The following is a 48,738-nucleotide window of genomic DNA, read 5'->3' as shown; positions in this document are numbered from 1 at the left end:
TACTGGGTACTAGGTGCTGGGTACTAGAGTTGACAGGGAACAGAGAACAGGCGACAAAGGGCAGGATAATAAATGTAAAATTAAAAATGTAAAATGTAAAATTAATTTTGTTTGATAGAAAAAGCGAAAAGCGAAAGGCTAATAGCAAAAAAACAATATAAATGAGGTGAAATTATGGATAAAAATGAATTAAGAAAAAAAATACTTAACAAAAGAAAAGAACTTTCTAATAAAGATATAGTCAACCTGAGTAATAAAATAATAGATTTATTAATAAATACAACACTTTACAAAAATGCTAATTATATTATGGCTTATATTGATTTTAGAAACGAAGTAAAAACAGAAAAATTAATCAAAAAATCTTTAGAAATCGGCAAAAAAATTATTATTCCTATAAGTTTAACAGAATCTAAAGAATTGCTTCTTTCAGAGTTAAAAGATTATGACAACGAGCTTACAACCGGTGCATACGGCATATTAGAACCTAAAAAAGAGTTCATAAGAAAAGTTTCACCGCAAATTTTAGATTTGATTATCGTTCCAGGAGTCGTATTTGATAAAAGAGGTTATAGAATAGGTTATGGTGGAGGCTATTATGACAAATTTTTACTTAATATAAGTAAATCAGTACCAAAAGTAGCTCTAGCATTTGATTTTCAAATTGTTGAAAAAATAAACCAAGAAAAACATGATATTCCTGTAGATTATATAATAACAGAAAAAAGTATTGTAAAGTGTTTAAAAGACTGAGGAAATCCCTCAGTCTTAATCATATTCTCTATTTATATTAGCATATTTATCAAGTTTTTTCTGCACTAAATAGTTTACAGTGCCAACTGGATATCTTCCCTTATCATCTATTTCGCCAGCTGGAACACCAGTTAAAATTTCTATACCTTCTTCAATAGTTTTTACAGCATAGATTGTGAACTTTCCTTCTTCAACTGCTTGAATTACCTCATCGCTTAACATAAGATTTTTAATGTTTTGATAGGGAATTATAACTCCTTCTCCACCTTTAAAACCCTTGCTTTTGCAAACTTTGTAAAAACCTTCAATTTTTTCATTTACTCCTCCTATTGGTTGTATCATCCCCTTCTGATTTACAGAACCTGTAACAGCTATTGCCTGATTTATTGGTAAATCTGAAAGACTAGATAATAATGCATATAGCTCAGTACTTGAAGCACTATCACCATCTATAAATTCATAAGACTGCTCAAATGTTATACTTGCAGTTAAAGATAAAGGGGTTTCTCTTGCATATTTTTCACCAAGATATCCACTTAAAATTAAAACTCCTTTATCATGTATGCTTCCACTTTTTTGTACTTCTCTTTCTATATTTATTATTCCTTCTTTTCCGACAAATGTTGAGACTGTTATCTTATTTGGTCTACCAAAAGAATATTGACCTGAATCCATAACAGCTAAACCATTTATTTCTCCAACTTTCCATCCTGATGTTTCTATAATCAATGTGCCATCTTTAAACAGTTCCTGTAGTTTTTCTTCATATTTATTATTCCTGTGTATCTTTTCTTCTATCGCTTTTACTATATGCTTATCTGTAACTACTGAATCCCCCATAGTCTCAGCCCAAGCATCAGCTTCGTAAAGTAATTCAACAATTTCGTTAAATCTAGCAGTAAGTTTCCTTTGGTCTTGTGCTAATCTTGAGCAATATTCTACTACTTTACCAATAGCTGATTTATGAAAATGCCTTAAATTTTCACCTTTACAATGTGATGCTATAAATGATGCTATTTTTCTTATATTTTCTTCATTTCTTTCCATTTCAATGTCAAAATCAGCTCTTATCTTAAAAAGTTTCTTAAAATCATCATCATAATCATATAATAATTGATACGTGTAATAATCTCCAATTACAATTACCTTAACATCTAAAGGTATAGGCTCAGGTTTTAGTGTCTCTGCCACAACACTACCTTTTATAATATTCTCTATTTTTATTTCCTCACTAATTAATGATCTTTTAAGTCCATCCCATGCAAATGGATTAGTTAATATATCTTTTGCTTGTATTATTAAATAACCTCCATTTGCTTCATGTATAGCTCCTGGTTTAATTCTTGTATGATCAGTCTTTAACATACTTGATTCATTAACATATTCTATCTTACCTAACATATTATAATAGTTAGGGTTAGCTTCTCTAATTACAGGTGCTCCTTGGCAGTTACTATTATCTATAAAAAGATTTATTTCATATCTTTTAAAAAAATCTTCTTGCTTAGATAATTTACCGATTATATCACTCAATTTATTACTTTCTTCTTTGTCTAAAAACTGACTTAAATTCTTAATTATATCATCTTCCATTTCATTTAAAAATTTTTCTATTTCTTCATTATCTTTATACTTTTTCATTAATTGGTCTAGATAAAAATCAACTGCATCAAAAGCTACTTTTTCATTAAGCTGTTTTAATCTATCTCTTAACTGTTCATCTAATTTTCTAAACTTATTAAAAATATCATATGCCTCAGCACTTAACTTACTTGAATTCTCTCTTAACTTAATTATTTCCTCTTCTGAAATATTTTCTAGTTCGTCTTCATTAATAGGTCTTCCATCTACTAGTGGTATGCTTATTAGACCATTTTCATTTTGTTTAAATATAAAACCATAATTTTTAGCTATTTCATTTAATTCATCTATTATTTCTTCAACCTTTTTCTGATAGTTATGATAAATCAAATTTTTTCTATCTTCGTATTCTCTTGATGAAAATACCTTTGGAATATCAACTCTCAATTTTGAAATAACATTTTCTACTTCTCTTTTGAAAACTATACCTTGACCTGCCTTAAGCCTTATAGCCTTAGGACATTCAGGCTTATTGAAATTATATACATAACACCAGTCATCAGGCGTCTTTCTTTTTTTTGCATAATCTTTTGCTACCGAATAAGAATAGCTATTTCTTCCAGTACCAGTAATCCCTGTTACAAATATGTTATACCCCTTTTTCTTTACAGATAGTCCGAATTTCAAGGCTTTCATCGCTCTTTCTTGACCTATAATCTCTTTCATAGGGATTATATCTTCTGTTGTTTCAAATTGAAAAATACTTAAATCACAAGAATTCTTCAATTTTTCTACTGGTACTACTAAATCTTTTCTCACAAAAATCACCTCATAGCTTTTAGTATATTAATTACACATAATAAGTCTTACTAATTTATATTCTACAAATTAAAAATGTTTCCTTTAATATAAATATCTTTTGTCATTAAATTTAACAAAAAAAAGCAACCTAAACTATAGGCTGCTTTTATATTTATTTAATTAATCCTGCTGCAACTTTAACACAATACTGATGTTTTTCATCAATCTTTCCATCTTTATGTCTTGTACTATTTAGAAAATGTATATCAAAAACTCCATTCATGTCATTACCCTTTATATAATCTAAGTTAACTCCTCCACTGTAGCCGCCACTTCTCCAAGAAGTATATACACCACCTGGAGCATTATCATTTCCTGCATGAGGCATTCCAGAAGCACTAGCTGCAATTCTTCTTCCTTTATATTCAATTATCACTGGTCTTCTAGTCCAACTAAAACGTCCTCCCCAAATTTCTATAAGCTTCTTAGTATCATCAGCTGTTAAAGTCTCAACATCTGCATGATTCGTTCCTGTAGTTCTCTTAGCCATAAATGATTTTCCTGTATAAAAATCGACTACTTTGAACTCCGCTCCTATTGGAATAAGATATTGTACGCCTTTCCACCAATCTAGATATTCACCGTACTTTTCACCCACAGTTTCCATAACGGAAACATTATAAACCGGAATAAGCAATTTGTCTCCAACATATAATACAGTTTTATCATTTGCATTATTTACTTTCATTAACTCATACATTGGAATACCATATTTTTGACTAATTTTCCAGAAATCATCTCCTGGTTGTACAATATGCGTCGTATATGTTTTTGTAGTTTTAGTTTCAAAATTAATACTACTTTGACTTTTGCTAGCATTAGTACTAGTATTATTTGTATTACTATCAGTATTAGTACTACTATTAGTATTAATAGGTATCCTTAATTTATCTCCAGGATATATTATTGATGAACTATTTAAACCATTTATTTTTAATAGCTCGTCTAATTTTACACCAAATTTTTTACTAATAAGATAAGGAGTATCACCTTTTTTAACTACATAGTAAAAAAAATCTTCACTTTCTGGAATGTTTAGCTTGTCCCCAACGTATAATATGGTATTTTCATTTGCATTGTTTACTTTCATTAGAGTTCCTATACTTATCCCATATTTCTGACTGATTTTCCAATAGGTATCTCCCGGTTTAACCTCATATGTCCAAGCAAAAACACTTGATGAAGTACCAATAATTGTTACTGCTAAAGTTCCTGCTAAAATTTTTCTTATGTTTTTCATAGTAAACCTCCTCCTATATTTATTTTAATATAAATTATTCATAATTTTTAGTATTTCCTTTATGTAATTTATGGATAAAAAACCAAAATCATCAGCATACAGCTGATGATTAATCAATATATTCCGTTTCTAATTTAATTTTATTAGGTAATTTATTTAGCTCAGTTTTAACTATAATTGTAGGATATGTAATGACTTGAGCAACTAATTCATTTGGTTTAGGATCTTTGTACTCAGCATAAACTATCAAATCAAAATTGTCTTTACTTTTTACTTTTTCAATTCTGTCTATATTAACAGTATACCCGGCTGTTTTCTTCTCTCCTCTAGTAACTATTACATATACTTCGTTTTCTATCTTACATGCTAATGCTCTTTCTTCTGACATATATCTAGGAAGCAATTCTTGTATTTTTTTCGGTACTTCGTTTTTATTCAAAATTTCAAACTTCACCGTTTTACCACCCTCATTTTTTAGTAGTTTAGGAATAAATATGATTCCCAAAATTACAATTACTACTATAAGCAAAATCCATAACTTCCTATTCACAAAATACCCCCTTTATATATAAATAATGCTTATCTACACCAAAAATAGTATTTTCTCTATATCTTATTCTAACATATATAAATTTATGCTTAGTACAATAGTACTATTTAAAATATGACAGGCTTTTCACCTGTCATATTTTTTTAATTACAAATAATTCATCTAACATAACCCAATTTTGAGGGAATGATAAACCTAAAAGCCAATAGCTTACTCCTCTTAAATTATATCTATACACTAGTTTGAATTTAGCTTCTATGCTTCTTGCATCTTCAAACCATACGATATGCTTATTTCTCTCTTCATCAATATAATTAAAATACGGTGCTTGTGACTCTTTGTCATACTCAATTTTAGCACCATATTTTGCAGCAATCTTCAAAGCAGTCTGTGGACTAACTCTTTTTGCCCATTCTCCTTTAGGCATATACGGCAGCGTCCAATCGTAACCATATAACGGTATTCCTATCATAATCTTTCTACTAGGTATAACTGTTAGTGCATAATCTAACACCTTCTTTACTTGTTTTATAGGAGCTACTGCCATTGGTGGTCCACCAGACCATCCCCATTCGTATGTCATTAAAATTACAAAATCAACTATTTCTCCATGTGCTTTATAATCATGTGCTCCATGCCATGCTCCTTTTCTAATATCATAAGTTTTTGGTGCTAACGCTGTAGATACAGGATATCCTAAAGGCTTAAGCCTATCTACTACTTTTCTTAAGAAATTATTATACAAATCTCTATCTGCTGGTGGTATTCTTTCAAAATCAATATTCAATCCTTTATAACCCTTATTTTTCATAGTTTTAATAATATTGTCTATTAGTGTGTTTTGTATTTTTTCATCTGTTAAGATTGTATGAGCTAATTTAGTATCAAAATTACCTCCTCTAAAGTTTGTAACAACTAAAAGAGGTGCAATATCATATTTTTTTGATTCTTCCAATATTACCTCATCTTTTATTGGATTAAGTGTTCCATCTGCATTAACTTGATAACTAAAAGGGCTAATATAAGTTAAAAACTCTCCAACCTCTTGAACTGTATTTTTCTCTTTCTCAGCAGTTGTTGGTTCAATATAACCATTTACTTCAATTACCCCATACTTTTTAGTTTTACTCGGTATTATTAAGATCATGCCTGGATAAATAAAATTAGGGCTTGGTAAATTATTCGCTTCTATAATACTGTCAACAGTTACACCAAATTTTCTACTAATTGTCCATACTGTATCCCCTGGTTTTACAACATATCTAGTATAAGTTTTTGGTATTACTAACGCCTGACCTTCAATTAAATACGGTAAATCTTGCAGCTGATTAGCTTCTATAATACTTTCAGGAGTTGTCCCGTACTTTCTTGCTATTGACCATACTGAATCACCAGGTTTAACAACGTGTATTTTCATCAAAACACCTCCTTACTTTAGCTACTAATAATATATTCGTAAGGAGGTTAAAAATGGAACAAAAAAAGAGGATATGTAACTATCCTCTTTTTCTTGATATGACTTTTTTAACAGCCTCTATTATATTTTCAGGTGTCAATCCATATTTAACTAATAGCTCATCACCATTACCTGATTCTCCAAATGTATCCTTAATTCCTACTTTTTCTACTGGTACAGGATAATTTTCTACTAATACTTCAGAAACTGCACTACCTAAACCACCAATTATATTATGTTCTTCTGCTGTAACAATAGCACCTGTATCTTGTGCTGCCTTCACAATAATATCTTTATCTATTGGCTTTAAAGTATGAATATTTATCACTCTAACTCTAATTCCTTCTTCTGCTAATTTCTTACTTGCTTCTAAAGCAGCTGATACCATCACACCAGTTGCAATAATTGTCGCATCAGTTCCATCTTCTAACATTATACCTTTACCAATTTCAAACTTATAATCTTCTTCATTAAATATTACAGGTACTTTACTTCTACCTAATCTTATATAAACTGGTCCATTATACTTAGCAGCTTCTAATACTGCTGCTTTTGCCTCAACACCGTCAGCAGGATTTATAACAACCATATTAGGTACTGTTCTCATCAAGCTTAAATCTTCAACTGATTGATGTGAAGCCCCATCTTCTCCTACTGTTATTCCAGCATGAGTTGCTGCTATCTTAACATTTAATTTAGGATAAGCAACTGAGTTTCTTATTATCTCATATGCTCTTCCAGTAGCAAACATAGCAAACGAACTAGCAAAAGGTATTTTACCTGCCGCTGCTAACCCAGCAGCTGTTCCTATTAAGTTCTGTTCAGCTATTCCAACATTTATAAATCTTTCAGGAAATTCTTCTTTAAACCAGTTAGTTCTAGTAGATTTTGATAAGTCTGCATCTAATACAACAATATCTTTATTAACTTTTCCTAACTCTTTCAGTGCTTCACCATAAGCATCTCTAGTTGCCATTTTCTTACTCATTACATTTCACCTCCAAGTTCAGCTAGTGCCTTTTCTGTTTCTTCATCATTAGGTGTAGTACCATGCCAGCCTACCTTGTTTTCCATAAATGAAACGCCTTTTCCTTTAACTGTCTTAGCAATGATTATTGTTGGCTTATCTTTAGTTGCTTTAGCTTTATCTAAAGCTTCGAATATTTCTTCAAAATTATGTCCATCTATCTTTATTACATTCCAACCAAAAGCTTCCCATTTTTTGTCTATAGGCTCTATATTCATAACTTCTTTATTTTCACCATCTATTTGAAGCCCATTATGGTCCAAGAAAACAGTTAAATTGTCTAATTTATAGTGCGCAGCAAACATAGCCGCTTCCCAAATTATTCCCTCTTGGACTTCACCATCACCTAATAGAGCATAAACCCTATAATCTTTATTACTTAATTTAGCTGCTAAAGCCATTCCATTTGCTGCTGCTAATCCCTGGCCTAGAGAACCTGTTGACATATCAACCCCAGGAGTTCCTTTCATATCAGGATGACCTTGAAGCATTTGACCTGTTTTTCTAAGTTTCATTAGTTCTTCTTTAGCAAAATACCCTTTTTCTGCTAAAGCTGCATATAATACAGGGGCTGCATGTCCTTTTGACAATACAAACCTATCCCTATCTTCCCATTTAGGCTGTTTAGGGTCAATTCTCATTTCTTTAAAATATAAAGCGGTAATAATTTCACATGCTGAAAGAGAACCACCAGGATGTCCTGAGCCTGATTCGTTTAACATTTTAATGATATTTTTTCTTAATGTTGTAGCAATTTTCTTAAACTCAGTATGTTTTTCCATACAATTTACCTCCTTATCCAGTAGTTTTTATTTCTTTAAAGCCTTCTCCTAGCACCTCATATATATCTGCTACCATTACAAAGGCATTCTTATCTATTTGATGAACTATTTCTTTTAATTTAGTAACTTGAGATCTATTCACCACACATAATAATACATCTCTATCTTTACCAGTATACATACCTCTTCCTTTAAGAACTGTAACACCTCTATTTAATTTTTCAAGTATAGTATTTCCAATTTTATCAGGATACTGCGAAATAATAAAGAAAGCTTTGGCATATCCTAATCCCTCTAATATTAAGTCTATTACTTTTACAATAATGTATAATGCTATTACAGAATATAATGAAGTTTCTAGTTTCTTATCAACTATACCAGCAATAGCTACAACACACAAGTCTATACTCATCATAAAAGTAGCAGTACTAAAACCAGGGAAGTATTTATTAAGAATTGCACCAGCTAAATCAGTTCCCCCTGTAGTACCGCCAAATCTAAAAACTATGCCTAAACCTATTCCCATCAATACTCCACCAAATATTGCAGCCAATAATAATTCATTTACTAAGTTTCCGTTTGGCAGTATTCTAATAAAAAATGATAGAGCAAATGTACCATATAAAGTCTTAGCACCAAAAGCCTTTCCTAAAACTATAAGTCCAAAAATAAATAAAGGTATATTTATAATTAAGTTTGTAATATCAACATCTATACCAATAATTTTCTTTATTACAATAGCTAAACCAGTTACCCCACCTGGTGCTATAGTATTAGGTTCTAAAAACAAGTTTAAAGATAGTGCCATAATTATTGTACCAATTGTTATACCTATATATTCAACTATATACCTATACCAATTCTTCTTGATATTTTCCATAAATAACCTCCTCCCTATTTTTTGTCTATTCCACGATGTCATCTTTCGAAAATAGTACCAGCATTGCAAATAAAGGTAATACCATTTGTCTTTTATATCTGGAAGGTTCTTTCAATAGTCTGTATAACCATTCTAGTCCTAGTGTCTGAAAAATTCTAGGAGCTCTTTTAACATTACCTGCTAAAATATCCAGAGTACCTCCGTTTCCTATTATAACTTTACAATTCAATTTATCTTTATTTTCATGAATCCATCTTTCCTGTCTAGGCGCTCCAAATCCAACAAAAAGAATATCAGGTTTAGCATCATTGATTTTCTTAATAACTTCATTTTCTTCTTTATGGGCTTTATACCCAATATGCGTTCCTTTAAAATATCCATGATGGAAACCTGCTATTTTAACATTATTATATCTTTGTTTTATATTTTCACAAGCCTTAAGCGCAACCCCTTGTTTGCCCCCAAGCAAAAATAAACTTAATCCTTCTTTATTAGCCATCTCTATTATTTTTATAGAAAGGTCATATCCAGTTACTCTCTCTTTAAGAGGCTTTTTCTTTATTCTTGATGCATAAACTAACCCTATGCCATCTGGTATAACCAAGTCTCCATCATTTAATAGAGCCTTTAATTCTTCATCTTTTCTTGCTGCCATTACAATTTCGGTATTCGGAGTATATATAACATTTGTTTTATTGCTTTTTACAAATTCATGCACCTTATCTATAGCAGAATCTAAAGTTACTTTATCTATTCTTATACCCATTATTTTAATAGTGTCCTTCACTATTTCACCTACTTTTTTAATAATTCTAAAGCCATAGCTATATTATCTTTTGCCCTTTTTTCAAGTAAATATTTTACCTCTGTAAGTAATTTATTGTACTCATTTCTCTTTCTCCATACTTTTTCAATCTGCGTACATAAATCAACAATCTCAAGCGAATCTACATTGCATCTAGTATCAACATTAATCATGTCTAAAAAACCTTCAACTTTAGGGTCGTATATTAAACCAACCATTGGAACTGCTTGTGTAGCAGCATATATAAGTGAATGTAATCTCATAGCAATAATCATATCTAAATGCTTGATTATCCCCATTATGTCTTCAACATTATAACTGTTCTTTAATATATAGCAATCTGCCTTAGTATTTTTCTTAATCTCTTGACTTATTTTTAAATCTTCAGGATAATGCATTGGAATAAGCAAAAATCTCATACCATAACTGTTACTTAAAAAGTCCAATGTTTTAGATAAAGTCTCTTTTAGTTTGTCTGAATTTTTCCACTCTCTGACTGCTAATCCAACCAAAGGTTTATCATAAGGTATTTCCTCTTTTATAAATATTTCTTTTACTCTACTTTCATCTGATGCTTCCAAAGTAAAAACTGGATCAGCTGTCACGAATATATTAGCAATGTTGACACCTATATTTTTTAATGTCTCTTTTGAATTAGAGTCTCTTAAAGTTATCATATCCACTTTATTTAGTATAATTCTAGTCAGCAGCCTGTTCAACCTTTTATTTATTGGTCCAATACCATTAGCATAGATCATTACAGGCTTTTTGAATAATTTTGCTAAAAAAATAATAAATAGATAGTAAATTATAGACCTAGTACTTGTAACATCTTGTAATAAACTGCCACCACCACTAATCAACATATCAATATTACGCATCTCTAAAAGCATATCAATTATATTAAATCTATTTATTGCCTTTACATCATAAATTTTTTGTGTGCTTGATGGATTCTTTGATAATACAACAATATCAATATTCTTACTAGTACACTTAAATTCTTTAACAATAGCTTTTAAAATTGCATCATCTCCACTATTATTAAACCCATAATATCCAGAAATCAAAACCCTTTTTCTCTTTTTCATAGATATACTCCCTTATCTATATTGTCAAGATTTGTCTTTTTTCTTTCATCCTTAGACAATCTAACAGCAACCAATATAAAAGATATTAACGTCCAAAATGTTATTATTATTCTTGGTAAATACAATACATTTTCAAATAAACCATGAAATAAAACAGATGATAGGCCTGCCAATGCACCTGCAGTTATAGTCTTTAAATATCTATCATTATTTTTCATCAAAGTTATTATAGCATATTTGTAAATTATAAAAATGAATAATATAAATAAGACAAATCCGCCTATCCCCATTTCAGCTAAGGTTTCAAGATACATATTATGAGCATGATATACATTCATAGTCCTTATATATTTTACAAATGTCTCTCTAAAAGGAATATAACCAAAACCAACTCCAGTCATCCAATTATCTCTAATAATATCTAATGTTATTGTCCATACCTTTATTCTATAAGCATTTGATGAATCACTTAAATTCCCAATAGTTGTAATCCTATGAATTACAGAAGATGGCATTATAAAAATTGCCAAAACTCCAGCAGGTATTAATGATAATAATAATCTTTTTTCTACTAAAACAACAAATATCAATAAACCAAAAGCAAATCCTAGCCATCCACCTCTAGAAAATGTTAATATCAATGTTCCAATTAGAATCAAACTACTCAATAAAAAAATCAATTTTTTCAAAAGCTTTTTTGTAAACCAAAATAAAGATATTGAAATAGGAATTGACATTATTAGATACTCTGCTAATATATTAGGATTACCAAAAACTGAAAATACTCTTGTATTTATATCAGGATTAATAGAAACATCAACCCATGCTCTATCTAGCTTAATACCAGTTTTATATTGATACAAACCATATATAGCTACTAAAACAGTAGTAAAGACAAATAAAGTTAAAATAGAATTTAATTGCTTTTTATTTTCAATACTATTAACTACTACAATAAGAAACCCTAAAGAGCTAAAATGTATCACTAAATCTCTAAAGCTACCCTCTGGATTATAAGAAGTTAAGGTAGATATTAACATTGCAAGTGCTAAAGCAAAAATAAACGCACCTAATACACTTTTTTTCAAATCTCGCTTAACTATAAATATTTGTCTGAATATAAAGACCATAAATAAACATATTAAATATACCAGTGAATAAGCTTTAGGTACAAAAGGTAATATAAAAATGGCTAGGCCTATTCCAATTTTTATATCAATTATTGATAGCAATATAGCAATAAGCCCGGCCAATGCTTTTACCACCATTTTTCCCCTCCATTATCTTCATCTAAAGTAAATATATAAGTAATAATTCTAATAAAATAGCTATTTTTAATTATAATTTGTAAATCTAGATTTAAGTTTTTAAAACACTTACTGCAAATTTTTGCAAGCACCCTATAAATAAAACTTTTTTCAAAACTTTTAGTAAAAAAGATATTAAGTTTTCTAAGTAAATTATTAATTATATCAACAATTGTATAATATAGTCTGCATAAAAAACTGCTTTCTAATATTGTACTTTCATGCGTTAAAAAAGCTACTAATAAAGAACCTCTTGATAACCTCTTAAAAGTACCTTTAATCTTTATATGAATTTTGTTTAACAAACTATATTCATAAAAGTTATTAACTTTTTCCCAAACTTTAGATAAAACAGTAAATGTGTAGCTAGCATACACAATATCATCTCCTACTAATCTACTTTAGTTTCAACCCCTAACACAGTAGCAAAAACAGCAATGTTTTTATTTTTTAATCTAAATTGAGTTCCTATTCTTGTATGTTCCCCACCTATAATAATAACTTGATCTGTTATAATAGCATCTGCTTCAACAACTAAATTAACAACATATTTACCAGGCACCTCAGCCATAACTATTCTACCATCACTTGTAGGTACTGCTTTTTTGTAGCTCTCAACTTTTTTATCGACTATCTTACCAAAAATTTGACCCCTATCATAGTGATATAATAATGCGCCTTCCTCTATTCCATCTACTGTAGGTTTTCTTACATTACTTATTTCAAGCTTAACTAAAACTTTTTGACCTTCTACTACTATATTGGGTTTAGATTTAAAAAGCTTATATCCTCCTCCTACTACTAAAAGTGCAAATATTAATAAAACAGTTAAATCAATTATATTTATTAATCCAAAAATTCTACCTTTACTATCGATAATTTTCATTTTAAAACCTCCTACCTAAAATTTCTTGATATATTTTTATATGGTCATTAGTCATTTTCTCTAATGAAAATCTCTCAACAACATTTTTATAAAGGTTTTCTCCTAATTCTTCAATTCTACTTCTATTATCCAAAAGAAAATTTATATAATTGCTTAAAGATGAAATATCTCCTACTTGAAACAAATAACCATTAACATCATCTATTACTAAGTCTCCTAACCCTCCGACATTAGTACATAAAATCGGTTTTCTCATTCTAGCACCTTCAAGTACAACATATGGAAAACTCTCGCTCTTCGAAGTTAAAACATTAATATCAATAGCATTAAAAAATGAATATGGTTCTTTGACAAAACCTAAAAAGTAGATACTTTCCTGTAGTCCATGTTCATTAACTAATTGAGAGAGTCTTTTTTCTTCTGGTCCTGAACCAGCTATTAAAAAAATTACATCATCTCTAGTCTCTAACACCCTTATAGCAGCTTTAACAAAGGTCTCTTGATCTTTTACCGTTTCAAGCCTACCCATTATTCCAACTATTTTCTTATCCTTTGGGTCTATTCCAAAACTTTTTAAAAATAATTCCTTAGGTGTAATTTTAATATCGTTATTAAAGTCTATTCCGTTATATACTGTAAAAATTTTATTTGTATTAAACCCTCTATCTACAAGCATCTTTTTAAAATTGGTAGAAATAGCTATATAATAATCAAAAAACCTTAATGCTAGAGAATTTATAGTTGTATACACTATCTGCTTATATAAATTATCCTTAAAATCAAGCCTATAATCACTGTGTATAGTTGTAATAAAAGGCTTTCTAACCATTTTCTTTAATATCATACCAACAAAATTTGCTCTGGCTCCATGACAATGTATGATATCATAATCATAATTTATAATAATATCCCTTAACCTTTTAATAACTGACAAATCATATCTTTTTTTCTGCTTAAAAACCTCTATATCTATACCTAAAGATTTTCCTTCATAATAAAATTCATCTTCCAGAAAACAAATCAATTTTACGTCTATCTTTTTATTTAGTTCTTTAACCAAAGATAATACGTGTGTTTTTGCTCCGCCAGTATCACCGCCACTTATCAAATGAAGTACTTTCATATACCAGTAGCTCTCTATGAGAGCTTCCTCCTTTCAGGTAATGTCTCAAATATCTATATTATTATAACACAATAGCATAGCACTTTCTATTATTAACTTAACCTGCAATTTTTCATATTAAAAGAGCTGCATACTCCACAGCTCCTAATTTACAGTCTAACATCCATTTAAAAAATTTATTTTATCTCATATTCACCTCTAACCATGAATATAGCATACTCATCTACATAGACTCCTCTTCCATCATCTCTTGGAATTATCAAAAGATGATTTGGTGGAATATTCTGATCCATTTTTATATCTACTGCTCCAGTAACATCAGACAGCCCACCTAATTCTCCAGCTATAGCTTTAGCTTTTCCACCTCTTAAAATAATTTCGGTTCCTGCTTTACCTATAAGTTTTTGGCCATTTCTTAATTCAACAACTTCTAACTTCGGAATTGCTATATTTTTATTTTCTTCTAATTGAGATAATCTTTTCTTCAACTCTTGATTTTCTTGAATTAAAGCTTGTACATTTGTAGTATTTAGGTTTACTCTTTCATAAACTTCTTTAATTTTCTGGTCTATATAAAATTTAATTTGCTCAATACGTTTCTCAACATAACTCTGTGTAACTAAAGGATCTTCTAACGATCCTGGTTCATTCAATGCAGCTTTTCCTATTCCAACAAATACAAAAAAAGCTGTTCCAACAGTTATTGCGTATATTAAAGTTTTTCTCCTCTTTATTTTTTGCAGCATTAAAATCCCTCCCTTATTATACATTCGACTATTTTTTCAAGAATCCTGTCATAATATATTTTATTTTTCAATTTCCCAGGAAATATTGTCGATAATTAAAAAAAGCGACCAAAAGTCGCTTATTTACAATTCTAAAAATCAATCAGTCCTAAACTGATTTTTAAACATTCATTAACTCTTTCCATCATATCTTCATCAAAAAAACCAACTTTTTCTCTAAGCCTTTTCTTGTCAATTGTTCTAATTTGTTCTAATAAGACTACTGAATCTTTGGGAAGTCCAAAATCTGTAGCACTGATTTCTATATGAGTTGGTAACTTGGCTTTATTGATTTGAGAAGTTATTGCTGCCACTATAACAGTAGGGCTATACTTATTGCCTATATCATTTTGAATAACCAAAACAGGCCTTACCCCTCCCTGCTCTGAACCGATAACAGGGCTAAGGTCAGCATAATATATATCTCCTCTCTTTACAATCATTCTATTCACTTCCTGTCAATTTAGCCTCATAATTAAACAACTCTCTAACATCTTCTTCAAAGCCAACTTCAGCTAAATTTAAGTTAATATGACTCATTTCCATGTACCCTGATTTAAGTTTTTCTCTTATCTCCATTTTTTTCCTTTCTCTAATGTAAAGTCTCATGGCCTCCCTTATAAACTCACTTCTATTTTTTTTCTCTATTGAAATAATACCATCAATTTCCTCTAACAAGCTATTAGGTAAACTTATCATAATTCTTTTTGTTTCGGCCATTTGAGCACCTCCATACCTAGGGACCTCTATATTCATCTGTCTTCTAAAGTATCTATATTTTAATATATTCTTATATAAAGCAACATATACTAGATTATATATTATTATTTATAAAAGTGTCAATAAAACTATATAGCAAGTTAACAATATTTTGTTAACTCAAGTTATAGACAAAATAAAACTACATAATTGAAAATAAAATCTAGTATTACAAAACTTTAATGAAAAACTTGATGATGAATCTATAACAAATAATCAATTACTTCTACTATTTCCCCATTTTTTAAATAAACTCTAGGAACTCTTCTACTTACCATACATATTATCTCATAGTTTATTGTACCAAGTTTTCTAGCTACTTCATCAATGTGCAGAGAATTTATACCGTCACCAAATAGTACTACTTCATCTCCTATATTTACATCATCCACTTCAGTTAAGTCTATCATACATTGGTCCATACATATTCTACCAATAACTTTAACTTTTTTATCTTTCACCACAACTTCTGCTTTTCCTGTAAGAATTCTAGTAAACCCATCAGCATATCCTATTGGCAATGTTCCTATCTTAGATTCATTTTCTGTAACATAAGTAAGCCCATAACTAATACCTGTTCCCTTAGGTACTGTTTTTAAATTTGATATTTTTGCTTTTAAAGTCATAGCAGGTTTCAGTTGAACATTTGATTTATTAACATCATCCGATGGATAAAGCCCATATAACATAATTCCTGCTCTAACCATATCAAGATTATACTCTGGTAAATCTATTATTGCTGCACTATTTGATACATGTTTAATAGGTATTTTTATCCCAATATCCTCTAATTCTTCAATCAATTTCTGGAACTTATTAAACTGTTCTCTTGTAAATGTTTTATCTTTTCCATCAGCAACTGCAAAATGTGTAAAAATGCCTTCTACTTGGATATGCGGAAGTTTACAGATTTCACTAATCTGTTTTATTGTATTATCCTTAACCTGAAAACCTAATCTACTCATGCCAGTGTCAATTTTAATATGAATTATACCGGTTTTACCTAATTTTTCAGCTGCTTTGGAAAATGCTATTGCGTGTTCATAAGTATAAATTGTCTGAGTTATATCATAATCAATAACTTTTTCAAATTGATATTCAGGAGTATAGCCTAATATAAGTATAGGAACTTCAAATCCAGAATTTCTCAACTCCATAGCTTCTGATAATGTAGCTACAGCTAATCTATCAGCACCATTATTAAGAAAAGTTTCTGCCACTTTAATAGCTCCGTGTCCATAAGCATCTGCTTTAACTACTGCAGTTATTAAAGTCCCCTCTTTAACTACTCTTTTTACTTCCCTTATATTATGTGCTAAGTTATCTAAGTTAATCTCAGCCCATACTGGTCTTATGTTAGTTAAGGATGACATCCATTGCTCCCCCTTTGTCTTCGTGCTTAACTAAATCTTTTTCTCGAAGTTTGTAGAATTTTATAAATTTATAGAAAATTCTTATTAAATTCCTCTAATTAAATTTTATCACTTTTATCAATTTTTCAAAGCATAAACTTCAAATTTTTCATCTTTTATATCAAAGTTATATAAAAAATCTGAATAATAAATCTCAGTCGTAATATTTTTATCTTTGTCCAGTATGTATAATTTATATGGTAAGTAAGTCTTTTTATCTACCCATAGTTTTTGATACATTCTGTATTTATTATTACCTGGAATCATAGTTGTAATTATTAAATAATCATTATTATCTATCTTTTCTGATTCAAGATTAGCCATTTCTGTTGTGTTAAGATTTTTTAAAAAGTAGCCTACAAACATATTTTCATTCGGGGAATCTTTATAGTCTCTTATCAGTATAGATTGCTCTATTTGAGGATGATAAATCCAAGCCTGTTCTCCATTGTATATTGTTGTTATTCCTTTGCTTTCTTCAGGTTCTATTATTTGTATTATGTACTTATTTGGTCTCTTAAAAATTTGTTTTGCCTTATATTTTTTTGGTTCTTTACCTCCATTAATTATTATTTTAGCAACACAACTATAACTTTCCATTCTGTTATACTTCTTTTGTATTTGATAAAAGATTTCTTCATCTGTCATTTCACTACAAGCAGTTAAAAACAAAACAATTGATAGTAGCAATAAAACAATACGCCTCATCTCATCAACCCCAGGCAAATATTTGATAAGAAATATAATTTCCTTATGAATTATAAATTAAAGACTTTATAGAATAAGGAATATGTTCTAAAACATCTGTAGCAATTAAACCATATTCACCTTTTTCATACTTAGCTAAATCCCCAGCCAAGCCATGTACGTAAACTCCTGCAACTGTTGCAGCTAAACATTCAATACCTTGACCTATAAAACTTGTAATTATACCTGTTAAAACATCTCCACTCCCTGCTGTTGCCATACCTGGATTGCCAGTAGTATTGATATAAATTTTACCTTCTTCACTACTGATTACTGTATTTGCTCCCTTTAAAACTGTAATAACTCCAAATTTCTCTGAAGTTAATTGCGCATACTTTACTCTATCAGATTCTATTTCTTTAATACTTATATCCAGCAATCTAGAAAGTTCTCCAGGATGAGGAGTTATAATTGTTTTTCCTTTTCTTTGTTTAAATACTTCTGTACTATTAGCCAAACAATTAATTCCATCAGCATCTAAAACAATAGTTTTCTTATAATTTAATAGCACTTGCTTAACTAGTTCAGTTCTCTCAAAATCTACTCCTAGTCCTGGCCCTATAGCTAATACATCCATATTTTCGATAGTTTTTAAAATGTATTCTAACCCTTCTATACAAAAATGTCCTTTACCATTATCTTCAACTGGAATAGTTATTACTTCTGTAGTTTTTATTTCTAGAATTTTATTTAAAGATTTTGGAGTGAATAGGTATACTAAACCACTTCCACTTCTTAAACATGCTGTCGAAGTTAAATATGCTGCTCCAGTCATACCTAAACTTCCTGCTAATATCCCTACTCTACCATATGTGCCTTTGTGAGAATAAGCTTTTCTTCTTGGAATAATTCTAGATACCCTAGCTTTATCTATTGTCATTACCTTATTTTTAACTTCTTCTTCTATTTTTATTATATCTTTATACTCTCTCTTTCCTTCTGCAACAGCAAAAGCTACAGCGTATGTATCACAATGACTTATTGAAAGTTGAATATTTTCTATACCTAATTTTCTTGCTATATTTTCTGCATTGCCTGATAAAACAATAAATGGTTTACCTAAACTGTCATGTAATACCTTAATATCAGTCCATTTATAGTTTCTGATTCCTTGACCTAATGCTTTACTAACTGCCTCTTTTCCCGCAAACATACCTGCTATTGTTTTTATATTCATATTTCTTTTTATAAAGTAATCTCTCTCTTCTTCACAAAATATTCTTTCTATAAATTTTTCATTCTTTATAGCTTTTTCTATTCTATCTATCTCTATTATATCTATTCCATTACCTTTAATCATTATTCCATCCCCTTAAAATTTATTTAAACCGAAGATTTTATTCTTATTGAAAGAAGCGGCCTAAGCCGCTTTAAATTTATTTAAATATATCCAATATACCTTTATCCAACGGAATATTAAACAATTTTGCCATTACTTTTACAAATTCTAATAAAAAATAAAATACAGATGCCATGAAAATCGCTACTGTCACTAACTTAATAGCGTCTTTCATTTTCTGGCTCATGCTATAATCTTTTTTAAACATAGAAATAATAAAACTTATTAAATGAGTAAAAATACTAAAAAATATTTCTAAGCCACTTGCCAATATTAAAATCAGCATAACAAATTTCATAAATATATACTTCCTTTCTTAACAGAATATTTTATTTACTTTGCAATAATTCAGCATCCAATCGCTCCATCTCTTTACTACCCAATATTCCATGTAAAAAACTATAAGTCTTATTTATAGTTTCTTCCTTTTCATGTTTAGTTTCAATTAAATTCTTTAGTTTTTCTCTCAATTCGTCTATTTGATTATTTAGTATCTTCAGTTCTTTCTGAGTAGATTTTATATCCTTATATGCAACTTTTATAGTAGCCTTTAATAAATTTAAGTTTGCTGTTCTAATTTCTTTAGGTAGCATTTCTAATTTAAATGTGTAAGTTTCTATTTCTTCATTTATTGTAAGTATTTCACTTTGACATTCGTCTAATTTTTCTACTGCTCTACTATTGCTATTACTATTATTATTAATTTCATGTGATAGATTTAAAATCATTGCCATAAGCCTTTTCTTCTTAGTTTTTAATTGTACTAATTTTCTACTTAACTCTCTTTGCTCTTTAATTAAATCATTCAAAATATTTTTGTAATTATTGATATCTTTATTTTTGGAATTACCAAATATTTTCTTCCAATCATTATCCATCGTCAATATTGGTACTTTATTTTTAATAATTAATCCATAATCTATGTCAATATCTTTTTCAAACATATAAACTCCTCCCTGATTGATTATACAATATTTTGCCTATTTTGTTAAATAGGTTACTACTACTAAATAATTAATAATAATATATAACCTCAAAAATTAATATACTTTATTGAAGGATTTTAGTTATTTTTGAAGAAATTACTAAATAACTAAATTTTAATGATTAAATAAAAAAGGGGGATTTTCATGAAAAAACTTAAACGACTTAACTTAATCCTAGTACTTATACTTCTAGTAACTCTTATAATACCGTTTAATCTAATCAATGCTGAAGGATTTGATACAAATCCAAAAACTTACATAGTCAAGTCAGGAGATGTTCTCTGGAAAATAGCAAGAAGCTATGGATTTGATTGGAAAGAAATTGCTGAATATAATAAAATGAAAAATCCACATCTTATTTTCCCTGGACAAAAAATACTTATTCCATCAACTATTAAAAGAATTGACATTTTAACTTCTAATGATTTTCATGGAAAATTAGAAGGTGGATATGAAGCAGGTGCAGCTAAATTTGCAGCTTATATGCAATATTACAAAAATATGAACCCTGAAGGAACAGTTATATTAAATGCAGGTGACACTTTCCAAGGTACTCCAATGTCTAATCTATTGAGAGGTAAACCTGTAGTTGAAATGATGAATATGATAGGCTTTGATGCAATGACAATAGGTAACCATGAATTCGACTGGGGTATTGAAACAATATTAGATACGTTAAAAGATGCTAAATTTGATGTTATAGCTGCAAATATATATGAAAATGGAAAACCAGTTGATTGGACTAAACCATACACTATTATCGAAAAAAATAGCGTGAAAATAGGTATTATAGGTTTAGCAACTCCAGAAACTGCAATCACAGCTCACGCTGATTATGTTGGCTCATATGAATTTAAAGATCCTATAGAAATTTGTAATAAATTAATACCTGAAGTCAAAAAGCAAGGTGCTGAAATAATAATACTTCTAGGCCATATACCAGCAGTACAAGATAAAGAAACTAAAGAAATAACTGGTGAATTAGCCGATTTAGCTAAAAGCGTAACTGGAGCTGATGCAGTTATTGGGGGACATAGCCATAAGCCAGTTGCAGGTATTATAAATGGTATACCAGTTATTGAAGCTTATAAGCACGGTAGAATGATTGGACATATAACTCTATACTATGACACTAAAGCAAAGAAAGTTGTTGGTAATAATATAGAATTAGTAGAAGTAAGAAAAGGTAAACTTGATGTTGAGCCGAATGCTGAAGTTCAAGCTATGGTAGATAAATATAATGTAGAATTAAAACCTATTTTCGGAGAAGTAATAGGTAAAACTGAAACAGATATTGTAAGAGACTATAATAATGAATCAGCTATGGGTAACTGGATGACTGATGTAATGAGAGAAAAAGCTGGTGTTCAAATAGCATTTACAAATGCCGGTGGTATTAGAACTGATTTCACTGCTGGTGATATAACTGTAGGTGACATTTTCGAAGTTATGCCATTTGATAATACAATTGTTACTGGTGAAATGACTGGTGCACAAATAAAAGCTATATTAGAGCAAAGCGTTACTCTATATAAAGGAATGTTACAAATATCAGGAATGAAATTCACTTACGACTCAACTAAACCAGAAGGCGAAAGAGTAATTGATATTTATTTAGAAGATGGTACTCCTATTGAAATGGATAAAACTTACACAGTTGCAACAAATGATTTCTTAGCTGGCGGACAAGATGGATTTGTTACTTTAAAAGAAGTTAAGTGGACTAACACTTTCATACTACTAAGAGATGCTTTAATCGAAAACGTAAGAAATAATACAATAATTTCACCAAAAGTTGAAGGTAGAATTACTGATGTTAGTAAAAATGTAAGCTCAGTTATATTTGAACTACCTAAGATTGCTTAAAAGTAAGGCAGCCTAAAAAAGGCTGCCTTTACTCATCACTCTTTAATATTTCCTCTGCTAATTGCTCCATAGTAATACATCTATCCATACTTCTTTTTCTCATATATGTATATGCTTCATTTTCATTAATATTATACATCTGCATAATAATCCCTTTTGCTTTTTCTATTTTTTTTCTTGCTTTTAGCTTATTTTCTAGCTTATCTACTTTAATCTTCAATTCCTTAATCTTACTAGAATTAATAAGTGAAAACTCAACTATTTGATATAATTGTGATGGATTTATAGGTTTAGTAATATAAGCATAAATAGTCATATTATTAAGCAGCTCTATAAAATTTTTATTTGGATTTGCTGTAATAAAAATAACTGGTGATAAATCGGCATCTTCTATTATTCTAGCTGTATTATAAGCTCCTGCTCCTAGTAAATCAAAATCCATTAAAATCAGATGAGGTTTTAAACTTCTAGCTAACCTTATTGCACTCGCACCATCACTAGCTTCATAAATAGAATATCCTCTTTTTTTGAGTAGTCCACTTAGTACATTTCTAAGCTTATCGTTACTACTAACAACAATAATACTTTGCCTTATCATATTTTCACCTCATCATAATTATCGTCATTAGCCATTCGCTATTCGTTAAATGAGAACACTAAAATTTCATAAATCGCTTAACATCATCAAGCCTTTATAAATATTATATCATTTTATATTAAATAGGAGCGCAGTTGCGCTCCTTTAATTTAAAACTTTGTTAGATATTTTTCGATTTCCCATTGAGTAACACGAGTCATATACTCTTTCCATTCTAGTTTCACTGCCTCAACAAATCTATCATATATATGCTCTCCTAAAGCTTCTTTAATTGTTTCATCATTAGATAACACATTTACAGCTTCAAATATATTTGAAGGTAAACTTAATATTCCTTGTTCTTCTCTCTCTTTTTCACTCATATTATATATATTCCCATTAACTGGAGCAGGTGGCTCAATTTCTTTCTTTATTCCATCTAATCCTGCTTTCAAAATAGTAGCTAAAGCTAAATAAGGATTTGCTGAAGGGTCTGGACTTCTCAATTCTAATCTAGTAGAATTACCTCTTTTAGCTGGTATCCTAACTAGCGGACTTCTGTTGCTAGCTGACCAAGCTACATACACTGGAGCCTCATAACCTGGCACTAATCTTTTGTATGAGTTAATTGTTGGATTTGTAATTGCTGTAAAAGCTCTACTGTGCTTAATTAAACCTCCAAGAAAATTATATGCAACTTTTGATAACCCTAATTCGTTATTTTCATCATAAAATACATTTCTACCATCTAATGTTGCTAAAGACATATTTGTATGCATACCTGAACCGTTTATTCCCACTATAGGTTTTGGCATAAATGTCGCATGTAATCCATGTCTTTGTGCTATAATTCTAACTACCATTTTAAAAGTCATAATATTATCTGCCGTCATTAAAGCATCATCATACTTAAAATCAATTTCATGTTGTCCTGGAGCCACCTCATGATGTGAAGCTTCTATTTCAAATCCCATATCTTTCAATGTTAAAACCATATCTCTTCTTGCACTTTCCCCTAGATCTACAGGTGCTAAATCAAAATAGCCTGCATTATCATGTGTAATCAGTGAAGGGTTTCCCTTTTCATCAGTATAAAAGAGGAAAAACTCACATTCAGGACCTACATTAAACTTATATCCCATTTCCTCAGCTTCTCTTAATACTCTTCTTAATGCATTTCTTGGACATCCTTCAAAAGGATTTCCATTTTTATCGTAAATGTCACAAATTAACCTTGCCTCTCTTACTTGAGTAGTCCATGGAAAAACTACAAAAGTTGAAGGATCTGGTCTTAAATACATATCTGACTCTTCAATCCTTACAAATCCGTCAATTGAAGAACCATCAAACATAATCTCATTGTTCAAAGCTTTTTCTAACTGTTCTATAGTTATAGCTACACTTTTCATTACCCCAAAAATATCTGTAAATTGTAAATGTATAAACTCAACTCCTAGGTCTTTTGAAATTTTTAACACATCTTCTTTACTATATCTTCTCTTCATTTAACCCACTCCTTTGTAAAATATATTTGAATTTAAAATATTAAAGGCGTCAACAAACAAGAGGTCACTAACCTCCTATTTGTAGACGCCTTTGCCTACTAATATCAGTATATCTTTTTTAAATACGTTTTGATGTTATCAAAATATCGATACTTTGTCAACATTTATTAAAAAATTTTTCAAAGTATAATAATTATAAAATTATAGTAATTTATTTGCTATCAAATTCTCCAGTCAAAACTAGTAAAAATGTTGCAATTGGCCCTAATAGCAAGGATAGTAAAAACCAATAGAATCCTGATTTATGTTTGCTTTGTGCTAATCCTGCATTTATCAGTGCTAAAGTTCCCCATCCTACTACATATTCCTTTAATATTGGCCCTAGCCCTACTGCTTTACCAAGTAACAAATATGCAACTGCAAATAAAAAAATTGCAATTGACCATAAAAGTATATAATTCGATTTTTTCATAAAATTCCACCCCCTTATTAATCCGTAGTGCCAAAAGTTTAAGACATAATATGGATTATAAAAGATGTAACTTTATCTTTTAAGGTTTTTCTTATAATTTTTCGGACTCATCCCCGTTACTTTTTTAAAAACTCTACTAAAATAATTAGGATCACTATAGCCTATATATCTAGCTACTGCTTTAATAGACATACCTGTATCTAATTTTTTCTTAGCCTCTTCTATTCTTAGTTCAGTTAAAAAATCAATAAAATTTTTGCCCATCTCTTTTTTAAAAAGTTTACTAAAATAATAAGGACTAACTGATACTTTCTCAGCTACATCTTCTAATTTTATATCTCTATTATAGTTCTTATAAATATATTCCTTAGCTCTTTCTACAATTTCATCTGATTGGTTGCTAATCTCAATAAAATACTTATTTAATTCCTCAATTATAACCCTTTTTACATTATATGAATCTAAGTCAATTTCTTCATCTTTTGAAAATAAATCATAAAAATATACCTTGCCTCTTTTCTCAAACATTAAAAGTCTTAATATACTTACAATTTCGTATAATTTTATTGTTCTATTACTTCCTGAAGTACACATTATTTCTAATAAACTATCTAACTTTATTATTGATTCTTTGTCTCCATTAACTATTCTCTTAATCAAATTTAATATTTTTTGATATTCTTCTATTATTTCAGTCAAATCATCTTCACTTTTATCACAAAAATCACTTACAATATTTTTATTTTTTGCACTGATAATAAGTTTATTTACTTCTATGATCACTTTATTAAGACTACTTAATCCACTACCTATTTTTACACCAATTCTAATATCTATGTCATATTTTTCAATAAGTCTATTATATATTTTATTTGCTTTTTCATAAGATATTTTCTGTATTTCAATCTCACTTGTATTATCTACTTCTACTAGCACATAAATATTATTATTATATTTCGATATTATAGATTTTTCTCTGTGCTTAAAATACCTAAAAACCTCATCATAAAGCTTTGATATTATATCACTATTTATCCTAGATTCTACGCTTATCGCTAATACATAATACGAATCAAATGTCATATCTAATATATCAATTCCATTCTTTATTTTTTCTTCATATTTCAATCCATCCTCTAGAATAATAGTTATAAACTTTTCTTCAAGCATATTCTTTATATCAGATAATTCTTCTCTTAGTTTTAACTTTTCTTGCCTTTCTAGTCTCTCTTTTTCAATTTCTTTAACTATATTTTCCAAAGTCTCAATTAATTTTATCCTTCTTACTGGTTTTAAAAGATAATCATAAACACCTAAACTAAAACTTTCCTTAGCATACGCAAAATAGTCATAAGCTGACAGTATAACTATTTTTAAATTCTTGTATTTTCTTCTTATCTCTTTAGCTGCTTCTATACCATTTATTCCCGGCATCTTTATATCTAAAAACAAAATATCAGGTCTTAATTCTTCAACTAACTCTATTGCTTCCCTACCATTCTTTGCTTCTCCTACAATCTCAATATTGGAAAAATTCTTATTTATAATAAGCTTTAATCCTTCCCTCTCTATAGGCTCATCATCTGCTATTAGCAATCTATACATTTTATTCTCCCACCTTTGGTATTAGTATTCCTATAATAGCTCCTTGGTCCCTATTTTTCATGTATACTCGGCTTCTACCCTTAAAAAATATATTTAATCTCTCCTTAACATTTTTTAGACCAATTCCAGTTGTATGTCCTTTAGTTTTCTCAATATCTTTATCAAAGTCGAAACCTTTACCATTATCTCTCACTTCTATCCTGATATATTCATTTTCATTTTTTATTGATAACTCAATTGTTCCTTTATCTTCTTTACCTTCTAGTCCGTGAATAAAAGCATTTTCTACTAAAGGCTGTATTGTTAAAGCTGGAATATAATATTGTAACACGTCTTTATCAATATCTTTATAAAAATCTATCCTGTCTAAAAATCTAGTTCTCTGTATATTTACATATTCTTCAACATTTTTTAGCTCTTCATATATTCTAACACTGCTATCAATTTTTCTTAAATTGTACCTTAGAATATCAGATAGCGATTCAATTAAATCACATGTTTTTTCTCCACCTTCTAATAACGACATCTTTGCAATAACATTTAATGTATTAAATAGAAAATGAGGATTGATCTGCGACTGAAGAGCTAAAAATTGTGCTTCTTTTTCTAACTCTGCTTTTTTCTTAATTTCATCCAAAAGAAAACTGATATTGCTAATCATTTTATTAAAAGCTTTTGCCAATATACTTAGCTCATCATTACTCTCTATTTTAATAGTTCCTATGTCAAAATTCCCTTTAGAAACCTCTTTTGCTGCTTCAGTTAGTTTATTTATACTCTTAACCATATTAATAGAAAATACATAAGCAAATACTAAACTCCCCAATAGAACTATTCCTAACATAAATATCAATATATTAAACAATTTATTATTGTGTTGAATCATAATACCATAATTCTCAAATCCACTTTTCGATAGATTATAATTAATCTCTTCTAAAGCTTTGAATATATATCCATATATTTTATTTGAATTATTATAATTTTCAATGTATCTTTCATCAGCAGAGGATAACGCTATCCTAAAAGTTTCTTCACTATATTTTTCGTAACTATTTAGTAAATTCAACAAGTCTTTAGTAATCATATAATTATCTTCTGTAATATTAGTTTTTTGAAACTTTTTTATTGTCTCTCTAGCTTCATCAATAGATGAATATATTAAATCAATATAATTTGTAGATCTAGTTAATAATAACTTGTCCAGATTTTTTTTACTATCTCCTAAATAACTTTGTATTTCGTTTAACATTAACATACTTTCAATAAAACTATTATATGTTTTAGTAAGAATAGAATTAGTGTATAAAATATAGCTACTTAGACAAGTTAGAACAATAATTATTATTACATAGCTAATAATTAATTTTTTCTTAATAGAAACATAACTACTTTTCATCTAATGACCCCTTATTAATATATTTCAATTCAATGAAAATAGTATCATCTATAAATTCTTCTTCTTTAATTTTATACATAGTCTCTACGGCTTTATAACCCATTTTATACGGGTCTCTAACTACGGTTCCTTCTATTACTCCTTTTTTAATAAATCTTAACGTGCCATCTAAATCTCCCATTCCAACTATTTTAATTTTACCAACCTTGTTTTGTCTAACAATAACTTGTCCAGCCATATAAGTTGCATAAGGATCAATACATATAATTCCTTTTAATTCTCTATTATTTATAACCATATCTTCTATAACTTTGTAAGTATTAACTCGTTTTGTATCAATGTAGCGTGTATCTATAATTGATACACCATCATATCTTGAAACTTCACCATATATTCCTGTAAGCATAAAACTATTTTCCTCACTGTTCATTACGATACCTATAAGACCTTTGTTATCTATAGCTTTAATTAGCTTTTTTGCAAGCATTATTCCTGTATAATAATTATTTGTACCTATAAAGGCATCTCTTTTACTTTTTAACACATCAACATCTAAAGATATAAAAGGTATTTTTTTATCTATCGCACGATTTACAATATTTTCATATTTTTTCTCATTTAATGTATAAGAAATAATCCCATCAGGAGAAGATTCTATACCTCTATCAATTAAATCTAAGTGACTATCTATATCAAAATAATCTTCTTTTAATATACTTAACGTCACATTATATTTTTTAGCTGCTTTTTTTGCACCGTCTACTACTTTATTCCAAAACACATCATCTTCTTTTAATACAAGAATAAAATGATATTTACCTTCTTTTACAAAATCATAGTCCTGATATTTAAAAGTTAAGTAATAGCATTTTATTAAAGATGTTAAACTTACAAAACCTACCACTAATATTAAAAGTATAGAAATGATTATCAAATATCTTTTCATAACATCCTCCAGAATATATACTAAAGACCCTGAAAACTATCAGGGTCCATTGAATCACTTTATATATATTATAACACTTATTTTATTTATTTACTTTTCTTTTTAGTGTATATATCAACAAAAACTGCTACTACTAGTATAGTACCTTTTACTATTAATTGCCAGTAAGCCTCTGTATTTAATATACTCATACCATTATCAATTGAAGCCATAACTAAAGCACCTAATACTGCACCAAGTACAGTACCTTCACCACCTAATAATGAAGTACCTCCTATAACACATGAAGCAACAGCATCTAACTCAAACCCATTACCTGCATCAGTTGTTGCTGTTCCCAATCTAGCAGTTAATAACATTCCTGCTATAGAAGCCATAAGCCCTGATATTATAAATATCTGAAGTGTTCTTCTCTTAATATTAATACCAGAAAGCTTTGCTGCCTCTTTGTTACCACCTATTGCAAATACCTGTCTACCAAACCTAGTTTTTGTAGTTATAAAATTCAAAACAAGTGCAAGTGCTAATACTATCATAATAGGTACAGGTATTCCCTTATATGAATTCATAACCAAAACAAATAGCATTATGGCTATTACATATATCGCTAAATATATTAATTCTACTGCTAAAGGTTTTACTTTAAATCCAAATCTCTTTCTATCTTTTCTCTTTTTAAAAGTACTCAATATTACTACAATGCAAGCAATAATTCCAAATACAAGCCCAATAGACTTAGGTAAATATGCAGTTCCTAGAAATCTAAAAGAAGCTTGGCTTATTGGTATAGACTCTCCTCTTGTAAGTCCCATTATAGCTCCTCTATATGCAAGCATTCCTCCTAATGAAGCTATAAAAGCTGGTACTCCTGCATTAACCCAAGAACCTGTTATTGCACCTAATATTGCTCCTAATAATAATGTCAATATTACTGCTAAGAATGGATTTAACCCAACTTTATATATTAATAACGCAGCAACTCCGCCTGTTAAACCAACTAATGAACCAAGTGATAAGTCTATATGCAAATCTACTAATATCATAAACATACCCATAGCTAATACAGCCGTTACAGCCATTTGTCTAAATAAATTCGATAAATTTCTAGGTGTCAAAAATGTTCCACTCTTATCTAAAAACGTAAACAATACCCATATAGCTACAAGAGCTATTACCATTGTATATTTTCTTATATTTATATGTTTTTTTTCTTTTTTCCTTGTCAAAACATCACTCATTTTTCACTCGTCCCCTTCCCGTTGCATAATACATTATCTCTTCTTGTGTAACATTTTCATTATCAAGTTCTCCCTTAATCTCACCTTCATGCATTACTAATATTCTATCGGACATTCCTAATATTTCTGGAAGCTCTGATGAAATCATAACTACAGCTACACCTTTTTCAACTAATTTATTCATAATATTATATATTTCATACTTAGCACCTACATCTATTCCTCTTGTAGGTTCATCTAAAAACAATATTTTAGGATTAGTCATAAGCCACTTAGCTAAAACTACTTTCTGCTGATTTCCTCCAGATAGATTTCCAACTTTTTGCTCTAATGATGGAGTTTTTACTTTTAACTCTTCTACATATTTTTTTGAATAAAATATCTCTTTATTTTCATCTAATATACCTTTTGTCATTATCTTGTCTAACGCTGCTAATGTTGTATTCATCATAATACTTTGATTTAAAATAAGTCCATTACCTTTTCTATCTTCAGTAACTAATGCTAAACCATGCTCTATTGCATCTTTTGGAGATTTTATTTCTATTTTTTTACCCTCTAGAAATATTTCACCTTCAACTAAATCATTATAAGCACCGAAAATGCCCATAACTAATTCAGTTCTTCCTGCTCCTACCAAACCTGAAATACCCAATATTTCACCTTTTTTAACTTTAAAAGATACATTATCAACAAGCTTTCTATGAGGCATATTAGAGTCATAAACAGAAAAATTCTTTACTTCTAATATAACTTCCTCGCCTTTATGAGAGATTTTAGGATATCGCTCAGTTAATTCTCTGCCAACCATACCTTTAATAATAGTATCCTCATCCAACTCCTCAACAGGGTAAGTATCTATAGTTTGACCGTCTCTTAATATAGTAACTGTATCAGCTATCTGGAAAATTTCTTCTAATTTATGAGTAATTATTATAAATGTTATGCCTTTATTTTTAAGTTCTTTAATTATTTTAAAAAGAGTTTCTACTTCTGATTCAGTCAAAGCTGCTGTTGGCTCATCAAGAATCAAAACTTCAACATCTTTAGATAAAGCCTTTGCTATTTCTACTAACTGCTGTCTTCCTACTCCTAAAGAACTTACTCTAGTTACAGGATTTATATCAATCCCTAGTCTATCCAATAATTCTTTAGCCATATAATTTAATTTATCATCATCTATAGTAGTACCTTTGAACTTCAAAGGCTCATTAGCCAGATAAATATTTTCTGCTACTGTCATTTGAGGAACTAATGCAAGTTCTTGGTACACTATTGCTATTTTTTTTCTTTCTGAATCTCTTATACCATAAAATTTCTGAACTTCACCTTTCAAAATTATATCGCCTTCATAAGTACCGTATGGATATACACCACTTAAAATCTTCATAAGAGTAGATTTTCCAGCTCCATTTTCTCCACACAACGCATGTACTTCTCCTTTTTTTACTTTAAAATTAACATTATCCAACGCTTTAACTCCTGGAAATTCTTTAGTAATTCCCTTCATTTCTAAAATATACTCGCTCATATTTAAGGACACCTCCAAAATAGAAAAGAAAAACTGTAACTTACCTTTAATCTTTTGTAATTAGAAAAGAGGTTAATAGCATAACCTCTTTTATTTTCCAAACTATTTTTGCTTTGGTCTTTGATCTTCAGGTACATTCTTATATACTTCTTCATATGGATGATATCCATCTTTAATAATAGTATCCATCATATTGTCTTTATCAACTACTATTGGCTCAAGAAGTACTGAAGGAACATCTATTTTCCCATTATTTACAGTGGCATTAGTTTCAACCTTTTCTTTTTTAGCTAATTTAATAGCAACATCTAATGCCGTTTCAGCTAATTTTGGTATTGGCTTATAAACAGTCATTGTTTGTAAGCCTTCAACTATTCTTTGACAAGCTGCTAATTCTGCGTCCTGTCCAGTTACAGGCACTTTTCCTGCTAATTGCTGTTCTGATAATGCAGATATTGCACCACCAGCTGTACCATCATTAGCACAAATTACTGCATCAATATTATTTTTATTAGCTGTTAAAGCGTTTTCCATATGCTTTTGTGCCTCTGAAGGCTGCCAGTCTTTAGACATTTGGTCATATACTAATTTTATATCTCCTTTTTCAATAAATGGTTTTAAAATATTCATTGCACCTTTTTTAAATAAATGTGCATTGTTATCTGTTGGAGCACCACCTATATAAACATAGTTTCCTTTTGGCACTAATTTAGTTATATATTCAGCTTGTAATTCCCCAACTTTCTCATTGTCAAAAGATACGTAAACATCTACTTCTGAATTTTTGATTAATCTATCATAAGAAAGAACTGGTATTCCTTCTTCATGCGCTGCTTCAACAATAGTTGCTGCAACCTCAGCATTATGAGGTGCAACCATAAGTACATCTACGCCCTGTGAGATTAAATTCTCAGCTTGTGCAATTTGCTTATTATCATCTCCATTAGCCGCTTGAATTAAAATCTTAACTCCTAATTCCTTAGCTCTTGCCATTAAAGTATCTCTATCTTTTTGCCACCTTTCCTCTTTTAATGTATCCATTGAAAATCCTATTACTATCACATCATCATTGTCCTCTTTGTTTGCACCTGACGACGTATTTGTGCTGTCACTTGAGCATCCTACAAATATGCTCATAGTTAAAACTAAAATACTTATAAGTGCAGTAACTTTTTTAAATCTTCTAAATGTCATCTAATAACCCCCTCCATATTTTGAAAATGTTTTCCTCGTGATTTATTATAGCATGGTATGTTAGTAAATATTTGTCTAGTTTCTTCATAATAAAGCTAACATTAAATTTTCACAAAATATTTTCTTGACTTTTTTGACCTACTAACTAATATAACAGCAAAAAAAGTAAGAATATTATCATTTGCCTTTTTTTAGTAACATTAATTTTCATTATAAATATTATATTAATTAACAGGACTCAATCTATGGGAGGAATAACAGATGTTTCTAAAAAAATTATTTAGAAAAAAAGAAGCTGTACATAAATATGAAATCAATGATGCAATTTTAATACTAGAAAAAAAGATAAAAATACTGAAAAAAGCAAGTAACAATATGGATACTAAAAAAAAATATATCCTCCAAACAATGGAGGATATAATCAATCTATTTAAAGAAATCGATTATGAAATATATAAAATGAGCTATCAACTTAAAGATTTCGATAAGAAAACATATTACAGCATATTTATTAACTTGCTTTATAAATACTTAAACGATATCGAAAAAGAAGATTCAGAAAAACTATTAAAAGATTTAAGAAAACCTTTAGCAATCTTAGATGTGCTTAAAAAATAGCTCTATGCTACCTCAATTTCTTTATTCTTAGCATAATATTTTTCTTCATCAAATTCTCCTTCTGATTTTGAAACAACTATCGTACAAACTGCATCTCCAGTAATATTTACAACTGTTCTACACATATCTAATAATCTGTCGATACCTATTATTAATGCAATACCTTCAACTGGCAACCCTACAGATTGAAGTACCATTGATAAAGTAATAAGCCCTACTCCTGGTACACCAGCAGTACCTACTGAAGCTAATGTTGCAGTTAATATTACTGTTAGAAATGCTTGTAATGAAAGGTCAATACCATATACTTGAGAAATAAAGATTACAGCAACCCCCTGCATTATAGCAGTACCATCCATATTTATTGTTGCACCTAGCGGTAATGTAAATGAAGCTATGTTTTTAGAAACTCCACATCTCTGTTCTACCGTTTCAATTGTAACTGGTAATGTACCGTTACTTGAAGCCGTTGAAAATGCAACACTCATTGCAGGTGCAAAGTTTTTAAAGAATTGTAAAGGATTTAATTTACCTAATCCACCTAATATACCCATATAAGTTAAACTTGCATGTATTAAAAGCGTTAATAGAACAGCCATCATATATTTTAACAATGGAACCATTGCATCAAATCCAACAGTTGCAAAAGTTTTAGTAATAAGTGCAAAAACTCCGTATGGTGCTATTAACATTATTAGCATTACCATTTTCATCATTATCTCGTTTAAAGAATTGAAAATTTCAATAACTGGCTGTGCTTTTTCTCTTATAAGAGCCATAGTTACACCAGTCAATAATGCAAATACTATTATTTGAAGCATAGTACCATTTGCAAGTGAAGCTATTGGATTTTTAGGAACCATATCGATTACGACATCAACAAATGATTTAGCAGTTCCAATTGTAGGCTCTTTTTTAAGTACATTAGATAAATCTAATCCTATACCAGGATCTATTATATTTGCCACAATCAACGCAAGTGTTATTGCAACACATGTAGTTATTAAATAAAAAGCTATAGTTTTAACACCAACTCTTCCAAGTTTATTTACATCTCCTATAGCTGAAGCTCCAACAACTAGTGAAACAAATACTAAAGGTACAACTAGCATCTTGATAGAATTAATAAAAATCCCACCGACTAATCTTAATATACCATTAATAATTATTGTATCCTTGATGTAACTAGCTGGTAACTTATTTAAAATAATCCCAAAAAATACACCAAGTATTAGACCAATTAGTATTTTTTGAGTAAGACTAGTTTTGCTTTTCACGCCATTTCCCCCTTATTTATTTTTTATATTAATAATCTGTAATAATTATAAGGGGTAACAATCGCTAAAATACAAAATAATACAAAAACATACACAGAATTTTCTTGAAAATGAATATATGAGGTTGCTAAAATTCACTGTACAATAATAATCCCTCTATAAACTTAAGAACTTTAATCTTACCACCTAAAGTCCTCTTTCCTCTAATAAGGTCCATTTCTGCTTTTATATCTTCAAAGTCAAACAAAGCATTTGAATATCTAACAAAAGCATCATTTAAATTATCTTCTAACCCTAAATTAGCTATATTAACTAATGCTTTATTAATAGCTCTCCTAATTCTTTGTTCCATAGCTTTTGGACTATTGCTTAAAGTATTACAAATATCACTAATTTTAATATTAGAAGGTTTTAAATCATTGCTAAGTATATAATTACAAATATCAATTATATCCTTACTTCCCTTTTCCCCCAAAATCCCTAATTGGCTTAATATAAGTTTCATCTTTACTTCTCTGTCTTTCTTTTTATATCTCTGACTATTTAACTCTAAGTCTTCAAACATATGCTTTATACCCTTTAATGCTCTCTCTAGCTTTATTTTTTCTGAAACATTTTTTATTACTTTAACTATCTCAATAACATTAACTGGCTTACTTATAAAAAAGTCAATCCCTGCATTATAAGCTTTACTTATCAATTCCTTTGAAGACACTTGTGAAATCATAATAAATTTTATTTGGTTGTTATAACTTCTAATTTCCTTTACTACTTGTATTCCATCTTTATTTGGCATTAGCAAATCTATTAAAACAATATCTGGCCTCTTTAAAAGTATTTCATTTACTATATCGTCTCCTCTTAGTGAATATCCAACTAATTCTCCTAATTCATTATCTTCTATAATATTTTCAATAACTCTAATTACACTATAATCATCCTCAATAATATAAAATTTCAATTTTCATCAACCTCCAATACTTTTTCTGGTATTGAGATTTGAAAAACTGTTCCACCTTTATATTTTGAGTTTACTATTATTTTACCTTTAAAATAATTTTCTACCATATCTTTAACTAATGTAAGTCCTATCCCCCTATTTAAGTCACCTGTTTCTGGATTAAACTTAGTAGAAAAACCTGGATCAAAAATATTTTTCATATCCTTTTCCCTAATCCCTTCACCATTATCATAAACTTTAAATATATGATAACCATCTTTTTTATAATGAACTACCATTATAAACCCACTTTCTTCTGTCTTCTTAATAGCTTCAATAGAATTATTAATTAAATTTCTAAGTAGCGAAATAATATGATAATGCTCTTTTGTTTTAAAATTATCTCCTACTTGAAATATTAGATTTATATTCAAATTTTCACTTTCTAAGTATCGCTTAGTACTTTCCTGCAATATATAAAAAATATCTTTAAGACTCATACTTGAATATTCAATCTTTCTTACAGTAGTTTCTTCTATACCCTTTATAACTCGAATATAGTCTTTTTTTATCTCATGCACATCTTTAGCTATAGAAAGCGATAAATTTTTCAAATGGCTTAATGTTTTATCATTAGAAATTGCTTCATATAGCTTAAAAGAATTATTCATTACCTTTTCTATATAATCGATATTTTTTTTCATAAAATATATCTCACTTTTAAGACTAGATGTTAATAGAACCAGCTTTCTATATCTATCCTCATGCTCTTCTTTTATCAACAATAGTTTATAATACTTTATAACAGATAGTAATGATATTGAAATAAAGGTTCTAACTAAAGCGACTAAAAACAATATTTTTACAGCTGCTGTAATATTAGTTAAAGTTATTTTATCTAATCTTAATAGTATTTCACAAAAATTTGCAATGAAGTCACAAGCCCACACCCTTATAAATAACGATAAGAAATTTTTTTCCTTATTTTTTAAATTGAATATATGAAAGCAAATTCCAAATATCATATAAAAAAACAATACAGGATAATTCACAGCAAAGCTTTGCTCAAAACTTAAATGATTAATCGACAATAAAAAATATCTAAATAAAAATACAGTTAAACTTGTAACTATCGATGTAACAATAGTGTCCAAACTCTTATACCAAAAAAGGCCAAAAGTAAATACTATTACTGCAAGAGATATTCTAAAATTTTCTACTATAAAACTAAAATAAAATTGCGATATAAGTGTAACACTAAAAGCTAGAAAAAACATTTTTTTAATTTTTCCCATATAACCACCTCTACATCTATAAATCCATATTAACATAAATTTTAAGTTTTGAAAAAAATCGTGCAAGTATAGTTTTAAATAGAAATGTTAGAAAATGAAATAGATTAAAAATAAGATCAGATATTAATAAAAAAAGCCTCTTAGTCAAAACTAAGAGGCTTATAATATACCTTTATAAAGTTAGTTTTTATTTATCAAAATAACAGAAGCAATTCGTTTATCAACAGCAACCTGTGTATACCCCACTTGAAATACATAAGACGGAAATGTTTGTATCATCTTTATTTTCATTCCAGGTAAGATTCCCATAGCCATAAGTTTTCTCAATATAGACTTACTATCTGTATCTAGCTCTGCGATAATACCTTCTTCACCACTTTTCATTTTAACTGCAGGAATTGTTTTAAACCCATCATGAGCTTTAGCCATTTCTTTTCCTCCATTTCCTAATAAGTTGTATTAATTTAGGTTCTTTAGGTATTTCAAAACCACAATTAGGACATTTATATTTATTACAACTTTTATTTAAAGGACAACCATGACAACCTTTTTGACTTTCATTTTCATTAAATTCATACCCACAGAAATTACATTTTATCATGCTAACACCCCAAATGTACCTAGTATCCAATTAAGTACAAAACCTGCAGCAAAAGAGAATATCAATATAAATGTACCCATTAAAATAGCTGTTTTCGTACCTCTTTCTTTAATCATCATTGCAAACTGAGCAACACAAGGAACAAATAAAGTTAATGTTGCAGCTGCAACTACAAGCTGTCTAGGAGATAAAACACCTGCCTGCTGCAAGTCATAAAGTCCTGCTGCTCCATAGTCTCTTCTAAAGAATCCAAAAAGAAATACTTTAGCCACATTATCTGGTAGCCCTATCATATTTACAACAGGTTTAAGCATATTCACTAGAACATCAAATAGTCCAGTTATATTTCCAATCCAAATCAAAACACTAGCGAATATAAACAGAGGTACTATTTCAATAAAATACCATTGCATTCTAGTATAAGTTTTTATCAATATGTTTGTCAATTTTGGCAATCTAAGTGGTGGTACTTCCATATAAAAACTTGGGCCTTCACCAGGCATAATCTTAGACGTTAAGTAGCCTATAAATAAAAATACAAACAACATGAATATTATCCAAACTAATAGTGCCTTAGGTTCACCTGATAATAAAGCTAAAATTACACCTAGTTGTGCAGAACACGGTATTGCTAAAGCTAATAATAAAGTAGCAATAACCCTTTCTCTTTTAGTTTCTAAAGTCCTGCTTACCATAGTTGCCATAGTGTCGCAGCCAAAACCTAAAGTCATAGGTATAACTGCACGACCGTTTAATCCTATTTTTTTGAATATTCTATCTACAAGCATTGCTAATCTAGGTAAGTACCCACTATCTTCTATAATAGAAAATGCAAAGAAAAATGTTCCAACTATAGGTAAAACAATAGCTGCAGCATATCTAATACCAAGCGTTATTATTCCATACTCATTACCAATTAGGTCCTGTAACCATTTCCAAGGTATAACTGTATTTACTACTCCATTGACCCACGGATTTATATATGCTTCAAATATATTAGCTTCTAAAAAATCTACTACTGTCCCTGCACCAAATTGACCTACAAATTTATATAATCCAAAGTATATAACAAGCAGTAAAATAGGAATGCCTGTAATTGGATTCATAGTTAATTTGCTAAGAAAGTTAGAAATGCTACTTCTATTTTTATCATCTTTGGTAACAACTTGACTTGTAATATCTTCAACAACTTTTTGCCTAGAAAGAGCTATAATATAACTTAAGGGTTTATCATATTTCTCCTTAGTTTTATTTATTATTTCACTTATTTTAATATAGTTGCTTCCTTCGGTTACCTTTACTTTTTCAATAATATCTTCATCTTCCTGTAATAATAGTAAAGCTATAGACCTCTTTGAAAGTACGTATTCGCCTTTTAAATTATCAATAATATAGTTTATCGAATTTTCTATAGCGTCGTCATATTTAAAACTAAGCTGCTTTGACATACCTTTCAACCCTTTCTTTTAAAGTGTCTATTCCTTTGTTTAAAGCTGCTATAGTAGATATAACTGGAATTCCTAAATCTCTTTCCAACTTAGCAGTATCTATTTTAAGCCCCATTCTTTCTGCTTCATCCATGATATTTAAAACTAATATAACTGGTAGGCCTGCCTCAATTAACTGAATAGTCAATGGTAACATCCTCTGTATATTCTTAGCATCTATAACATGAATTACAGCTTTAGGTTTTTCTCTAAGCAAAAGTTCTCTTGTTACCTTTTCTTCTTCTGTAATACACATAAGAGAATACATACCAGGAGTATCTATTACCTCATATTCAGTATCTCCTATCTTTCCTCTTCCTCTAGAAACCTCAACTGTTGTACCAGGATAATTAGAGACTGTAACATATGCTCCAGTTAATATATTAAACAATACACTCTTACCAACATTTGGACTTCCAACTAAAGCAATCTTTTCTAATCCTTGTGTATTATCATTTACCTCACCATGACAACAATCAATACCTAATAACATATATAAAAATCTTTTATACCATGGCTTATTTTGAGGTTTATTTTTACAACATTCCATCGTATAACCTCCTTTAAATTTGTATTGATAATCATTATCATTTATCGGTTTAAATTTAGGCCCTCCTAACCTATAAAATACAAAGAGAGCTTTTTATTACATTCCTTTCTAATACATTATATGTATAAATAAGAATTATTATCAATCTCAATAGTATTATATAATACAGTTTTTAATAATGCAAGTAATATTTAATTTTTGTAATTATTAAACTGCACAAACGCATCATTGTTATTTCACGCAACATACTACATTAAACATATAATATTATGAGAAGATATAGGGGAGATTAAAATGGCTGCAATAAATAAAGATGTACTTAATATACTTTCGACAGGAATATTTAGAAAGCTGTTAGATTGTGAATTTATTGAAATTGCACAACTTAATGCGGCAATAGCTTTGCTTATTAAAGCTAATATTGATTTTGATGTATCTTTTACTTCAGGTACGAGGCGTTCTTCTCCTACTGCAACTTTAACAATTTATATTAATCCTACTGCTCGCATAAGATTTTCTTTTGTATTTGATTCTAATATTAGTAATATTTTTTAAACATAAAAGGGGCTTACGCCCCTTCAGATTTTCTTTAGTATTTTATCAACTGTTTCCTTTACTACATCATAACAACAATTACCCGTTGGATTCTTTATTTTACACTGACTACTCTTCATAGCCCCAGTAAGTTTTATTACATCTTTAACATTTCTAGCCCCTTCTTCTATTATCACTTTCTCTATCTGTTTTTCTGTAACCTTATTACAATAGCAAATATATTTTGGATTAGCATCTATTTTGAACCAAATAGGTACTTTTACATCTTTTTTAGTAAACTTTTTACTTTCTTCATTATAATATACTACATCACATGCTTCATCCATACATAGAAAATAATTGCTATCACCAATTTCTTTCACTTTATCCTCAATAATCATATTTTTTACAGTTATATTCTCAACATATTGCCCTTTTTTACCACATTTAGGACATATCTTATTATCTACCTTTCCTGTAGATTTTACCTCTCCTACTCAACATAAATTCTTACCAGACTTCATTTTATCAACTCCCTTAATTCTTTTTTTATTTTGTTCTTTTTTTATTCTTAATATATAAATATTATCGTTCATTTTAACAATTTTGTGAATAATATATTTGCTTTAACAAATAATAAAATTAAATTTTGACTTGTAAAGTGAGGTGTCTAAACAAATGGATTTAAATATTGAAAAAAATCTAGAAGCAAAATATAAGAAGTTAGAAGAAATAATTGAAAAATACAAAAGCGAACAAGGAATGCTTATTAAAATCCTACAAGAATCTCAAGATATTTTTGGATATCTACCAATCGAAGTCCAATCATACATATCAGATAAACTAAACATACCTATCTCAACTATCAACGGTGTTGTTAGTTTCTATTCTTTATTTTCTCAAAAACCGCAAGGTAAATATACTATTGGTGTTTGCCTAGGAACTGCCTGTTATGTAAAAGGAGCGCAAGAAGTATTAGAAGCTATAAAAAAAGAATTGCATATAGATATAGGAGAAACAACTATGGACGGACTTTTTACTTTAAAAGAAACTAGATGTATAGGTGCTTGTGGTTTAGCTCCAGTTATATCTATAAATGATGAAGTATACGGAAGATTAACTCCAGCTGATATACCAGCAATACTTTACAAATACATAAAAACTCATAAAGAAATTATATTATCAAAATAGGAGTTGGTGGATATGGAACTACGCCCGTTAAAAACAATTGATGATATAAAAACACTAAGAGAAGAAACCTTAAAAGATATGAAACTACGTTTTAAAGAATATAAAATAGAAAATGAAATAAAAAAATATCACATTTTAGTTTGTACAGGAACTGGCTGCACTTCTTCTAAAAGTAATATTATAAGGCAAAAATTAGAAAAAGAAATTAAAAAACGAAATCTACAAGATAAAGTCAAAGTCTTCAAAACTGGATGTTTTGGTTTTTGTAAATTAGGACCTATTATTGTAGTCCATCCTGATAGAACTTTCTATATTAAAGTAGAACAGAAAGATGTTGACGAAATTTTAGATAAACATATTATGAACAATCAAGTAGTCAAAAAATTATTATATAAATCACCATCTAATGATGAAATTCAAGAAACTATTGATGAAATAGATTTTTTCAACCATCAAATGCGAATAGCATTAAGAAATTGCGGTGTTATAAACCCTGAAGATATAAGAGAATACATAGCTTTAGATGGATATTTAGCTTTAGCTAATATACTACAAAACAAAACTGATCCTAAAGAGATAATAAAAATTATAAAAGACTCAGGCTTAAGAGGTCGAGGTGGTGGAGGATTCCCAACAGGACTTAAGTGGGAATATGCAAGAAATTATGAAGGTAGCAAAAAATATGTATTGTGTAATGCAGACGAAGGTGACCCAGGCGCTTTTATGGATCGCTCCATACTTGAAGGTGACCCACATAGTGTAATTGAAGCAATGATAATAGCAGGATACACTATAGGTGCTTCTCAAGGATATATATATGTAAGAGCTGAGTATCCAATTGCTGTTGAAAGACTTGAAATTGCAATTAATCAAGCTAGAAAGCTAGGTCTTTTAGGAAAAAATGTTCTAGGCTCATCCTATAGTTTTGACCTTGATATTAGGCTAGGTGCAGGTGCCTTTGTCTGTGGAGAAGAAACTGCCCTTATACAGTCTGTAATGGGACTAAGAGGCGAACCCATACCAAGACCTCCATTCCCAGCTGAAGTAGGTTTATGGGAAATGCCAACATTAAATAACAATGTAGAAACCTATGCAAATATACCCATTATATTAAGAAAAGGTGCCAAATGGTATTCAAGTATTGGTACTGAGGATAGTAAAGGAACTAAAGTTTTTTCACTTGCCGGTCAAATAAATAATACGGGATTAATTGAGGTTCCTATGGGAACTACATTAAGAACTATTATTTATGAAATAGGTGGAGGAATTCATGATAATAAAAAATTTAAAGCTATACAAACTGGCGGTCCTTCTGGTGGATGTATTCCAGAATCTTTATTAGATACGAAAATAGATTATAGGTCTTTAACAGATATCGGTTCTATGATGGGTTCTGGTGGAATGATTATTATGGATGAAACAGACTGTATGGTTGATATTGCTAGGTTTTATCTTCAATTTGCCCAAGATGAATCCTGTGGTAAATGTGTTCCTTGTAGAGTAGGCACAAAACGATTATTAGAAATATTAGACAAAATTACTTCTGGAAAAGGAGAAATGGAAGATTTAGAAATCCTCGAAAGTTTATGTTATGACATAAAAGATTCTTCACTATGCGGATTAGGGCAAACAGCTCCAAATCCAATATTAAGTACATTAAAATATTTTAAAGATGAATATATAGCACACATTAAAGATAAAACCTGCCCTGCAGGCGTATGTAATGGACTGCTCAAAATCGTAATATCTAAAGAAAAATGTGTTGCTTGTGGTATATGTGCAAGAGTTTGTCCTGTTAATGCAATAACAGGTCAGCACAAAAAAACACCATTCCAAATTAATCAAGACATATGTATAAAATGTGGTGCATGTATTCCAAAATGTCCTGTAAATGCAATTTACAAACGATAAAGGTAGGTGAATATGATGGAAAACGTTAGAGAAAAAGAAGATGCTAAACTTTCTGACAAAACTGTAACCATAAATATAGATGGAAGAGATTTTCAGGTTCCTGGAGGTATCACTGTTTTAGAAGCTGCACGACTTGTTAACATAGAAATTCCAAGTTTATGCTATTTAAAAGATATAAACGAAATAGGAGTTTGTAGAGTTTGTGTAGTAGAAATTGAAGGATCAAGAACTCTACAAGCATCGTGTGTTTATCCAGTAAGAGAAGGACTTAAAATTAGAACTAATACAGAAAGAGTTCGTAGAGCTAGAAAAACTGCTGTAACTTTACTTTTATCAAATCATCATAGAGAATGTTTAACTTGTATTAGAAATCTAAACTGTGAACTTCAAAATTTAGCTGATAATTTAGGAATTAGAAATATCCCTTATACAGGCGAATCAAAAGATTATGGTTTTTTTGATAGTAATCCTGCAATACAAAGAGATTACAATAAATGTATTAATTGTAGAAGATGTATGGCAATTTGTAATAAAATACAGGAATGTTATGTATATTCTCCTATTAATCGTGGATTAGATACAATTATTGCTCCAGCATTCCAGAAAGATATGTCTGATGTAACCTGTATAATGTGTGGTCAGTGTGTACTTGCATGTCCTACCGCTTCCTTAACAGAAAAAGAATTTATAAATAAAGTATGGGATGCAATATCTGATCCTACTAAACATGTAATAGCTCAAACTGCACCTTCAATACAGATTACAATTGGTGAAATATTTGGAATGCCTGTTGGTTCTTTCGTAGCTGGTAAATTAGTTGCTGCTTTAAGAAGAATAGGCTTCGATAAAGTTTTCGCAACAGATGTAACCGCTGATTTAACTATAATGGAAGAAGCTAGTGAATTAGTCGAAAGGCTATTAAAGCATCCTGATCATTTACCACTATTGTCTTCTTGCTGCCCTGGTTGGGTAAAATATGCTGAACACTTTTATCCTGAGTTTTTACCAAACCTTTCAACTACCAAGTCGCCTCATGAAATGTGTGGTGCATTGACTAAAACTTGGTATGCTAAGAAGTATGGTATAGACCCTAAAAATATTGTAAATGTAGCAATAATGCCTTGTACAGCAAAAAAATATGAAGCAATGCGTCCTGAAATGCAATCGGATGGATATAGAAATGTTGATTATGTTTTAACAACCAGAGAGTTAGGTAGAATGATTAGACAATTAGGTATTGACTTTGTAAACTTACCAGATGAAGAATATGATGAGCCTTTTGACCAATATAGTGGTGCAGGTATGATTTTTGGTGCTACTGGCGGAGTTTTAGAAGCAGCTGTAAGAACTGCTCATAAATTAGTAACAGGAAAAGAAATGCCCGTTCCTGATTATGAAGAAGCTAGAGGACAAAGTGGACTTAAATACGGAAAAGTTACACTTGGAGATAAAACAATAACTCTTGCTATTGCTCATGGTACTGGAAATGCCAAAAAAGCTTTAGAAATGTATAAAAGTGGTGAAAAGAAATTTGACTATATGGAAGTTATGGCGTGCCCAGGAGGATGTGTTGGAGGTGGAGGTCAGCCTATATTAGGCAGTAGAGATCATAAATATATCTCTTTAAGCTATCGCCACAATAGAGCAGATGCATTATATAATATTGAAAAGGGTAAAAAAGTCAGACGCTCTCACGAAAATCCTAGAGTTAAACAGATATACAAAGAATTTTTAGGTCATCCTCTATCAGAAGTATCAAAGAAATATCTTCACACAAGCTATGTAGAAAGAGGAAAACATCCTTATTTAAAAGCGTGACAGTTAACCTGCCACGCTTTTGTTTTATTCTATAATAATTTTTTCCTACGTGCTAAATAAACACCATTTGTTTAAATTTATTTCTTTGTATATATAAGTTTTTTATACTGCTTTTCATCCAAGAAAAACATATCTTCAATATAATAGTCACCTTTAAAATCATTTGATACTTCCACCATTAGTGTATTTCCATTATCGTATTCTATAACAATAAAATTCTCTAATTTTGCTGAATCACTACTCTTTTCTCTGATTTCTTTTAGTATTGGCTTCCAGCGTTCCAAATTTTTATCATATGTCACATTAGTAATTAAATATTCTAAATGTGGTCTTGTTGAAGCAAGTATAGTACGATATATATTATACACATAATACTTATTCTTATCTTTTTCTTCCTTGTACTTTATATAGAAAACAAAATTAGTGCATAATAAGAATATAATTGTTATAACTAGTAATATAAATTTTCTTCTATAATTTTTTTCTGAATACATTTTCAACACTCCAAATGAGATTATTAATAAAAACTAACCTATTTAAAACAAGATATATAAAAGGTTTAAAAGTTTTTTTCATAATATTTATCCCTCTATTTACATTTATTTTGCTCAATTAATTGCTTGTTCACCTTTATAGTAATGTTTTTTGTATTATTTGTCAATTATGTTTTTATAGTTCTTATATACTATTATTTACCTGTGAATTCTTTGTAAAATTAAATCTAAATATGAAATTTATAACATATCTTAAAAATATCTATATTTAAAAGCGTGACAGATTTTTCTGCCACGCTTTTCTCTTACTCAATAATATTTTTCTGTATTTGCTGCCAAATATCTAAATAAAATTCTTGATTTCTTGGATTATAATAGTTAGGTATATTACCTAGCCTCCATAATGATATTCCACCTATTTCAAATTCTTTAGCCAAGTTTATTTTTTCTATAACACTTCTACTATCCTCATACCAAATTATATTTTCTGTTCCTTCCAAATCATTATAATACCTTATATATGGATTTTTTGAATTATCATCAAAATTAATTATTTCGTCTATTGTACGCCCTTTATTTAATTCTTCTTTTATCCTGTTATAAATCATTTCATAAGTAGGCTTGTCTGAATAAATTATATTATTATCTTCATTATCTTCATTTATATCACCATCATAAAGTTTACCTTCTTTTACTTTCCATTGAGCAGTTCCAAAATTAATTTGAAGTAAAATTTTATCTTTTTGGGCTACACCATTTTCTTCATCCGTAATATCCAATAATGCTTGTCTTATTTGTGATATTGGTGTTAATGGAGTATATACAATTTCATCAACTAAATATGTTGATTCTAAATCCTTGTCATCATAATCATGAGCCATTAAAATAATTTTATCAGCAATATGTCCAATTTCTCTATAATCATAGGCGCTATTCCATGTTCTTGGTGGTACTGTAACATACAATTTCTTATTATTCTTAATTAACTCTTCTTTTAAATCTTTTAGAAACATTATAAAACTCTGACTGTCTTTTTCTTCTAGCCTTTCAAAATCAATTACAACACCATCAAATGTAATATTCTCTCCATATATCTCCTTACCAGTTATACTATCAATAATTTGCTGTATAGCTGAATCTTTATACTCTAATATAGTACCTATATTTTTATCTGCATATACGTTTAATTGTGTTGATATGTTATACTGTTTTGCGAAACTTAATGGCTCATTAAATCCATATGGTACATAAAAATCATTTTTGTTTAATGTAGTCATATTAAGAAAAACTTTATCATTTTCTTCATCATACTCCATTCTACTCCATCCAAATGATAGTGAATTTATATTTTGAATCGATTTGTTTTTCAAAAACATTTTAAATTGTTCATAAGAATTTATTGCATAAAAAGTATGTAATTCTAATTGTTTTTCTATATTAGGTTCAGTATTTGCAGACTCAATAACTTTTACTTTATCATTAATACTTGCTGTTTTAGTAGTTGGATCCCAACTTACTTCTTTTCCTAGCATTTCAGCAACTGCACGAACTGGTGCATATGTAGTACCATTGTATAAAATATTATCAACTTGAACATTTTCACCATTAACCTTAAGGTTAACATAATTAAATAATACTTGAATTGTCTGCATAGTATTTTCTGCATACACAGTTATACTAAATAATACAATAATAAAAATTAGAAACCCAATACCTATACCTTTTCTACTTTTAAACAAATCAATCAACTCCTTTAAATTAGCTTAGCCTGTCCTACTATTTAGTTTTTATATTTCCATAACTTCTAATTGAATAATAAATTTTTGATTTGTTTACTTTATTTTATCATATTTTGTTGTTTTATTAATACAAACAAAACGTGGCAAACTACTCTGCCACGTTTTTTGAATTTAATTCTTTCAATTTTTCAATGTCTTTTTACCGTTTAACAAATAATAAAACACCCTTGTGCCAAAAGCTATTTTTACTCAACTAAATTCAATATAACTGAAGCGAATTGTTTCATATCATCCAAATGTAATTCTATTATCCTTTTAACAATATCTAAATCTATATTTTGATAATCATGTACTGCAATATTTCTAAAACCAACCATTGCTTTAAGTTTCCTATTTAATTCCTCACTTATTATGCTATTTTTATAAAGCAATTCAAAACCATCTCTACTATTTTGAGGTATTCCTAATGATTTTTCAGCTACAACATGCATAGCTAAATCTATACATGCTTCAGCAGCTCTTTGAATATTCAATATGATAGAATCTTGTTTCGTATAGTTTAAAAGATTTTGTGGATTATTTTCATATTCTTCATGAATACGCCTAATGCATCTTTCAATTATAGCTACTTTATTTAAAATAACATCCTTATTCATATACGTACCCTCTTTCTTTTATCTTTTGCAAAACTACTTGTCTTTCCTCATTCAACAAACAATATTCTTTTAATACTCTTATCTTATATTCATTTACTCTCCTGTCATCCTTAGAATAAATAACCCTACCATTACCAATAATTTGTGCTTTAAAAACTGTTGTTGCTTTATTCAAATCTATCAAGTCTACATCTCTATTTAAAACATCTGCCAACTCCTGGCTAATCATAAAAATCTCATAATCATCAAAATATTTATCGCTTAAAAATGCTATATCTATATCACTATCTTTTCTTAGACGCTTTTTAGCTGCAGAACCAAAAATTATAACCAAATAAGGAGAAACTCTATTTATCAGTATATCTTTAATTTTTTCAATTTCTACTGCTAAAAGTGTATTTTTCAAACTAATTCTCCCCTTTTTAAATTAATTATAACATAATACCTATAGTATTAATTTTCTAATTTTGCATAAAAATCTCCTTCAAAAATTTTCTTATATCTCTCCTACTTTTTCGCTTATTAATAGTCATTCAACTCTTTCAATTGCTTAATACTTTTTCTAAAAGATTTAATATCTGAATAGCTCTATTAATATCCTCATCAGTAATATAATCATTTTTCTTAATTAATTGCTTATAGTTTTTAGTTATAGAACTATATACTTCATGATATGATTTAATAAAATTCAAGAAACTAGCACTAAAATGCTGACAATAAATATTATTATAACTATAAACTTTTTAACTTCATAACTTCACTTTCTATTTCATTTTTATAATATTACACTTAAGTATTTCTATATATCATTTATACCATATTACTTCACTTCCTTCTAATTTTTTATAAATAATTAATCAAATGTAGAATATTATCCTTTTTAAATAGAAAAATATCTCAAGTTTAACCCTTAAAACTTAAATA

At 29.2% G+C, this 48,738-nt stretch carries 50 protein-coding genes; 7 read left to right on the top strand and 43 right to left on the bottom strand.

The features are described from left to right. Nucleotides 1-174: 174 nt before the first annotated feature. Nucleotides 175-753 (top strand): 5-formyltetrahydrofolate cyclo-ligase, encoded by a 579-nt coding sequence (locus TR13x_RS08995; protein ID WP_054871594.1) that lies wholly within the window; start codon nucleotides 175-177, stop codon nucleotides 751-753. Nucleotides 754-768: 15 nt separating this feature from the next. On the opposite strand, the gene TR13x_RS08990 is transcribed toward TR13x_RS08995, so the two are convergent. From TR13x_RS08990 to TR13x_RS08890, 21 genes are all read right to left on the bottom strand, one after another. Continuing rightward, nucleotides 769-3,153 (bottom strand): Lon protease family protein, encoded by a 2,385-nt coding sequence (locus TR13x_RS08990; protein WP_054871593.1) that lies wholly within the window; start codon nucleotides 3,151-3,153, stop codon nucleotides 769-771. A gap of 154 nt (nucleotides 3,154-3,307) precedes the next feature. Continuing rightward, nucleotides 3,308-4,435 (bottom strand): LysM peptidoglycan-binding domain-containing protein, encoded by a 1,128-nt coding sequence (locus tag TR13x_RS08985; protein ID WP_054871592.1) that lies wholly within the window; start codon nucleotides 4,433-4,435, stop codon nucleotides 3,308-3,310. A 109-nt stretch (nucleotides 4,436-4,544) separates the two neighbouring features. Continuing rightward, on the bottom strand, nucleotides 4,545-4,985 hold the full coding sequence (locus TR13x_RS08980) for a protease complex subunit PrcB family protein (RefSeq protein WP_054871591.1): 441 nt from the start codon (nucleotides 4,983-4,985) through the stop codon (nucleotides 4,545-4,547). A gap of 133 nt (nucleotides 4,986-5,118) precedes the next feature. Further along, nucleotides 5,119-6,402 (bottom strand): LysM peptidoglycan-binding domain-containing protein, encoded by a 1,284-nt coding sequence (locus tag TR13x_RS08975; protein ID WP_054871590.1) that lies wholly within the window; start codon nucleotides 6,400-6,402, stop codon nucleotides 5,119-5,121. Between the two features lie 79 nt (nucleotides 6,403-6,481). After that, the gene (locus TR13x_RS08970) at nucleotides 6,482-7,429 is read right to left on the bottom strand and encodes a transketolase family protein (RefSeq protein WP_054871589.1); all 948 of its coding nucleotides are present in this window, start codon (nucleotides 7,427-7,429) and stop codon (nucleotides 6,482-6,484) included. Next, nucleotides 7,429-8,250 (bottom strand): transketolase, encoded by an 822-nt coding sequence (locus TR13x_RS08965; protein WP_054871588.1) that lies wholly within the window; start codon nucleotides 8,248-8,250, stop codon nucleotides 7,429-7,431. The genes TR13x_RS08970 and TR13x_RS08965 overlap by 1 nt, the downstream gene beginning before the upstream one ends. 13 nt (nucleotides 8,251-8,263) lie before the next feature. Next, the gene (locus tag TR13x_RS08960) at nucleotides 8,264-9,130 is read right to left on the bottom strand and encodes a YitT family protein (protein ID WP_054871587.1); all 867 of its coding nucleotides are present in this window, start codon (nucleotides 9,128-9,130) and stop codon (nucleotides 8,264-8,266) included. Nucleotides 9,131-9,155: 25 nt separating this feature from the next. Then, on the bottom strand, nucleotides 9,156-9,917 hold the full coding sequence (locus TR13x_RS08955; protein WP_242851755.1) for a WecB/TagA/CpsF family glycosyltransferase: 762 nt from the start codon (nucleotides 9,915-9,917) through the stop codon (nucleotides 9,156-9,158). 8 nt (nucleotides 9,918-9,925) lie between these two features. Continuing rightward, on the bottom strand, nucleotides 9,926-11,026 hold the full coding sequence (csaB, locus tag TR13x_RS08950; protein WP_054871586.1) for a polysaccharide pyruvyl transferase CsaB: 1,101 nt from the start codon (nucleotides 11,024-11,026) through the stop codon (nucleotides 9,926-9,928). After that, nucleotides 11,023-12,294, bottom strand: a complete 1,272-nt coding sequence (locus tag TR13x_RS08945; protein ID WP_054871585.1) for an O-antigen ligase — start codon at nucleotides 12,292-12,294, stop codon at nucleotides 11,023-11,025. The genes csaB and TR13x_RS08945 overlap by 4 nt, the downstream gene beginning before the upstream one ends. Then, on the bottom strand, nucleotides 12,285-12,710 hold the full coding sequence (locus TR13x_RS08940) for a hypothetical protein (RefSeq protein WP_054871584.1): 426 nt from the start codon (nucleotides 12,708-12,710) through the stop codon (nucleotides 12,285-12,287). The genes TR13x_RS08945 and TR13x_RS08940 overlap by 10 nt, the downstream gene beginning before the upstream one ends. Nucleotides 12,711-12,724: 14 nt before the next feature. Further along, nucleotides 12,725-13,219 carry a DUF4330 domain-containing protein gene (locus TR13x_RS08935; protein ID WP_054871583.1) on the bottom strand — a complete coding sequence of 165 codons (495 nt, stop codon included), beginning with the start codon at nucleotides 13,217-13,219 and terminating at the stop codon, nucleotides 12,725-12,727. A gap of 1 nt (nucleotide 13,220) precedes the next feature. Continuing rightward, nucleotides 13,221-14,342 (bottom strand): glycosyltransferase family 4 protein, encoded by a 1,122-nt coding sequence (locus TR13x_RS08930; RefSeq protein WP_054871582.1) that lies wholly within the window; start codon nucleotides 14,340-14,342, stop codon nucleotides 13,221-13,223. 176 nt (nucleotides 14,343-14,518) lie between these two features. Further along, entirely contained in the window at nucleotides 14,519-15,088 is a 570-nt protein-coding gene (locus tag TR13x_RS08925; RefSeq protein WP_054871581.1) for a hypothetical protein, read from the bottom strand. A 131-nt stretch (nucleotides 15,089-15,219) separates the two neighbouring features. Further along, complete coding sequence (locus tag TR13x_RS08920) at nucleotides 15,220-15,570, bottom strand: type II toxin-antitoxin system PemK/MazF family toxin (RefSeq protein WP_054871580.1); 351 nt, start codon at nucleotides 15,568-15,570, stop codon at nucleotides 15,220-15,222. A gap of 1 nt (nucleotide 15,571) precedes the next feature. Continuing rightward, a complete protein-coding gene (locus TR13x_RS08915; RefSeq protein ID WP_054871579.1) occupies nucleotides 15,572-15,847 on the bottom strand; it encodes a CopG family ribbon-helix-helix protein in 276 nt (91 codons plus the stop codon). A gap of 242 nt (nucleotides 15,848-16,089) precedes the next feature. Beyond that, the gene (alr, locus tag TR13x_RS08910; RefSeq protein WP_054871578.1) at nucleotides 16,090-17,259 is read right to left on the bottom strand and encodes an alanine racemase; all 1,170 of its coding nucleotides are present in this window, start codon (nucleotides 17,257-17,259) and stop codon (nucleotides 16,090-16,092) included. Nucleotides 17,260-17,376: 117 nt separating this feature from the next. Then, a complete protein-coding gene (locus TR13x_RS08905) occupies nucleotides 17,377-18,006 on the bottom strand; it encodes an outer membrane lipoprotein-sorting protein (protein ID WP_054871577.1) in 630 nt (209 codons plus the stop codon). 43 nt (nucleotides 18,007-18,049) lie between these two features. Next, nucleotides 18,050-19,345: an NAD(P)H-hydrate dehydratase gene (locus TR13x_RS08900; protein ID WP_054871576.1), complete on the bottom strand. Its 1,296-nt coding sequence runs from the start codon at nucleotides 19,343-19,345 to the stop codon at nucleotides 18,050-18,052. Nucleotides 19,346-19,421: 76 nt separating this feature from the next. Continuing rightward, on the bottom strand, nucleotides 19,422-19,682 hold the full coding sequence (locus TR13x_RS08895; RefSeq protein WP_054871575.1) for a hypothetical protein: 261 nt from the start codon (nucleotides 19,680-19,682) through the stop codon (nucleotides 19,422-19,424). 31 nt (nucleotides 19,683-19,713) lie between these two features. Then, a complete protein-coding gene (locus TR13x_RS08890) occupies nucleotides 19,714-20,328 on the bottom strand; it encodes a hypothetical protein (RefSeq protein ID WP_054871574.1) in 615 nt (204 codons plus the stop codon). Nucleotides 20,329-20,514: 186 nt separating this feature from the next. On the opposite strand from TR13x_RS08890, the gene TR13x_RS08885 reads away from it, so the two are divergent. After that, nucleotides 20,515-22,236 (top strand): 5'-nucleotidase C-terminal domain-containing protein, encoded by a 1,722-nt coding sequence (locus tag TR13x_RS08885; RefSeq protein ID WP_054871573.1) that lies wholly within the window; start codon nucleotides 20,515-20,517, stop codon nucleotides 22,234-22,236. Between the two features lie 28 nt (nucleotides 22,237-22,264). Here TR13x_RS08885 and TR13x_RS08880 read toward each other — a convergent pair whose 3' ends face one another. From TR13x_RS08880 to xylF, 9 genes are all read right to left on the bottom strand, one after another. After that, nucleotides 22,265-22,834 carry an ANTAR domain-containing response regulator gene (locus TR13x_RS08880; RefSeq protein WP_054871572.1) on the bottom strand — a complete coding sequence of 190 codons (570 nt, stop codon included), beginning with the start codon at nucleotides 22,832-22,834 and terminating at the stop codon, nucleotides 22,265-22,267. Nucleotides 22,835-22,983: 149 nt separating this feature from the next. Further along, the gene (gene glnA / locus TR13x_RS08875; RefSeq protein WP_054871571.1) at nucleotides 22,984-24,318 is read right to left on the bottom strand and encodes a type I glutamate--ammonia ligase; all 1,335 of its coding nucleotides are present in this window, start codon (nucleotides 24,316-24,318) and stop codon (nucleotides 22,984-22,986) included. A 211-nt stretch (nucleotides 24,319-24,529) separates the two neighbouring features. Continuing rightward, entirely contained in the window at nucleotides 24,530-24,790 is a 261-nt protein-coding gene (locus TR13x_RS11250) for a hypothetical protein (RefSeq protein WP_054871570.1), read from the bottom strand. Between the two features lie 72 nt (nucleotides 24,791-24,862). Then, nucleotides 24,863-26,395: a response regulator gene (locus tag TR13x_RS08865; protein ID WP_054871569.1), complete on the bottom strand. Its 1,533-nt coding sequence runs from the start codon at nucleotides 26,393-26,395 to the stop codon at nucleotides 24,863-24,865. A gap of 1 nt (nucleotide 26,396) precedes the next feature. Further along, entirely contained in the window at nucleotides 26,397-27,794 is a 1,398-nt protein-coding gene (locus TR13x_RS08860) for a sensor histidine kinase (RefSeq protein WP_054871568.1), read from the bottom strand. Further along, complete coding sequence (locus TR13x_RS08855; protein ID WP_054871567.1) at nucleotides 27,784-28,740, bottom strand: substrate-binding domain-containing protein; 957 nt, start codon at nucleotides 28,738-28,740, stop codon at nucleotides 27,784-27,786. The genes TR13x_RS08860 and TR13x_RS08855 overlap by 11 nt, the downstream gene beginning before the upstream one ends. 86 nt (nucleotides 28,741-28,826) lie before the next feature. After that, nucleotides 28,827-29,978 (bottom strand): sugar ABC transporter permease, encoded by a 1,152-nt coding sequence (locus TR13x_RS08850; RefSeq protein WP_054871566.1) that lies wholly within the window; start codon nucleotides 29,976-29,978, stop codon nucleotides 28,827-28,829. Further along, the gene (locus TR13x_RS08845; protein ID WP_054871565.1) at nucleotides 29,971-31,509 is read right to left on the bottom strand and encodes a xylose ABC transporter ATP-binding protein; all 1,539 of its coding nucleotides are present in this window, start codon (nucleotides 31,507-31,509) and stop codon (nucleotides 29,971-29,973) included. The genes TR13x_RS08850 and TR13x_RS08845 overlap by 8 nt, the downstream gene beginning before the upstream one ends. A 102-nt stretch (nucleotides 31,510-31,611) precedes the next feature. Continuing rightward, on the bottom strand, nucleotides 31,612-32,703 hold the full coding sequence (gene xylF, locus TR13x_RS08840; protein ID WP_082394847.1) for a D-xylose ABC transporter substrate-binding protein: 1,092 nt from the start codon (nucleotides 32,701-32,703) through the stop codon (nucleotides 31,612-31,614). Between the two features lie 261 nt (nucleotides 32,704-32,964). Here xylF and TR13x_RS08835 point away from each other — a divergent pair, with 261 nt between their 5' ends. Then, nucleotides 32,965-33,321, top strand: coding sequence for a hypothetical protein (locus TR13x_RS08835; protein ID WP_054871564.1), 357 nt, complete (start codon nucleotides 32,965-32,967; stop codon nucleotides 33,319-33,321). 2 nt (nucleotides 33,322-33,323) lie between these two features. Here the strand turns inward: TR13x_RS08835 and TR13x_RS08830 are convergent, their stop codons facing one another. The 7 genes from TR13x_RS08830 to TR13x_RS08800 form a co-directional block, all read right to left on the bottom strand. Next, nucleotides 33,324-34,598, bottom strand: a complete 1,275-nt coding sequence (locus TR13x_RS08830) for a dicarboxylate/amino acid:cation symporter (RefSeq protein ID WP_054871563.1) — start codon at nucleotides 34,596-34,598, stop codon at nucleotides 33,324-33,326. 127 nt (nucleotides 34,599-34,725) lie between these two features. Next, nucleotides 34,726-35,559, bottom strand: coding sequence for a DNA-binding domain-containing protein (locus tag TR13x_RS08825; RefSeq protein ID WP_054871562.1), 834 nt, complete (start codon nucleotides 35,557-35,559; stop codon nucleotides 34,726-34,728). Continuing rightward, entirely contained in the window at nucleotides 35,556-36,833 is a 1,278-nt protein-coding gene (locus TR13x_RS08820; RefSeq protein WP_054871561.1) for an ATP-binding protein, read from the bottom strand. Before TR13x_RS08820 ends, TR13x_RS08825 begins: the two co-directional genes overlap by 4 nt. A gap of 180 nt (nucleotides 36,834-37,013) precedes the next feature. After that, complete coding sequence (locus TR13x_RS08815; RefSeq protein ID WP_054871560.1) at nucleotides 37,014-37,262, bottom strand: FeoA family protein; 249 nt, start codon at nucleotides 37,260-37,262, stop codon at nucleotides 37,014-37,016. Then, entirely contained in the window at nucleotides 37,255-37,434 is a 180-nt protein-coding gene (locus tag TR13x_RS08810; protein WP_054871559.1) for a hypothetical protein, read from the bottom strand. The genes TR13x_RS08815 and TR13x_RS08810 overlap by 8 nt, the downstream gene beginning before the upstream one ends. Then, the gene (locus TR13x_RS08805; protein WP_054871558.1) at nucleotides 37,431-38,882 is read right to left on the bottom strand and encodes a ferrous iron transporter B; all 1,452 of its coding nucleotides are present in this window, start codon (nucleotides 38,880-38,882) and stop codon (nucleotides 37,431-37,433) included. The genes TR13x_RS08810 and TR13x_RS08805 overlap by 4 nt, the downstream gene beginning before the upstream one ends. Continuing rightward, nucleotides 38,866-39,471, bottom strand: coding sequence for a FeoB small GTPase domain-containing protein (locus tag TR13x_RS08800; protein WP_054871557.1), 606 nt, complete (start codon nucleotides 39,469-39,471; stop codon nucleotides 38,866-38,868). The genes TR13x_RS08805 and TR13x_RS08800 overlap by 17 nt, the downstream gene beginning before the upstream one ends. Before the next feature lie 294 nt (nucleotides 39,472-39,765). Between TR13x_RS08800 and TR13x_RS08795 the strand changes: the two genes are divergently transcribed. Beyond that, nucleotides 39,766-40,026, top strand: a complete 261-nt coding sequence (locus tag TR13x_RS08795; protein WP_054871556.1) for a hypothetical protein — start codon at nucleotides 39,766-39,768, stop codon at nucleotides 40,024-40,026. A 23-nt stretch (nucleotides 40,027-40,049) separates the two neighbouring features. On the opposite strand, the gene TR13x_RS08790 is transcribed toward TR13x_RS08795, so the two are convergent. Continuing rightward, entirely contained in the window at nucleotides 40,050-40,529 is a 480-nt protein-coding gene (locus tag TR13x_RS08790) for a Csac_0668 family 2Fe-2S cluster-binding (seleno)protein (protein WP_349632932.1), read from the bottom strand. Between the two features lie 154 nt (nucleotides 40,530-40,683). Between TR13x_RS08790 and TR13x_RS08785 the strand changes: the two genes are divergently transcribed. From TR13x_RS08785 to TR13x_RS08775, 3 genes are all read left to right on the top strand, one after another. Beyond that, nucleotides 40,684-41,196, top strand: a complete 513-nt coding sequence (locus tag TR13x_RS08785; RefSeq protein WP_054871554.1) for an NAD(P)H-dependent oxidoreductase subunit E — start codon at nucleotides 40,684-40,686, stop codon at nucleotides 41,194-41,196. Nucleotides 41,197-41,313: 117 nt separating this feature from the next. Beyond that, complete coding sequence (locus TR13x_RS08780; protein WP_369813268.1) at nucleotides 41,314-43,107, top strand: NADH-quinone oxidoreductase subunit NuoF; 1,794 nt, start codon at nucleotides 41,314-41,316, stop codon at nucleotides 43,105-43,107. 15 nt (nucleotides 43,108-43,122) lie between these two features. Then, nucleotides 43,123-44,925 (top strand): NADH-dependent [FeFe] hydrogenase, group A6, encoded by a 1,803-nt coding sequence (locus TR13x_RS08775; RefSeq protein ID WP_054871553.1) that lies wholly within the window; start codon nucleotides 43,123-43,125, stop codon nucleotides 44,923-44,925. Nucleotides 44,926-45,002: 77 nt separating this feature from the next. Here the strand turns inward: TR13x_RS08775 and TR13x_RS08770 are convergent, their stop codons facing one another. From TR13x_RS08770 to TR13x_RS11175, 5 genes are all read right to left on the bottom strand, one after another. After that, a complete protein-coding gene (locus tag TR13x_RS08770; protein ID WP_054871552.1) occupies nucleotides 45,003-45,419 on the bottom strand; it encodes a hypothetical protein in 417 nt (138 codons plus the stop codon). Between the two features lie 305 nt (nucleotides 45,420-45,724). Next, nucleotides 45,725-47,158 (bottom strand): glycosyl hydrolase family 18 protein, encoded by a 1,434-nt coding sequence (locus tag TR13x_RS08765; protein ID WP_054871551.1) that lies wholly within the window; start codon nucleotides 47,156-47,158, stop codon nucleotides 45,725-45,727. A gap of 245 nt (nucleotides 47,159-47,403) precedes the next feature. Beyond that, nucleotides 47,404-47,814 (bottom strand): type VII toxin-antitoxin system HepT family RNase toxin, encoded by a 411-nt coding sequence (gene hepT, locus TR13x_RS08760; RefSeq protein WP_054871550.1) that lies wholly within the window; start codon nucleotides 47,812-47,814, stop codon nucleotides 47,404-47,406. Next, the gene (gene mntA, locus TR13x_RS08755) at nucleotides 47,807-48,220 is read right to left on the bottom strand and encodes a type VII toxin-antitoxin system MntA family adenylyltransferase antitoxin (RefSeq protein ID WP_054871549.1); all 414 of its coding nucleotides are present in this window, start codon (nucleotides 48,218-48,220) and stop codon (nucleotides 47,807-47,809) included. The genes hepT and mntA overlap by 8 nt, the downstream gene beginning before the upstream one ends. A 136-nt stretch (nucleotides 48,221-48,356) precedes the next feature. Next, nucleotides 48,357-48,506 carry a hypothetical protein gene (locus TR13x_RS11175; protein WP_161802940.1) on the bottom strand — a complete coding sequence of 50 codons (150 nt, stop codon included), beginning with the start codon at nucleotides 48,504-48,506 and terminating at the stop codon, nucleotides 48,357-48,359. Between the last annotated feature and the right edge of the window lie 232 nt (nucleotides 48,507-48,738).

This window comes from Caloranaerobacter sp. TR13 (genome assembly GCF_001316435.1).
Lineage (GTDB): Bacteria > Bacillota > Clostridia > Tissierellales > Thermohalobacteraceae > Caloranaerobacter.
This window is presented reverse-complemented; position numbering and strand designations above follow the sequence as displayed.

Bases quoted from the DNA above. Each gene is read 5' to 3' on its own strand.
- TR13x_RS08995 (WP_054871594.1), top strand. From the start codon at position 175: ATGGATAAAAATGAATTAAGAAAAAAAATACTTAACAAAAGAAAAGAA.
- TR13x_RS08985 (WP_054871592.1), bottom strand. From the start codon at position 4,435: ATGAAAAACATAAGAAAAATTTTAGCAGGAACTTTAGCAGTAACAATT.
- TR13x_RS08975 (WP_054871590.1), bottom strand. From the start codon at position 6,402: ATGAAAATACACGTTGTTAAACCTGGTGATTCAGTATGGTCAATAGCA.
- TR13x_RS08970 (WP_054871589.1), bottom strand. From the start codon at position 7,429: ATGAGTAAGAAAATGGCAACTAGAGATGCTTATGGTGAAGCACTGAAA.
- TR13x_RS08965 (WP_054871588.1), bottom strand. From the start codon at position 8,250: ATGGAAAAACATACTGAGTTTAAGAAAATTGCTACAACATTAAGAAAA.
- TR13x_RS08960 (WP_054871587.1), bottom strand. From the start codon at position 9,130: ATGGAAAATATCAAGAAGAATTGGTATAGGTATATAGTTGAATATATA.
- csaB (WP_054871586.1), bottom strand. From the start codon at position 11,026: ATGAAAAAGAGAAAAAGGGTTTTGATTTCTGGATATTATGGGTTTAAT.
- TR13x_RS08945 (WP_054871585.1), bottom strand. From the start codon at position 12,294: ATGGTGGTAAAAGCATTGGCCGGGCTTATTGCTATATTGCTATCAATA.
- TR13x_RS08935 (WP_054871583.1), bottom strand. From the start codon at position 13,219: ATGAAAATTATCGATAGTAAAGGTAGAATTTTTGGATTAATAAATATA.
- TR13x_RS08930 (WP_054871582.1), bottom strand. From the start codon at position 14,342: ATGAAAGTACTTCATTTGATAAGTGGCGGTGATACTGGCGGAGCAAAA.
- TR13x_RS08925 (WP_054871581.1), bottom strand. From the start codon at position 15,088: ATGCTGCAAAAAATAAAGAGGAGAAAAACTTTAATATACGCAATAACT.
- TR13x_RS08920 (WP_054871580.1), bottom strand. From the start codon at position 15,570: ATGATTGTAAAGAGAGGAGATATATATTATGCTGACCTTAGCCCTGTT.
- TR13x_RS08915 (WP_054871579.1), bottom strand. From the start codon at position 15,847: ATGGCCGAAACAAAAAGAATTATGATAAGTTTACCTAATAGCTTGTTA.
- alr (WP_054871578.1), bottom strand. From the start codon at position 17,259: ATGTCATCCTTAACTAACATAAGACCAGTATGGGCTGAGATTAACTTA.
- TR13x_RS08905 (WP_054871577.1), bottom strand. From the start codon at position 18,006: ATGAGGCGTATTGTTTTATTGCTACTATCAATTGTTTTGTTTTTAACT.
- TR13x_RS08900 (WP_054871576.1), bottom strand. From the start codon at position 19,345: ATGATTAAAGGTAATGGAATAGATATAATAGAGATAGATAGAATAGAA.
- TR13x_RS08895 (WP_054871575.1), bottom strand. From the start codon at position 19,682: ATGAAATTTGTTATGCTGATTTTAATATTGGCAAGTGGCTTAGAAATA.
- TR13x_RS08890 (WP_054871574.1), bottom strand. From the start codon at position 20,328: ATGTTTGAAAAAGATATTGACATAGATTATGGATTAATTATTAAAAAT.
- TR13x_RS08885 (WP_054871573.1), top strand. From the start codon at position 20,515: ATGAAAAAACTTAAACGACTTAACTTAATCCTAGTACTTATACTTCTA.
- TR13x_RS08880 (WP_054871572.1), bottom strand. From the start codon at position 22,834: ATGATAAGGCAAAGTATTATTGTTGTTAGTAGTAACGATAAGCTTAGA.
- glnA (WP_054871571.1), bottom strand. From the start codon at position 24,318: ATGAAGAGAAGATATAGTAAAGAAGATGTGTTAAAAATTTCAAAAGAC.
- TR13x_RS11250 (WP_054871570.1), bottom strand. From the start codon at position 24,790: ATGAAAAAATCGAATTATATACTTTTATGGTCAATTGCAATTTTTTTA.
- TR13x_RS08865 (WP_054871569.1), bottom strand. From the start codon at position 26,395: ATGTATAGATTGCTAATAGCAGATGATGAGCCTATAGAGAGGGAAGGA.
- TR13x_RS08860 (WP_054871568.1), bottom strand. From the start codon at position 27,794: ATGAAAAGTAGTTATGTTTCTATTAAGAAAAAATTAATTATTAGCTAT.
- TR13x_RS08855 (WP_054871567.1), bottom strand. From the start codon at position 28,740: ATGAAAAGATATTTGATAATCATTTCTATACTTTTAATATTAGTGGTA.
- TR13x_RS08850 (WP_054871566.1), bottom strand. From the start codon at position 29,978: ATGAGTGATGTTTTGACAAGGAAAAAAGAAAAAAAACATATAAATATA.
- TR13x_RS08845 (WP_054871565.1), bottom strand. From the start codon at position 31,509: ATGAGCGAGTATATTTTAGAAATGAAGGGAATTACTAAAGAATTTCCA.
- xylF (WP_082394847.1), bottom strand. From the start codon at position 32,703: ATGACATTTAGAAGATTTAAAAAAGTTACTGCACTTATAAGTATTTTA.
- TR13x_RS08835 (WP_054871564.1), top strand. From the start codon at position 32,965: ATGTTTCTAAAAAAATTATTTAGAAAAAAAGAAGCTGTACATAAATAT.
- TR13x_RS08820 (WP_054871561.1), bottom strand. From the start codon at position 36,833: ATGGGAAAAATTAAAAAAATGTTTTTTCTAGCTTTTAGTGTTACACTT.
- TR13x_RS08815 (WP_054871560.1), bottom strand. From the start codon at position 37,262: ATGGCTAAAGCTCATGATGGGTTTAAAACAATTCCTGCAGTTAAAATG.
- TR13x_RS08810 (WP_054871559.1), bottom strand. From the start codon at position 37,434: ATGATAAAATGTAATTTCTGTGGGTATGAATTTAATGAAAATGAAAGT.
- TR13x_RS08805 (WP_054871558.1), bottom strand. From the start codon at position 38,882: ATGTCAAAGCAGCTTAGTTTTAAATATGACGACGCTATAGAAAATTCG.
- TR13x_RS08800 (WP_054871557.1), bottom strand. From the start codon at position 39,471: ATGGAATGTTGTAAAAATAAACCTCAAAATAAGCCATGGTATAAAAGA.
- TR13x_RS08795 (WP_054871556.1), top strand. From the start codon at position 39,766: ATGGCTGCAATAAATAAAGATGTACTTAATATACTTTCGACAGGAATA.
- TR13x_RS08785 (WP_054871554.1), top strand. From the start codon at position 40,684: ATGGATTTAAATATTGAAAAAAATCTAGAAGCAAAATATAAGAAGTTA.
- TR13x_RS08775 (WP_054871553.1), top strand. From the start codon at position 43,123: ATGGAAAACGTTAGAGAAAAAGAAGATGCTAAACTTTCTGACAAAACT.
- TR13x_RS08770 (WP_054871552.1), bottom strand. From the start codon at position 45,419: ATGTATTCAGAAAAAAATTATAGAAGAAAATTTATATTACTAGTTATA.
- hepT (WP_054871550.1), bottom strand. From the start codon at position 47,814: ATGAATAAGGATGTTATTTTAAATAAAGTAGCTATAATTGAAAGATGC.